Below are 56,988 nucleotides of genomic sequence, written 5' to 3' on the forward strand. Positions count from 1 at the left end.
GTGCGGGCCCTTGTTGAGCATCACGCATTCGGCGCGGACCCCGGTGGCGGCATCGGTGATCTCGGCGCGCGAAGGCGAACCCTTCTTGGCCAGGTTTTCCAGCACCTGGGTCGCCCAGATCACCGGCACGTGGGCCGCTTCGCACAGGCAGAGAATGTCCTCCTGCAGCGCCGCCAGGCGCTCGAAGCCGCCTTCCACCGCCAGGTCGCCGCGGGCGATCATCACGCCGAAGCCGCCGCGCTGCATGCCCGCCAGCAGCAGTGCGGGAAGGTTGTCGAAGCCCCGACGGGTTTCTATCTTCAGCACCACACCCAGGTGCTCGGCCTGCAGGCGCTCCAGTTCCGCGAGCAGCGCGCGGACGTCGTCCGCGCTGTTGACGAAGGACATCTCGATGCCGTCCGCATGCTCGGCGGCAAAGGCCAGGGCCGCGAGGTCCTGTTCGCCCAGCGCTGCCAGCCGCAGGGTACTCTGGGGAAAGTTGATGCCCTTGTCGCCCTTGAGCTTGGCGCCGCCCGGCGCCTGGGTGATGCGGACCTGCAGCGCGTCCTGATCGGCGCGTTCGATCAACCCGCCGATCTTGCCATCGTCGAACCAGACCGGCTCGCCGCTACGGACGTCGGCGAACACCTGGGGCAGGGTGCAGCCCAGGGTGGCGGGTGTCAGCAGGCACCCGCCGCTGTCCTGGCTGGCGGGCCGACCGGGCGTCTGGTCGGCGGTCAGGATCAGCAGATCGTCCTCGGCCAGCCGCAGGGCGCCCGGCTGCGGGGCGAAGTCGCCGATGCGGCTGTGCCGCCTGCGTCCATCGCGATCGACGCTCAGGCGCAGGCCGGGCGTGAGGTAGGTGGTCTTGGTCGCCTCCGCCCAGCAGCCGCGATCGCCGACCTCGACCACCGTCCAGCGCCGCCGCGCCTGCCGGGTGTCCACCAGGCGGATGCAGTCGCCCGCCTGCAGATTCTTCAGCCAGCGTTCGCCCACCTGGAGGCTGGCAGTCGCCGGGGAGGGCGCTGGTCGCGGTCGGCGGCGGCCGGTCAGCCAGATCCGCGCCGGCTGGCGGACGCGGCCCTGGGCGTCGCGCTCGGGCTTGACCTTCTTTACCGCCACGCCCGTGGCGATGGGCCCGGTGCGCAGCTTGGGGCCCGGCAGGTCCATGAATACCTTGCAGGGCTGGTCCAGCTCCGCGCTGGCCCGCCGCACGTGTTCGATCATGCGCGTCCAGCTGGTCGGTTCGTCGTGGGCGCAGTTGATGCGCGCGCAATCCATATGGCCCGCCAGCAGGTCGCGTACCAGCGCATAATCGTCTGCGGCCTCGCTGGGCAAGGTGACCATGATGCGTACCTCCCGCGCGGCGGCGGGCGTGCCGAACAATGCCCGCGCATGGTCTGCCAGGGGGTTGGCGGCCATGGTCGTCGGCCGCGTCGCCGGGCGGCCACCGAGCAGGCGCTCCAGGGTGTTGATGAGGGTCGCCACGGTCGGCAGCACGGCGGCTTCGGAGCGCCCCAGGGACGATAGCCCCAGGGCGGAGAGTTGCAGTTGCAGGTCATGCAGATCGTTGTCGCGCAGTGCCAGATAGGCGAGCAGATTCTGGGCACTGGCGCGGTAGGCGGGATTGAGCGCCTGCCGATCCAGCCGCGGCTCGGCGGCGGCCTGCTCCAGGGCACCTTGCAGGGCGCGTAGCTTATCCAGCAGGGTGGCGAGAGCCTGATCGGAGGTTCGGGAACGCGAGGTCGAACGGGACGGCACGCTAGATCTCCAGCAGAGGGCCCAGGCGAGACGCTCACCGGGCGTTCCTGTCTCGGACCCATGGCCGCCGCAGAAGTGAAAAGCCAAGTGTTGCCAGACATTAGCGGCAGATGGCCACTGCTCGCGGAGGCTGCCGCTGGCGCCCATAGGGAGTCGGCGAGGATGCTGCTATGATGCGCGGCCTTGACGACCCCCGTTTTCAGGTACCCGCCATGGTGCAGATTTCCGAACGTCTCCTGGTCCAGGCCCATCTGGCCGCCAAGCAGCCCAAGGCGCTCGGGCCGGACGAGATCGCGGCCTACAAGACCGCCATCGCCCGCGAGCTCAAGGCGCAGAACGCGGTGCTGCTCGCCCATTACTACACCGATCCGCTGATCCAGGCGCTGGCCGAGGAGACCGGCGGTTGCGTCGCCGATTCCCTGGAGATGGCCCGCTTCGGCAATCGCCACCCGGCGTCCACCGTGGTGGTGGCCGGGGTCAAGTTCATGGGCGAGACGGCCAAGATCCTCAATCCGGAAAAGCGCGTGCTGATGCCGACCCTGGAGGCCACGTGCTCCCTGGACCTGGGTTGCCCGGTGGAGGAATTCTCCGCCTTCTGCGACCAGCATCCCGAGCGTACCGTGGTGGTCTACGCCAACACCTCGGCCGCGGTGAAGGCCCGCGCGGACTGGGTGGTCACCTCCGGCTGCGCGCTGGACATCGTCGAGCATCTGATGGACAACGACGAGGCCATCCTCTGGGCGCCCGATCGCCACCTGGGTCGCTATATCCAGCGCGAAACCGGTGCCGACATGCTGCTGTGGGAAGGCTCCTGCATCGTCCACGAGGAGTTCAAGGCCAGCCAGCTGGAAGACCTCAAGCGGCTCTATCCGGAAGCGGCCATCCTGGTGCATCCCGAGTCGCCCGAGGCGGTGATCGAGCTGGCCGACCATGTCGGCTCCACCAGCCAGATGATCAAGGCGGCCCAGACACTGCCCAATCGCCAGTTCATCGTCGCCACCGATCGCGGCATCTTCTACAAGATGCAGCAGGCCTGCCCCGACAAGACCTTCATCGAGGCGCCCACCGCCGGCAACGGCGCCGCCTGTCGCAGCTGCGCCCACTGTCCCTGGATGGCGATGAACACCCTGGAGCGCACCCTCAACTGCCTGCTCGACGGCTCCGGCGAGGTGCTGGTCGATCCGGCGCTCATCCCCCGGGCGGTCAAGCCGCTCAAGCGCATGCTCGACTTCACCCAGGCGCTGCAGCTGCAGACCAAGGGTAACGCCTAGCGCAGGATCTCTTCGCTCAGCTTGCGCTGGGCGATCATTTCCTGCTGGCGGGCGTCGATCCGCGCGGCCAGCTGATAGTTGCTGGCGGCGCGCTGCTTGGCGAACCCCAATTGCTGGATCGCCTGGTTGTAGTCCCCGGTCAGGGCGAAGTACTCGGCTCGTGCCTGATGCACCCCGACCAGATCCCCGGCCTGGCCGCGAACGTCCGCCGCCTGATTCCACAGGTCCGGATCAATCGGCCGCTGCTTGATCAGTTTGTCGAGCAACTGGCTGGCGGCCTTGGCCTGCTTGGTGCGGCCGAGCATGTCTACCTGGGCCAGACTCACGGCCAGATCGTCCGGATAGAGGTCCATCAGCCGCTGCACGCGTTTCTGAGCGTCAGGCAGGCGATTGGCGGTAATGTCCAGATCGACCTGGGCGAGGTTGTAGCTGATGTCGTCCGGGGCCTTGCGCAGCAGCGGCGAGAGGGTGTCGCGCGCCTCGTTTAGCTGGCCCTGCTTGGTCAGTCCCATGGCCAGGCCATAGCGCACCGGATCGTTGTCCGGAGCCTCCTGCAGCTGGGCGCGATAGCGCTTCACCAGCAGGCCGGCGGTCTCCTCGAAGTACATCTGGGTGCGCACCTTCATCAGCTGGAAGCGCTTGCTGTCCTCGACGCCGCCCTTGGGAAAACGCTCGGCGCGCGCCTGGGTATCGGCGATCCGGCTGTCGGTGACCGGGTGAGTCAGCAGGAACTCCGGTGGGGTACGGTCATAGCGATACTGGCGGGCGAGCCGACCGAACATCTCCGGCATGGCACGCGGATCGTAGCCGGCGCGCTCAAGATTGACGATGCCGACGCGGTCAGCCTCCTGCTCGTTAAGGCGGGAAAAGCGCAACTGGCTCTGGATCGCCGCCGCCTGGGTCGAGGCGATGGCGGCGATTCCCACGTCGCCACCGCCGGCCGCGGCCGCAACGATTCCGGCGAGCAGGGCCGCCATCAGCGGCAGCTGCATGCGTTGCTGGTTTTCCACCCCGCGGGCGAAGTGGCGCTGGATCAGGTGACCCAGTTCGTGGGCCATGACCGCCGCGTACTCGGCTTCGGTTTCCGATTTGAGGAACAGCCCACCATTCACCCCGATCACCCCGCCGGGCGCGGCGAAGGCGTTGATCTCGGGGTCCTTGATCAGGATGAAGACCAGGCGGTGATCCTGCAGGTCGCTGGTCTCGGCCAGCTTGTAGACGGTCTGTTCGACGAATTGCTTGAGCTGCGGATCGTTGATGGTCGGGACCTGGCCGCGGAGCATGCTCAGCCAGGCGCGGCCCATCTGAAACTCCTGCTCGGGCGAGACGATCGAAGAGCTGGCATCGCCCAGCGACGGCAGATCGTTCGCCCCCTGCGCCAGAAAGGGCGCGGCGAGCAGCGCCAGGGACAGCAGGGCGGGGCGCAGGACGTTCATGGCAAGACTCGTGGCCGCAAAAGCGCTACTTTAGCGGCCCGTCGTCTGGGTGCCTAGCAACCCCAGGCACTGACGCAGCCCCCAATGGAGAATCCCATGGCCGATCTGAGCCAACCCTACACCGGCGCCGTGACCGCCCAGCTGGACGCCAGCGGCCTGAGTTGCCCCATGCCGCTGCTCAAGGCCAAGCTGGAACTCAATCGGCTGGCTTCCGGCGAGGTACTGGCCGTGGTCGCGACCGATGCCGGTTCGCAACGCGACTTCCGCACGTTCGCCAAGCTGTCGGGGCATGCCCTGGTGGGCGAAGAGGTGGCAGGGGAGACGTTTCGCTACTGGCTGCGCAAGGCCTGATCAGGCCTGGTTGAGTGCCTGCGCGGCGGCCAGCACCTCGGCGACATGCCCGGGGACCTTCACGCCGCGCCAGATCTGGCGTACCACGCCTTCCCGGTCGATGAGGAAGGTACTGCGATCCACGCCGATGTAGTCCTTGCCATAGAGCTTCTTCTGCCGCATCACGTCGAACAGCTGGCAGAGGGTCTCGTCCTTGTCGCTGATCAGCTCGAAGGGAAAGCCCTGCTTGGTGCGGAAATTCTCGTGGGTGCGCAGGCTGTCACGGCTGACGCCCAGGATCAGGGTATCGGCCGCCTGGAACTGCTCGTGCAGATCGCGAAAGCCCTGGCCCTGAGTGGTGCAGCCGGGGGTGTTGTCCTTGGGGTAGAAGTACAGCACCGCCTGGCGACCGCGCAGGCTGGCGGGCGAGACCTCGAGGCCGCTGGTGGCCTGGGCCTGAAAATCCGGAAGCGGTTGGTCGAGGGTCACGCTCATGGGCAGCTCCTTGCGGGTTCGGTCAGTTGCTCTGCGGCCGCCAGGGCTCGATCAGGGCATCCAGATTGAGGGCGTCGGCGAAATCCAGGAACTGATCGCGCAGCCAGCTGATCTGGGTGCCGGCGGGCAGGGTCACGGTGATGGTGGCGTTGAGCATGGTGCCGCCGGTCTGGGGCGCCTGGTAGGAATCGCAGACCAGATTCTCCACTTCGATCTTGTGGTCGGCGAAGAACTGGCAGAGTTCGTTGAGGATGTCCGGGCGGTAGGCAGCGCTGACATAGACGACGTACGGCAGCGCCTGGGGACGATTCTCCAGGGCGGCGCTGCGGGTGACGCCGACGGTGAAGCCGTGGCGCTTGCCAAGGCCGGCGAGGCCGCCTTCGAGGCGCGCCAGGCCGTCCCAGTTGCCGGAGACCTGCAGGATCAGCGCGCTGTATTCCCCGTGCCGGCTCAGCCGGCTGCTGACTACCGCACAGCGATTGTCCATGCAGCTGCGGTAGAGCACGTTGGTCAGCTCCATGGGATTGGCGCCCAGCGCACTGATGACGAGAAATTGTTCGCGAATCGGGGGGGTAGCGGACATTAGGGTTCCTGGCAGGAGGGAGATACAGACTGGCAAAGGCGAAAGGGTAGCGAAAAGCGCTCGCGGGGGGAATGCCCGTTGGGGGCACGTTGCTTGTGCTGGCGCAGAGGCGTCAGTACCATTACCGCTCTCTTTTTCCGGCAGGAGCGGTTGCATGATTGCGGGGAGCATGGTGGCGCTGGTCACCCCTATGGACGCCCAGGGGCGTATCGACTGGGACAACCTGACCAAGCTGGTGGACTTCCATCTCGCCGAAGGCACCGACGCCATCGTCGCGGTGGGCACCTCGGGTGAATCCGCCACGGTCGACGTGGACGAGCACGTAGCCGTGATCCGTCATGTGGTCGAGCAGGTCAAGGGCCGCATCCCGGTGATCGCCGGTACCGGTGGCAATTCCACCCGGGAGGCCATCGACCTGACCCGCGCCGCCAAGGACGCGGGCGCCGACGCCTGTCTGCTGGTCGTGCCCTACTACAACAAGCCGACCCAGGAAGGGCTGTATCAGCACTTCCGCATGATCGCCGAAACCGTCGCCATCCCGCAGATCCTCTACAACGTGCCGGGCCGCACCGCCTGCGACATGCTGGCCGAGACCGTCGAGCGGCTGGCCAAGGTGCCGAACATCATCGGCATCAAGGAAGCCACCGGCGACCTGGCGCGCGCACGCGACATTCTCTCCCGGGTCAGCAAGGACTTTCTGGTCTACTCGGGCGATGACGCCACCGCCGCCGAACTCATGCTGCTGGGTGGCAAGGGCAACATCTCGGTGACCGCCAATGTCGCGCCGCGCGCCATGAGTGAACTCTGCGCCGCCGCCATGCGCGGCGATGCCGACACCGCACGCGCGCTCAACGAACAGCTGATGCCGCTGCACAAGAATCTGTTCATCGAATCGAATCCGATCCCGGTGAAGTGGGCCCTGCATGAAATGGGCATGATCGACGCCGGTATCCGTCTGCCGCTGACCTGGCTCAGCTCGCGCTGCCACGAAGTGGTACGTCAGGCCCTGCGTCAGGCGGGAGTGCTGGCGTGATTAGGAAGCAGTCGATGAAACGTGTTCTGGGTTTGACGACGCTGGGTCTGGCCGTGGCCGCCGCCAGTGGCTGCAGCTGGGTGTGGGGCGAGCATGGCTATTTCCGCGATCGCGGCAATGACTATCTCGAATCCCGCGAGACCGGCCCTATGCAGGTGCCGACAGATGTCCAGGCCAAGCCAATGGATCCGCTGTTGCCGATTCCGGCCAATGTGGCCGATACCCAGAATCGCTCCTATGGCTTCGAAGTGCCGAAACCCCAGGCGCTGGCCGTCCAGGGCAGTGGCAACGAACAGTTCAGCGTGCAGCGTAGCGGCAATGCCCGCTGGCTGGCCGCCCAGAAGGTCCCGGCCAACGTCTGGCCGGTGGCTCGTCAGTACCTGACCGACAATGGCTTCCGCATTGCCGAAGAGCGCCCGCAGACCGGTGAGATCATCACCGCCTGGCAGGCGCCCACCGAGCTGTCGACGCCGCTGGCGCGCAGCCTGAGCACCAACGGCCGCCTGCAACCGGGCAACGAGCTGCGCACCCGTCTGCGCATCGAGCCGGGCGTACAGTCGGGCAGCAGCGAGATCTTCCTCCAGACCCAGACCCGCAGCCAGGGCAGCTCCAGCGAGCCGTCCTGGTCCAGCAGCCAGAACAGCTCGGCGCTCGATGACGCCCTGCTGAATCAGGTGCTGGCCGGCCTGGACCGCAGCGAGCAGGGCAGTGGCTCGGTCTCGCTGCTGGCCGCCGGTGGCTACGACACCCCGGAGCGCGTGACCTACGAGGTCGACGGCAGCGGCGTGCCCATGCTGGTGCTGGAAAGCGATCTGAATCGCGCCTGGTCCAGCGTGGGTCGCGCCATCGAAGGCGCCGACATCCGCGTCGACGACATGGATCGCAGCCTGGGCGTCTACTACGTGAACATCGCCGAAGGCGCGCAGAAGCCTGAAGAACGCAAGCCGGGCTTCTTCGGCCGCTTGTTCGGCAAGGGCGAGACCAAGGAAGAGGAAGACGCCCGCGCCCGGCGCTTCCAGGTGCGCCTCACCTCGGTGGGCAACACCGTCCAGGTTACCCTGGACAAGACCATCAACACCGCAGCACCCCAGGACATCGCCGAAGGCGTGCTGAAAAAGCTTCAGACGAGCATGCAATATGCGCTTCGCAATCCTGGGCAGCGGCAGTCGGGGCAACTCGACCCTGGTGCACAGCCATAACAGCTATGTGCTGATCGACTGCGGCTTCTCCCTGCGGGAAGCCGAACGTCGCCTGGCCCGGCTGGGTGTGGTACCTGCCCAGCTGGACGCCGTCCTGGTCACCCACGAACACTCCGATCACGTGCAGGGCGTCGAGCTGCTGGCGCGCAAGCACGGGGTGCCGGTCTATTACAGTGCCGGTACCGGGCGTGGCCTGCGCAAGCCGGTGGCGGCCCAGGGGCTGCTGGTGGACGGCGAACGGCTGGTACTGGATGCGCTGGAAGTGACGGTGGTGCAGGTGTCCCACGACGCCCTGGAGCCGACCCAGTTCGTCTTCGACGACGGCCGCAAGCGCCTGGGCGTGCTCACCGATCTCGGCGAGGCGACCCCAGGGGTGCTGGCGCATTACCGCGGCCTGGATGCCCTGGTGATCGAAGCCAACCACGACAGCAACATGCTCGCCGCGGGACCCTATCCCTATCACCTCAAGGCACGGGTCGGCGGGGTGCGCGGGCATCTCAACAACCGGCAATCGGCTGACCTGGTGATGGAGCTGGCCTGTCCGCGCCTGCAGCATCTGGTGCTCGCCCACCTGAGCGAGAAGAACAACAACCCCTGGCTTGCCCGCGCCTGCTTCACCAACGCGCTGGGCTGCGACGCGGACTGGCTGCAGATCGCCGATCAGCAGCAGGGACTGGAGTGGCAGGCCATCGCCTGAGGCGCTGACCAGGTTTTTCTTTGGCGGCCGGGTGCTGCTGCACGGCCAAAAGATCCACGATCCTATGTAAACTGCGCTTCCCGGCTGTACTCGTTCCGAACCGGTCGTCTCACCTGCGTTCGTCCACAGCCTGCAAGCCATTCGAACCGGAGTCCAAGATGGAAAAACGCGCAGAACTCTACCGTGGCAAGGCCAAGTCGGTATTCACTACCGACGATCCCGATCGCCTGGTCCTGTTGTTCCGCAACGACACCTCTGCCTTCGATGGCGAGCGCATCGAGCAACTCGAGCGCAAGGGCATGGTGAACAACAAGTTCAATGCCTTCGTCATGCAGAAGCTCGAAGCCGCCGGCATCCCCACCCAGTTCGAGCAACTGCTGGGCGACAACGAATGCCTGGTCAAGAAGCTGGAGATGATTCCGGTGGAGTGCGTGGTGCGCAACTTCGCCGCCGGCAGCCTGGTGCGCCGTCTGGGCGTGGAAGAGGGCCTGGAGCTGACGCCGCCGACCTTCGAACTCTTCCTGAAGAACGATGCGCTGCACGATCCGATGGTCAACGAAAGCCACGTCCAGGCCTTTGGCTGGGCCACCCTCGACCAGTTGGCCGAGATGAAGTCGCTGACCTTCCGCATCAACGACATCCTCAAGCAGCTGTTCGATGATGCTGGCCTGCTGCTGGTGGACTTCAAGCTGGAATTCGGCCTGTTCCATGGCAAGGTCGTGCTGGGCGACGAATTCAGCCCGGACGGCAGCCGCCTGTGGGACAAGGAAACCCGCAAGAAGATGGACAAGGATCGCTTCCGCCAGGGGCTGGGCGGCGTGATCGAGGCCTACGAAGAGGTCGCCCAGCGCCTGGGCGTCCCGCTCTAAACGCAAGCCGCTGATACCAGAGCTTTTTTTGCAATTGCTTGTTCGCTTTTGCGCGCATCGCTGGTATCATGCGCCGCGTTGGAGAGATGCCGGAGTGGTCGAACGGGACGGATTCGAAATCCGTTGAGTCAGCAATGGCTCCTAGGGTTCAAATCCCTATCTCTCCGCCAATTACGAAAAACCCCGAGTGTGCCAGGCACCTCGGGGTTTTTTATTGGCCGGATTTCGGCTCTGGATCGGAAGTTTGTCCCGGTCTAATGCGGATTATTTACGAAGTGGGACCGCCGGCATCTGGTATCGACGCTGGACGAAGCTGCGGCTGGTTCGGCAGCCAACGCACCGCTGTCCATGGTCGCTGCATGCCGTCGGGCGGTAGTGATCGGCGTCTGGGAATGGCTGGACGCTTCGGGCAAATGGAGCGATGCTGGAAATGTACGCCATAGAGCGTGCGATCTCCGATGGCCGAGCAGCAGGCGGCAGCCGTTGGACGATGGCTTCGGCGCATAACAATAAGAGGAGTCGAGCGATGTTCTACAAGGTCAGCGTGTACTCACGGCCTGAAGATCGTGGGCTGCTGGTGTGGCGGTGGAAGAAGCAGTTTCTCGGTGAGTGGGTGGAGTCGCGGCAGGAATTCGAGGATTGCGACCACTGCGTTCATCACGCCTTGCAGGATGCCAAGGGGCAGAGCGTTCACCTCGAAACCGATCGCTGCACCCTCTATCGTTACCGCTTCGAAAGCATGCTGCACCAATATGGCAGCTGCTATTGCCTGAGCGGCGGACGCTCGTCCGAAGCCGTTCTGGACCTCATCGCCCAGATCGAGGAGCGCCACAACGTGATCGTGCTGCGCAATGGCCAGCCGTTCTTCCCCCACTATCGTGCGGATCTGCAGGCCGAAGGGACGCTGGCTCCCGAACTGTGGCAGGGTGTGGAATGGCGGGGACTGGAGGGGCGCTTCGAGTACGTACGCAATCGCCACTCGCCCTGGTCCAGGTAGCGCCTGGCGGTTACCGGCCGACCTAGAAGGGCAGCAACTCCTGACGCATGATGCTGATGTCGGCAGGCGCCTGGACGCCTATCTGCACGCGGTCGCCCTGCACCTTGAGGATACGGATGTTGATGCCGCCATTGAACAGCAGATCCAGCAGCTGTTCTTCATCAGCTCCCGGCTTGAGGGATAGATTGATGATTTCGTCGGTGCGACGGGTCAAGACCAGATAAGACATGAGCATCCCTGCCATGATTTCAGGGCGCCTATGATAAACAGTTCCGCCCTTTGTGAGAATCAGTAGGCAGATTGTTGGTGCTGCTCCAGGGGCTTGGCGCAGGTCCTAGACCGCTATCGACGTCCCAGTTGCCAGCGGCGTCCAACGAATCCCAGACCTCCCGAGACCATCACCAGCAGGTTGATGGTGTTGGTCGCCCCACTGCCGTGATAGCCCGCGATGACGGCGATCAGGGTGGCCAGGGCCCAGACGGAGATGGCGGCGGCCACGGCGGCGGCCATTTCATTGAAATCGGATTTCCGTACCGATCTTGCACAGGGACGGATATCGCTTTCGTATTCTTCTGGCATGGGAGGCTCCGGCTGCTGTTCTTGTTGGAGAGTATCGCCATGGATCTTATCGACTGCTGATGAACAGTCTGGATGGGATCGATAGCGCGATCAGCTTTTTTTTCCGCTGAACGGACAAGAGGTATTGGCTGAAGCCCTGGGTGGTCGGCGGGCGCGGTAGGGGGCGCCTTCTGATCTCAGGCCGGATCGTTCGACGGCCGACAACTGTCGCGGCCAGGGTCGGTCGCCTTCGTATCCGACATGACCAGCCTGGAGACCATCACGAACGACGACGGGATCACCCTCACGATCTGCCAGGATCATCCGGGAAGGGACAGGCGACGACATGGCTGAGCCCACCCGCGAGAGTGACGAGCGGGAGCTACAGTGAGGGAAGACACCCCTCCTGACCTTCGATCTGGGGCGACCCGGCGGATAGATCCGCCGGGGTCCTGCACGCTCAGTTCAGCTGTCTGTCGCGCTCGAACAACGCCCAGCAGCGGTCGAAGTCGGCCTGCCAGTGCGGCAAGGCGGCCGGCAGGACCGCCTCGATCTTGCGGCAGTCCAGGCAGGAATAGAGCGGTCGCGTGGCCGGCGTTGGGTAGTGTTCGGTTGTTGTCGGGTAGAGGCGGGCACGCAGCTCGCCGCGTTGCGCCAGGCGCTCGGCGATGGCGGCAGCGAAGCCGTACCAGGAGGTCTGGCCGGCATTGGTCAGGTGATAGAGGCCGCCGACATCGCCCTGCTCCCGCAGGCGTTCGACCAGCTGGCGCGTGGTGGTGGCGATGGTGGGTGCCCAGGTGGGGGCGCCGAGCTGATCCTCGACTACGTGGAGTTCGTCGCGCTCGGCCAGCAGCTGGCGCATGGTATTGAAGAAGCACTGGCCGTCATGGGAGTAGACCCAGGAGGTGCGCAGCACCAGTGCGCGACCTCCAGCTGCCAGCACCGCCTCTTCACCCGCCAGCTTGGAGCGACCATAGACGCTCAGGGGCGCCGGATTGCAGGTCTCGGTATAGGGGTGGCGACGGCTGCCGTCGAAGACGTAATCGGACGAGTAGTGCACGAAGGGAATATCCCGTTCGCGTGCCAGCTCGGCCAGGATCTGAGGCGCGCGGGCGTTGATGGCCTCGGCGCGCTCGCTGTCCTCTTCAGCCTGATCCACGGCGGTATAGGCGGCGGCGTTGAGGATGAGGTCGGGTTCCAGGCGGTCGAAAGCTGCCCGCAGTCGTCCGGTCTGGGCGAGGTCCAGATCCGCTTGACCGAGCACGGTCAATTGATGGGTGCTACCGAACTCGCGCTGCAAGGCGCGCGAAACCTGGCCGGAGCGGCCAGTGATCACAATATTCATGAAACCATGCCTGAACGTCTTCTGCTGAAGGCGTAATCCAAAGTAGTCGATTGCTGAAAAGCCGCGGGCTTTTCCTGCGCGAACCGAAACCTGCCGCACGAGGCGACAAATCGAGGTTTCTGGTCACCTTTACGAAGAAAGGTGGCAGCCGCTGGCTATGGCGGAGTGGGCATCGACTGATTGGACAGGGCGGTCATGGTAGGACTCGAGCAAAGTGGTATACGCGGCTAGGACTGCCGTCTGTCGGCGGAGTTCAGCGCGTCTTGGAAGACCAGGGCAGCAGCTTGCCAAGCTGGAGCCCTGACGTCGAGGCAGTCAGCAGGGCGGTATGGAGAACCTGTTCAAGTTCGCGGACGTTTCCTGGCCAGGGATAGGCGAGTAGCGCCGTTTCGTCCTCGGTGGTCAGCTCAGGCGCCCTGCGATCGAGGCGGTCGGCATGCTGCTGGAGGAAATGCCGGGCCAGGGGCAGCAGGTCGGCCGGGCGCTCGCGCAGCGGCGGCACGGGCACCAGACCCGGCGCAAGGAGCGCCCAGAGACGCGCAGAGAAGTTGCCAGCCTCGACCGCCCGTGCCAGGTCCACGCTGGAACCGGCAATCAGGCGGACATCCACAGGCGTGCGCACGCTACTGCCCAGACGCAGGATGCTGCCATCCAGTAGTACGTCCAGCAGCTCTTCCTGCAATTCGCCAGGCAGGTCGGCGATCTCGTCGAGATAGAGGCTGCCTCCATGGGCGGTACCGAACCAGCCCACGCGGCTGCCAGAGGTGCCGGCATAGGCTCGGGGAACATAGCCGAACAGTTCGGCAGCCCCATGGCGACGACTGAGTGCGGCGCAATTCAGGCTGCTGAACAGCCCGGTCCTGCCGCTGCGCTCGTGTAGCCGACGTGCCAGCAGCTCACGACCAGTTCCCCATTCGCCCAGGAGCACCACGGGATGGGGTTGCGGCGCCCGCTTATCCAGGTGTTCGAGCAGCTCTCGGGAGCGCGGATCGGCGAAGGCCAGTGCCTTGGCGCGGATGGTCAGGGCGCTTTGCTGATCTGCAGGAACGATAAGAAGGTCGGGTGAGAGCGTGGGCATGGCGAAGTCATAGGCAGTCAAAGCACTATCCTATCCTCTGACCCGTTATGCAAAAAAATAAGCTTTCGCTATGCATCTAGAGTTTTTGGTTATTTTAAGTCGATTGATCTGGTTGTCGGCGGTAAGCCGAGGAATCAGGGCGTTGGTCCGAGGGTCTGCCAAAAGACTGGGCACAGCTGCCACTATCGCCGGCATGAAGCGGCCAGAACGTCTCGGTCGCCCTGAAGAAGAGGAATTGAATTCGGATGCCTTCCCTGCGTGCGCCCTGTCCCGCTGGCGTCTGCACCTGCGAGCGTGAAGCCGTGCTGGCGGATCCCGCCGCTGATGCGCGGGCGCTCCTGCTCAATCGCCAGGAAGAGCAGCGGCTGCTGGAGCGTCTGGAAAACGTCGCCAGCGCTGCCGATTTGCAGCGCCTGCAGCAGCGCTTGCAGGAGCAGCTCGGTATCCGCCTGGACATCGAGCCGGGACCCGGAGAGGTGCGCAGCGCCCGTGGCATGCTCATCGCGCTGCAGCCACGACCGGGCCTGTGCCGCAAACTCCAGCAGTCGATACCGGCGGCCGTGCGCCGCGGCCTCAACCAGCGTCCGGAAGTGCTCTTCGCGCTGCTCAATGCCAACGACCTGCTGCGTGACGCCTGAACGCTCAGCGAGATGCCTTGAAGCGGATCCAGGTGGGGGCATGGTCGCTGGTCTTTTCCAGGTCGCGTACCCAGCGATGTACCCCGGCTTCCTGCAAGGCGTCCTGCAGCGTCGGACTCAGCAGCAAGTGGTCGATGCGCAGACCCGAATTGCGCTGCCAGCGTTGGCGGAAGTAGTCCCAGTAGGTGTAGATCGCCTCATCCGGATGGCAGGCCCGCACGGCGTCCAGCCATCCCTGACCCAGCAGGCGTTCGAAACAGGCACGACTCTCGGGTTGCAGCAGAGCGTCCTTGCGCCAGGACTTGGGATCGTAGATGTCCCTATCGGTCGGCACCACGTTGTAGTCACCCGCCAGCACTACGGGATGGCCACTTTCGCTCAGCCCCTGGGCATGCTGGATGAAGCGCTCGAACCAGGTCAGCTTGTAGTCGAATTTGGGGCCCGGCCAGGGATTGCCGTTGGGTAGATAGAGGCTGGCGACCACCACGCCTTTCACCGCCGCCTCCAGGTAGCGGCGTTGCGGGTCGTCGGCCATTCCCGGCAGGCCCCGGCGAATCTCCAGTGGCTGGTCGTCGCGCGCCAGGATGGCGACCCCATTCCAGGAAGGCTGACCATCCCACAGCGCACCATACCCCGCAGCTTCCAGTTCCGCCCGCGGAAAGTCGGCACACTTCGCCTTCAGTTCCTGCAGGCAGACGATGTCGGGCTGCTCCCGCTCCAGCCATTGCAGGAGGACGGGCAGCCGGGCACGAATGCCGTTGACGTTGTAGGTCGCAAGGGTAAGGGAGGTCATGGAGTGCTCCGGAAGAGGTTATAGCCATGACCCGGGCAAGAGATGGGCAGTTCCTCAGTAATGATTATGTGATCTGTTTCACGTTAATCTGCGACTTACTTTTTTTGGCACCTTCGGGAACTTTTGGGCGGTTGTCTGATAGTTGGAGGAATAAATTTGACGGCGGACTGGAGTTGAAGCGCTGACAACTCTAGGTGAAAGGATTCATCTGTCGGCGGCGATGAGCGGTTATTTGAAAAAATCATTAATAATCAATTGCTTGTATTTGTTCTTGATGATGTCTAAATAGTGGCCATAGTCATTGGCTATGAAGTTGGCATGTGGCTTGTATAGGTCAGGGTGCCTGGAGGCAACGTCGCGTCAGGCATAACTGCGCGACTCTTCTCTCACTTCATATCGGCCAGTGTTCAGGGAGCGCGCTGTCGATTTAGCGCAGTTGGTGATGATGAATCCATCCTTCCTGAAGTTTTCCCTCAGGGCCGCCCAGGTGCTGCCCTTCGTTGCCGCCCTGACCCTGGCTACCGGTGCCAAGGCCGAGCAGGTCAATCTGGTCGGCCTCAATCTGTCCGGGGCCGGGTTCGCGGGTCAGGTACTGCCGGGCGTCAATGGCACCCACTACATCTTTCCCGTCGAGGCCTACTTCAAGCAGTGGAGTGGCAAGGGCATCAAGCTGATCCGCTTCCCGATCATCTGGGAGCGCCTGCAACCGGTGCTGGGCGGTCCGCTGGACCCGACCTATGCGGCGCTGGTGGACCAGACCTTCGCCAATGCGCAGAAGTACGGCATGCGCATCATCCTCGACCTGCACAACTACACCTTCTATCGCGGGTCGGTGATCGGCAGCGCGGCGGTGCCCTATGACCGCTACCAGGAGATCATGACCCGGATCGCGCAGCGCTGGAGCAGTCAGCCGTCGCTGTACGCCTACGACATCATGAACGAGCCCCACGACTCCATGGCCCAGTGGCCGATCGCCGCCCAGTACGGCATCAACGGGGTCCGCGCGGTGGACAAGACCAAGCCCATCATGATCGAGGGCAATGGCTGGTCGGAGGCAACCCGCTGGCCACTGTGGAACGACTCCCTGCTGGCGCTCAAGGATCCGTCCGATAACCTGATCTTCCAGGCGCATTCCTATTTCGACGAGAGCGCCGGCGGCAACTACACCGGTATCGATGTCGGCAAGCTGAGCCAGGACTACGGCGTGGAGCGTGTGCGCCCCTTCGTCGAATGGCTGAAGAAGAACAAGAAGAAGGGCATGATCGGCGAATTCGGCGTGCCGGATAACGACCCCCGCTGGCTGCCGCTGATGGACCGAATGCTGGCCTATCTCAAACAGAACTGCATTCCTTCGACCTACTGGGCGGCGGGTCCGGGCTGGGGCAACTACTTCCTGTCGGTGGAGCCCGTCAACGGTGCCGACCGACCGCAGTGGCCGACCCTGAAGAAATACATCGATGACAGCAGCTGCACCGCCATCGGCCCGCTTGCCAGTGGCACCGGCAGTACGCCGGCCAGTGGCTCCGGAGCCACGGGCGGCTCCAGCGGCTCCACGGGCAGCAGCGGTGGCTCCAGCAGCGGCAGCGGCGGTTCGAGCAGCGGTAGCAGCACGGGCACCGGTACCCCTGCGGGCACCGGCAATACTGGCGCCTCGACCACGACCGGGGTGACTACTTCGATCAACGATTTCACCAACGAAGACTGGCTGCATGGCGTCTATCGCAAGTCGGCCGGCTTCTCCATTCCGGCGTCGGCCGCCAACGTGGGCGCCTTCAAGGTGGGCGCGCAGCTCACGCCAGCCGATGGCAAGAGCTACAAGGTGACCTATGCCCAGGTCGTCGGCAGCAACATGAGCGTCTTCATCGAGAGCCCGCAGCTCGACGGCAATGCCTATGGCTATCCCAAGACCCTGAAGACCGGCACCACCACCTCCGGCACGCCGGCGACGGTGCCCGGGACCACGACGGGCAGTACGGGCAGCTCCAGCTCGGGCAGCAACTCCAGCAATAACTCCGGCAGCGCGACGCCGGCCGCGACGGCGCCGGTGGTCGAGGTGAAGCCTGCCACCGGAACCGGCAGCTCGGGATCCACAGGCTCTACCACGCCGGCAGCCGGTTCCGCGGCCGCGCCGACGGGATCGAGCGGTACGCCTGCCAACAGCGCCAAGCTCAATCTGCTGGGGCTGAACTTCTCGGGTGCCGCCTTTGCGCCTCAGACGCTTCCCGGGGTCCTCAACGTCAACTACATCATGCCGGGCGAGGCCAACTTTCAGCAGTGGAGCGCCAAGGGCGTGCGGCTGATCCGCTTTCCGGTGATCTGGGAACGTCTGCAGACACTTTTCTTCGGGAGCCTGGAAGGGGCGTACACCCAGCAGGTCACCCAGGTGCTGGAGCTGGCCAAGAAGTACAACATGAAGGTGATCCTGGCGCTGGATAACGGCGGGCGCTACAAGGGCACCCTGATCGGCACCGGTACCGTCACCAACTTCAACTACTGGGATCTGATGTACCGTCTGGCCTACCAGTGGGGCAACCATGCCGCGCTCTATGGCTATGACATCATGGGCAAGCCCAATGGCGCCGACAGCAGCTGGCCGGTGACGGCGCAGTCCGGCATCGACGGGGTGCGCACCATGGACCGCACCCACCCGGTGATCGTCCAGGGCAATGCCTGGGGTAGCGCGGCCAACTGGCCGAGCGCGAGCAATGCCTTGCTCAATCTGAAGGATCCGGCCAACAACATCATCTACGCAGCCAACGTCTACCTCGATGAGGATGGCAGTGGCAGTTACGCCGCGCAGAACATGAACAACTTCGATCCGCAGGTAGGGGTCAACCGCGTCAAGCCCTTCGTCGAATGGCTCAAGCGCAACGGCAAGCGAGGCATGATCGCCGAGTTCGGCGTACCGGCTGGCGACAGCCGCTGGCTGACCGCCACCGACAATCTGCTGGCCTATCTGCAGCAGAACTGCATGCCGCTAACCTACTGGGCGGCGGGTCCGGGTTGGGGAGCTGCCCCGCTGGCGGTGGAGCCGGTCAATGGCGTGGAGCGGCCGCAGTGGCCGACCCTGAAGAAGTATGTCGATGCCAGCAACGCCTGCACGGCGGTAGGCCCGCGCTAGCTTTTCGCTGAGCCTGTCCTGAAAGCAACGAACCTCTCGAGGTTCGTTGCCTTTTTTCTTGACCGATCGGTAAGGAAAAACGCGCCTTTCACGCAGCACGGAAGCGCATCAACGATACGAAACGGCTCTGTGGCGGTAGTTTAGCGACGACGAACGGCTCTAGCTCGATTTGTCAGGGCACGGTTAGAGTCCGATTGACACCCCAAGCACAAGGAGTAGGTGCCATGACGCAAACCACCCAGCAGCGGCTGCAGACGCTCGAAGAGCAGATTCGCAGTCATCGACAGGATCTCGCCCGGAGCCGGCAGAGCTTTCAGGAGCAATTCGTCATCTACACCCGTGAGTTTGCCCGGCTGAGCGTGCTCGAAGCCCAGCTCGAGCTGGTACGCCGGAATACCAAGGCACCGAACTGAAGTTGGCCAGGCCTCAATCGTCCCGCGTCAAGACTTCCAGCAATTCGATTTCAAAAGTCAGGCTGGAGTGCGGCTTGATCAGCGCACCGACCTGACGTTCGCCATAGGCGAGCGCCGCCGGTACCTCCAGGCGCCGCTTGCCGCCCACCCGCATGCCCATCAACCCCTGGTCCCAGCCCTTGATCACTCGGCCGGTGCCGATCACGCACTGGAAGGGCCGGCCCTTGGCGCGGGATGAATCGAACAGGGTGCCTTCGTCCAGCCAGCCCTCGTAGTGGGTGGTGATCAGGGCGCCCTTGACCACCGCCTTGCCGTCACCCACTACCAGATCCTCGATCCGCAATTCGTCACTCAGGGCTATGCTCCCGGCAAAAGCCGGATTCTAGCCTGAGTGCGATCCTGTGGCGGGCTCACTCCGGCACGTCACCGAACAGGCCCGCCTGGTAGTCGCGGATCGCCTGGCGGATCTCCTCGGCGCTGTTCATGACGAAGGGGCCATGGGCGACGATGGGTTCGGCAAAGGGCGCCGCATGGCCATAGAGCAGCACCGCGCCGTCGCGACTGGCGACTTCGAGGTGGTCGCCGTCATCGGCGAATTCGAACAGCTGCCAGGGGGCTTCGTCATGACCAGCGATCTGCAGGGTGCCGCGGACGCTGTAGCAGAACACCATGGCACCCGCGGGAGCGGGCAGGGTGGCGCGGCCGCCGGGGGCAATCTCGACGGTCATCAGGGTGATGGGCGTCGGCGTCTGCACGGCGCCCTGGACACCCTGGTGAGTGCCGGAGGTGAGTCGGATACGCACCCGGCCTTCATCCTCTTCGATCAGCGGCATGGCCTCGGCAGTGACGCCCTGGTAGGCCGGAGGCGTGAACTTGAGACGGGCGGGCAGATTGACCCACAGCTGCAGGATCTCCAGGTCACCGCCATCGCGCTTGAAGGCGGCGGGAGAGAGTTCGGCATGCACCAGCCCGCTGCCCGCGGTCATCCACTGGATGCCCCCGGCTTCTATGACGCTTTCGTGGCCGCCGCTGTCGCGGTGGGCCAGCGCACCGGCGAGGATGAAGGTCACCGTCTCGAAGCCGCGATGGGGATGAGGACCAAAGGGCAGGCCGGCATTGTGCGGCGGATAGACCTGGGGACCGTGGTGGTTGAGGAACAGGAAGGGATCCAGATGCGGCAGGCCGGGGCCCGGCAGCGGGCGGCGGGTCTGGAGGTCACCGATGTCGTCACGCCGGGCGGGATGGCGGTGCTGCAGGGTACGGGCGGTCATGCGGGGCCTCGCGGGGCAAAACCCCAGTGTAAGGGGCACCTCGGCAGGCGGGTACCCCAGGCGTGAAGAGCGCCCTTCAGATGGAGAAGCGCACCTCGCGTTCCGGCCGGACCGCGAGCGGGCGACGGTGATTGACCACCAGTTCGCCGATGCGGATCAGGTGGGCGCGGGTGACGTTGCGACTCAGCCCCAGCAGGCGCGCGGTGTGGACCTGGTTGCGATGGCAGAAGCGATAGGCCGCGCGTACCAGGGCCTCTTCGACGCGCTCGTGCAGGGCCTCCGGTTGCTCTTCGAACAACTGGGCGAATGCCTTGGCCAGCAGGCTGTCCACTGGCGCCGTCTCGACCGGGCGTGGCGCTGGCGAAACGAGGCTGGGCCGCTGGACGAAGGACAGGTCGCTGGCTTCCAGCTGGCCCTGAGGCTTGACCAGCAGGGCGTGCTGCAGGGTGTTTTCCAGTTCGCGGATATTGCCCGGCCAGGGGTGTTCCAGCAGGCGTCGCTCCGCCGCCGGTGTCAGGGCGACCGGCGCCTGGGCATAGGCGTGAAGGAAGTGCCGGGCCAGCGGCAGGATATCGCCCTGGCGCTGGCGCAGCGGCAACAGCGGCAGGCTGACCACATTGAGGCGGTACCAGAGGTCTTCGCGAAAGGAGCCTTCGGCCACCGCCCGCTCCAGCGGGACGTTGGTGGCGGCGACGATCCTTACGTTCAGCGGCAGGCTGCGGCGAGAGCCGAGCCGCACCACCTCGCGCTCCTGCAGGACGCGCAGCAGCTTGACCTGCACCGACAACGGCAGGTCGCCGATCTCGTCGAGAAACAGGGTGCCGCCGTTGGCCTCCTCGAACCAGCCGGCGCGCGCGGTGAGGGCGCCGGTGAAGGCGCCTTTCTCATGGCCGAACAACTCAGCCTCGACCAGGCTCTCGGCAAAGGCGCCGCAATTGACGGCGACGAAGGGGCCGGCATAGCGGTGGCTCAGCGCATGGATATGCCGGGCGATCAGTTCCTTGCCGGTACCGGTCTCGCCGATCACCAGCACACTGGCGTCGCTCGGGGCGATCTTTTCCAGGTGGGCGAGCAGGTCGCGCGATTTGGGATCGGCGAACACCTGGGCGGTCGCGCGGTAGCGGGGCACCTCGGGCGTGCGCGTCAGGGTCAGCAGGGTCATCGCGGATTCCTCAGGAGTAGAAGCTGGGGGTGGGAAGGGTGTCGTTGAGGGCCCACTCGCCCAGCTCGTGCAACTTGTAGTCGACCGGATCGTGCAGGGTCTGGGTGCGCAGGTTGCGCCAGTAGCGATCCAGGCGCAGCGCACCGGCGGTGGCCCGGGCGCCGCCGACCTCGAACAGGCGGCTGGCGAGATCGAGGCCGTGCCGGCTGGCGGCGACCTTGGCCGTGGCGATGGCGACGGCCAGTTCGCCGCGTGCCGCTGGGGTGAGGGCCGTACCCTGTTGCCACGCCTGGGCGAAGGCGCCGTTGGCGCGCTCCACCAGCAGCCGACTGCTCTCCAGGGCGACCCAGAACTCGCCGTAGTGGCGTAGGATGTAGGGGTCTTCGCTGGCGCTGGCGGCCGTTGACTTGAACCAGGGGCGCGCCTGGGTGGTGGTGTAGCGGCGCGCCTCGGCGAAGGCGCCTTCGGCCAGGCCGAGAAAGATGTTGGCGAAGATCAGCTGGGCCAGCAGCGGCCGCAGGCAGGCGAAAGGCGTGCTTAGCGGGCCGGGGTCGAGCAGCCATTCCTGCTGTTCGACGCGTACGCCGTCGAAGCGCGCGCTGCCGCTGTCGGTCTGGCGCTGGCCGTTGTTGTCCCAGTCGTCGAACAACTGGATGCCGGCGCGCCCGGTAGGCACCACGGCAATCAGCAGGCGTCCGCTGTCATCGTTCTCCAGCGCCGAGAGCAGCAACAGATCGGAGTCCAGGGCACCGCTGCAAAAGCTCTTCTGGCCATCCACCTGCCAGGCATCGCCGTGGCGGCGGGCGAGGGTACGGCGATCCAGGGGGTTGAGCGCGTTCCCCCAGAACAGGGCATCGCGCGCGGTGCTCTCCAGCCAGGGTCGCCATTGCGCAGGCTGGCCGAACAGCTGGGTGGTGGCGAGCAACAGATGATGGAAGCCGAAGACGTGGGCCAGGGAGCTGTCGACCCGGGCCAGCCGCCGCACTGCCTCCAGCGTCTGGTCCCAGGTGGCGCCGAGGCCGCCCAGTTCCGGGGGAATGCTCAGGGCCAGGAGACCGCTCTGGCGCAGGGCGTCACGCTCGGTCTTGGGCGTTCCGCCCTGACGATCGCGTTCGGCCGCGGTGGCGGCGAAGCGTTCCAGCAGGGGCGTGAGGGGATCCAGCAGGGCATCGGACATGAGGGACTCGTGCGGTGGAGGGGGTCGCAGGTGTTAGAACGTAATGCGAGCCAAACCCTTAGTTGAAATATTTTTTTGTTATTAGTTAATGGCGTGGCGCCACCCATCTTGCATTCCGACCGCCTGGTCATCTTTTTTTGCTATCTCATTTAAGCCCTGACTGTTGGCTGCCGACACTGAATTAACTCAATCTCCCGACCAGGGGCGTGTCATGTTCAACAAAGGATTAAAACAAGAACTGCAGCGTCTCCGCGAGCAGGTGGATTCCTTCAAGCGACTGAAGGCCGAGCTCGACGTCGAGATGATTGGCCTGGAGCTGGACGGCCAGGGCCGCGTGACCGCGGTGAACGCCAATTTCGAACAGGAAATGGGCCTGCGCGCCGCGGATTTGCTGGGTCGTCCGCTCCTGGATCTGGTGCCGGCGCATGTCAGAAACCAGGAGTACAACCGTCGCCTGCAGCAGTGCCTGAGCCGCGGCGAGCCCTATAGCGGGGCGCTGCATCTCTTGCGTGGCGATGGCCGGGAAGCCTGGCTGAGAGGCATCCTGCACCCGTTCCACGACAGCCAGGGCCAGGTGACGCGCTTCCGACTGTTCTGCAACAACCTGACGAGAACCATCGAGACCTCGCGCGAGCACGAAAGCCTGCTCAAGGCGCTGCGCCGTTCCACGGCGGTCATCGAATTCAACCTCGACGGCGAGGTGCTCGACGCCAACGACAGATTCCTGCAGGCCATGGGCTATTCCCTGGCGCAGATCAAGGGCAAGCACCACCGGCTGTTCTGCGAGCCGGCCGAGGCCAACTCCGAGGCCTATCAGCAATTCTGGGCGCGTCTGCGTCGCGGCGAATTCGTCGTGGATCGCTTCAAGCGCCTGGATGCCCATGGCCGCGATGTCTGGCTGGAAGCCTCCTACAACCCGGTGATCGACGCCCATGATCGCCTGTACAAGGTGGTCAAGTTCGCCACCGTGATCACCGATCAGGTCCAGCAGGAACAGGCGGTGTCCGAGGCCGCCAGCGTAGCCTTCGAGACCTCCCGGCATACCGACGACACCGCCCGCAAGGGTGCGGCGGTGGCGCAGCAGACGGTGGAGGTGATGCGCGCCCTGGCCACCCAGATGCAGGAGGCGGTGAAGGGCATCGAGGCGCTGGACAACCAGTCCCAGGTGATCGGCACCATCATCAAGACCATCAGCGGCATCGCCGAACAGACCAACCTGCTGGCGCTCAATGCCGCCATCGAGGCGGCTCGGGCCGGCGAGCAGGGCCGCGGCTTCGCCGTGGTGGCCGACGAGGTCAGGCAACTGGCCTCGCGCACCAGCAAGGCGACCGAGGAGATCGTCGGGGTGGTGCAGCAGAACCAGCAACTGGCCGGCGAAGCCGTGACGGTGATCGAGAACGGCCGGCGTCAGGCCGAGCAGGGCCTGGAGCTGGCGGGGCAGGCCGGGCAGGTGATCGTGGAGATCCAGGATGGCGCCCAGCGGGTGGTCGGCGCCGTGGGGCGCTTCGCCCGCCAGCTGTCGAACTGATCCCGCACGCTGAATGCACAACGGCAACCCCAGGGTTGCTGTTGTGCATTCAGGTGGTCAGCCCTGCTTGCTGCCGCCGCCGATCTGCCAGACGAAGGGCGGTTCGCTGCCGTCGATCTCCCAGGTGCCGACGATGCGTTCCTTGTAGATCAGCGGATTGTGCGAGGCCGCGGTGCGGGCATTGCGCCAGTGGCGATCCAGGCCCTTGCGGCTGCTAGTGGCCGACGCGCCCAAGGCATTGAAGAGGTCACTGGTGGCCCGCAGCACCAGCTCGGCGACCGCCGATTGCGCCTGGGCCGATTCCAGTTCCGCCGCCACGTTGGCGGCGTGCTCGGCGGCGGCATCCCCAGCATAGCGGGCCTCGAAAGCGACCTGGGCCGCGGCGGCGGCTGCCAGGGTCGCGGCTTCGGCGGCATAGACGAAGGCCGAGGCCCTGCCCACCACCTGCTGCACCTGGGGATCGGCACTGGCCGCATTGGCGTTGCCATGGCTGTAGACCCGGGTGCGCCCCCGTACTTCGGCAGCGAATTCGCGCACGGCCGCCTGGCCGCTGCCGGTGATCACGGCCAGTAGCACCAGCTGGTAGAAGGCGGTCTGGTATTTGAAGCGGGTGGCGAAGTCGATGACATTTTCCGGCGCCACGCGCACGTTTTCGAACATCGAGGTGCCACTGGCGGTGGTGCGCTGGCCGAAGCCGTCCCAGTCGTCGGACTGGCGCACACCCGGCTGGTCGGTGCGGATGGCGGCGATGACGTCGTCGCCGGTGTCGTCGCGCTGGGCGTAGACGTCGATCCAGTCGGCAAACAGGCTGCCGGTGCTGTAGTACTTGGTGCCGTTGAGACGCCACTCACCGTCCTGCTGGCTGACCCGGGTGATGACCTCGCCGAGCCTGACGGTACCGATCTCGGTCCAGGCGTTGCCCACCAGGTCACCGGCGACGAAGCGCTCGAACCAGACCTGTTGGGAAGCGCTGGCATGGGCGTTGAGGCGATCCTCGACAAAGGCGAAGTGGCCGCGCAGCGCCTGGGGCAGATTGCTGTCGGCGGCTGCCAGTTCGATCAGCAGCCGTACCAGTTGCGGCAGGCTGGCACCGCTGCCGCCGAACTCCACGGGCACCCGCACGGCGCCGAAGCCGGCGTCCTTGAGCCAGGCGACGGGCGCATAGGGCAGGGTGCGCTGGCGTTCGCGTTCCAGGGCGCCTTCGGCGATCCGGGCAAAAAGCGGCCGAAAGCGCGCGGCCAGCTGTTCGTAGTCGGGGCTGGGCGCAGGGGTGGGCGGCAGGTGGCGAGCGGGCAGGTTCATGGTGATCCTCAGCGTTTGGAAGGTCGACGCCAGAGGCTTTGCAAGAGCGTTGCCAGGACCTGAAAGGCCGCTTTTTCGGGGTTTGCCGGGCATGGACTGCCTGGCCGGCAGCAGGAGTGCCTGGCCGCTGTTGCCCGGGCGACAGCGAGTCGGCCACGCTAGACTGGCGTTTTGTCTGGAGTCCCCATGGACCTCTTGTTTCTCGGCACCTCGGCCGGGGTGCCGACCCGGCGGCGCAACGTCTCGGCCCTTGCCCTGATCGAGGACCAGGGCAAGGGCTGGTTTCTCGTCGATTGCGGCGAGGCCACCCAGCACCAGCTGCTGCGCACCCCGCTGTCGGCGGCGGATCTGCGCGCCATCTGCATCACCCATGTCCACGGCGACCACTGCTATGGCCTGCCAGGGCTGCTGGCCAGTGCCGCCATGACCGGACGCCGCCAGCCACTGCTGCTGATCGCACCCCAGGCGGTCCATGACTGGCTCGCCGCCACCCGGATGCTGACCGCGCTGCACCTGCCTTTCGAGCTGCGCTTCCATGCCCTGGAGGGTTTTACCGGCGTTGCCGTGGGCGCCTGGGATATCGACGCCTTCGCGCTCTCCCACCGGGTGCCCAGCCATGCCTTTCGCTTCCGCGAGACCCGTCGGCCGCAGCGCCTCGATCCCGCGGCCCTGGCGGCGGCCCAGGTGCCGCGCGGGCCGCTGTGGGGCCGGCTGCATGGCGGCGAGGACGTGCTGCACGAAGGCCGCCTGCTGCGCAGCGCCGACTTCCTGCAGGCGGCCCATGGCGAGCGGCGGCTGGTGGTGGCGGGAGACAACGACGATCCCGCCTTGCTGACGGAGGCCTGCCGGGGCGCTCAGCTGCTGGTCCATGAAGCCACCTACGCCCAGGCGCAGATCGACAAGACCGGGCAGAGCTGGGGCCACAGCAGCGCGGCCGGCATCGCTCGTTTCGCCGAGGCGCAGGCGCTGCCGGCCCTGCTGCTCACTCATTTCAGTCCGCGCTATCAGGCCGAGGCGGTGCGTTCGCCGTCCATCGACGAGCTGCGTCGGGAAGCCGCGGCCTGCTATGGCGGCCATCTGCAGCTGGCCGAGGATTTCGCGCGCTTTCGCCTGGATCGTCACGGCCGGCTGAAAGCCCTGGACCAGAGCGGCGGGGCAGGGGATGGCGAACCGCAGCAGGAAAGAGGCTGAAACGCTTCGGTCTTGTCTGACCTGTTCTCCTTGGGCATAGTGCGAACGTTTATCATTTCAGGATCCTTTCGATCCCTCGCACCTCGTCCCTAGGAGAAGCAAATGGCGGTGTCTTTCAACAAGGTCTCGACGCTGGGCGCCATGGCGCTACTGTCCCTGGCAGTGGCAGCCTGTTCCAGCCGCCCGGAGGCACCGATGCCACCGCCGCCCGCGCCGACGCCTGTCGCCGCGCAGCCCGCCGCGCCCCAGGCGCCGGCCGAACTCAAGCGCATCGAGCTGGGCTACGGCGTCTACGAGCTGGCCTACAGCCCGGCCAAGCAGTCGGTCTATGCGGCGACTGCCCAGTTGACCAAGGGCGTCACCGGCGGGGTGATCTACCAGCTGGATCCGGCCACCCTGGCCATCACTGGCCAGATCCACACCGACCTGAAGAACTTCGCCCTGACCACCGATGCCAGCGGCGAGACGCTATTCGTCACCAACTCCCTGGACGGCGGCCTCAGCCGCATCGACCTGCGTACCGGCAAGGTGGAGAAACGGCTGAAATTCAACGAGATGGGTCGTGACGGCCATCCGGTCAATCCGCGCCAGGTCATCCTGCATGACGGCCTGCTGTATGTCGGCGGTGTCGGCGATCCGGGGGTGATCTGGGTGGTGGACGCCAAGACGCTGACCCTCAAGGCGCGCATTCCCAATGCCGGCAAGTGGGTGACCGGCCTGCTGTATTCCGAGGACACCGGGCGCCTCTATGCGGCCAACGGCAGTGGGGAAGTGCTGGTGATCAATCCGCGCACCCGCAAGATCGAACACCGCTGGACCCCGGGTGACGGTGGCAAGTACCTGCTGCTGAACCTGGCCGAGGATCGCGCGAACCACCAGCTGTTCGTCACCGACAATTCCGAGGCCAAGACCGTGCTGGTCTTCGATATCCGCAGCGGCAAGGTAATCAAGCGCCTGCCGGTGGGTGACGCCCTGGCCATCAAGCTCAATACCAAACGCAATGAGCTGTACATCACCCAGCGCGAGACCGGTCGGCTGCTGATCCTCGACGCCACCACCTACGCCGAGAAAAAGGCCTACGACCTCAAGCCCAATCCCAACAGCCTGCTGGTCAGCCCGGATGGCCAGACGCTGTATGCGACGGTGAAGACGCCCTTCGACAAGGAATACATGAACACCGCACCGGAAAGCGTGGTGCGCATCGACCTCTCCGCGGTGAAGTAAACCACGCCGCCCTGGCTGCTGCAGCGTCCTGCTGCGGTGGCCCCGGGCTTCCCAAGCCCGCCGGCTTGCTCTTGAATGCGTGGGTCCCACCACCCAGGAGCCGCCACCTTGTCCGCGACCGATCTCAGCCTGCTTCCGCTGCTGGAAGCCTCTTATCGTCACTGGCTCGGCCAGCCGCTGCCGCGTCCTGCGGGATTACTTGCGGCCGACGTTCCTGCCTGGCTGCATGAGCGGGCACCCTATGCCCTGCTGGCGCACGGTACCGAAGCCGATCCGCTGTTCTGCTATGCCAACCGGCAGGCCTTAAGCTGCTTCGGCTATCCCCGCGCCGAATTCATCGGCATGCCCTCCAGGTTCAGCGCCTCACCCAAGGACAGGGACGAGCGCCAGCGCCTGATGGAAGCGGTGGGGCGCCAGGGTTATGCCTGTGGCTATGAGGGCTGGCGGATCGATCGAGACGGTGAGGCCTTCCAGATCCATGCCGGCGTGGTGTGGAATCTGCTTGATGTCGACGGACAGCGGTTGGGGCAGGCCGCGTTGTTCTGGCCGGACCCGCAGCGGATTGGGCAGCTGGAATGAGGTAGAGATCGTTGGGCTCGGCTGCGCTCGGAAGATCGGCGAATTCGTGGACAAGGCTGCGCCGTTTTCCACCCTTGTATCTCGACGACAGCCTCCTCAGGGGGCATAGTCCCCGACTGATCATCGGGGGAGGATGGCAGGCCGTGTCCACCCTTAAGCCTTTGAGCTTGCAACGTAGATAGGCTGCCTCCTCCACACCCATCCCCGAGTCCGAACGGTATCTAGAGCCTCCAGAGCTCGTATTGCACAAGGTTGGACGGGATGACGTGATTGTGTCGCATCTGAAGGAGGAGACATCATGGCCGTAATCGGTGTTGATATCGCCAAGCGCAGCTTCGATCTGGCGGTCCTGCAATCCAATGGCAAGCACCGGACCAAGGGCAGGCTGAGCAACGATCCGTCAGGCTTCGCGGTCTTTGCCGACTGGCTGCAACAGCATGCCGAGCCAGGCGCTTGGATCGTGATGGAGGCCACGGGCACCTATCACGAAGCGCTCGCCGAGCATTTCCATGCGCTGGGCTACCGAATCGCCGTGCTCAATCCGGCACAGATCGCTCGCTATGCGCAAAGCCAGTTGCAGCGCAGCAAGACGGACAAACTCGACGCCAAGCTGATCGCCACCTATGGCCAGCGGCATGAAGACAGCCTGCGGGCCTGGCACCCCGAGCCTGTGTCCATCCGCACGCTTCGCGCGCTGACCCGGCGCCTGGAGGATCTCCAATCGCTACGGCAGATGGAACTCAATCGGCTCGAGGTCAGCCCGGAAAAGTCCAAAACTCGATTCGAGCGGTCGTGCAGCGGCTCGATGAGCAGATCGCCTGGACGCTCGAACAGATCAAACGGCATATCGACGATGACCCGGACCTGAGCGGCAAACGTGATCTGCTGGTGAGCATAGACGGCATCGCCGACAAGACCGCCGCCCTGATCCTGGCGGAGCTCGGCGATATCGGTCGCTTCGCCGATGCCCGCGCCGTGACCGCCTTTGCCGGTTTGAACCCACGCCTACAGGAATCAGGTCTTTACCGCGGCCATACCGGCATCTCGCGCATGGGATCGGTCCGCTTACGAAGTGCGCTATACCTACCCGCCGTCGTGGCGCTGACCTACAACCCGGCTATCAAGGCGCAAGCCGAGCGTCTGAAAACCAGAGGGAAGAAAGGTAAACAAACCGTCTGCGCCGCCATGCGCAAGCTGCTGACCATCGCCTATGGCGTGCTCAAATCGGGCAAGCCTTTCGACCCTGCTTTAGCGATTGCACACTGAGGGGCGAAGACGGTATCTACGCCTAGTCTGACGTCGTAGGGTGGAAAACCGCGCAGCGTTTTCCACGCGAGGGTAATGCCAGGCTATCCCGACTCATCCCGGTCGGATGCTTCACTCGTCCTCGACGATCAGCACCACCAGATCCTTGGGCCCGTGGGCGCCATACGCCAGTACCTGCTCGATGTCGGCGGTCTTGGACGGCCCGGAGATCAGCAGGGCATTGGTCGGCATGCCGTCCTGCCAGCGGTGCTGTTGCTGCAACTCGTAGAAGTTGTCCACCACGGTGCTGGCCCTGAGCAGGGCGATGTGCAGCGGGGGCACCAGGCTCATCAGGCGCGGTTCCTGACGATCCGGCCAGAGCACCAGGCTGCCGGTGGAGGCCAGGGCGCCAAGAGTGCCGGTGAGGCTGGCCGGGGTGTCGTTGAACAGTTCGGCCTTCCACTCTTCCACGGGGCGATCGTAGGCCTTCCAGCGCGGTGAGCCGTCGCCCTGCCAGCGCTCCACCAGGCACGCACCGTGGGGCGTGCCGGGAGCGATCAATAGCTGATCCAGACCCCGTTCGGCGAGAACGCGCTCGACCAGCGCCGGCCAGTCCGCCGCGGTGGTCAGGTGGGTTTCGGTATGCACCGTCTCCATCAGGGTGCGCAGGCGGGCGACGCGCTCCGCAGGTGGATAGCGCCAGGGTTCGGTCACCAGGGCTTCGTCGAAGGTGTCCGCCAGCGGCTGGGTGCCCTGCAGACTGCCGCGCAGCTTGGCGAGGATGTTGTCGCGGGCGCTCATGGGCGTTTCTCCAGGTGGTCGCGGGCCAGTTCGTGCAGCGAGCGCGCTGCCGGCCTGGGTGCGCTGTGGTGCTCCGTCCAGGGGCCGAGCTGGCCGGGGGTGAAGCGGCCGAAGCGGGTGGCCAGGTAGCTGAAGCCGCGATAGAGCAGCGGCGAGGTGTAGAGATTCTGCCAGGCATGCCAGGTCCAGCGCTCCCGGGCGGAGAACTTGCTGCCCTGGCCGCGCAGCAGGTGCGGCTCGGCATTGGGCGCCTTGACGTTCTCTTCGCGCAGGCGCCGCAAGAGCGCCGGAATCGGGATCTTGACCGGGCAGACTTCACCACAGGCGCCGCACAGCGAGGAGGCGCTGGGGTGGTCGGGCGCCTGCTCCAGGCCGACCAGGTGGGGGGTGATGATGGCGCCGATGGGGCCGGGATAGACCTCGCCATAGGCATGGCCGCCGATGCGGGTATAGACCGGGCAGTGATTCATGCAGGCGCCGCAGCGGATGCAGTTGAGGGTCTGGCGCAATTCGCTGTCGGCGAAGGCCTGGCTGCGGCCGTTGTCCAGCAGCACCAGGTGCACCTCGCGCGGTCCGTCCAGCTCCTCGGCCTTGCGCGGCCCGGAGATCATGTTGACGTAGGTGGTGATCGGCTGGCCCAGGGCCGAACGGGTCAGCAGCGACAGCAGCGGTACCACGTCGCGCAGGTTCTCCACCACCTTTTCGATACCGGTCACGGCGATGTGCACCGGCGGTACCGTGGTGGACATCCGCCCGTTGCCCTCGTTTTCCACCAGCAGCAGGGTACCGGTCTCGGCCACGGCGAAGTTGACCCCGGAGATGCCGATGTCGGCCTCGAAGAATTTCTGCCGCAGCACCCGCCGACCGGTCTGGATGAGTTCGTCGACGTCGGTGGTGTAGGGCTCGGCGAGGTGCTCGTGGAAGAGGGTGCCCACCTGCTGCCGGTTGAGGTGGATGGCCGGCATGATGATGTGCGACGGCTTCTCGCCGGCGAGCTGGATGATGTACTCGCCCATGTCCGATTCCAGGCAGTCGATGCCCTGGGCGCCGAGCACGTGGTTCATGTCCATTTCTTCGCTGACCATGGACTTGCCCTTGATCAGCAGTTTGGCCGCATGGCGCTCGGCGATCTGCTGGACGATGGCATTGGCCTCGGCCGTGGTCTCGGCCCAGTGCACCTGGACGCCATTGCGCTTGAGGTTGGCTTCCAGGCGTTCCAGCAGCTCCGGCAGCTTGGACAGTGCCCGGGCGCGGGTGCGATTGCCCAGTTCGCGCAGGCGCTCGCGCTCGTCGGCATCGCTCATGCTGGCCAGGCGCTTGGTCATCAGCGAATCCATGGCCGTGCGGAAGTTGCGTCTGAGCTGGTCGTCGCCCAGGGCCTGGCGGGCGCGCGTCTTGAAGGGGGGCGCCGCGTTGATGTCGGTGAGGGGGATCTTCAGCATCTCGTTCATACGGCACCTCCGATACGGCGCCAGAGAAAGCTCGCCAGGTGTTCGCCACGCAGGGCAGCGCGCTGCTTTTCCAGGGCGCCGTTGATATTCATCAGGCAACCGCAGTCGGCGGTGAGCACCTGGGCCGCACCGCTGTCCTGCAGGGCACGGGTCTTGTCCGCCACCATGGCGCCGGAGATGTCCGGCATGCGTACCGAGAAGGTGCCGCCAAAACCGCAGCATTCGCTCTCGTGGTCATGGTCGACGCGCTCCACGGCCTGCAGCTGGCCGAGCAGGGCGCGGCCGTGCAGGTGGGTCTGCATCTCGCGGCGGGCGCTGCAGGAGGTGTGCAGCGCCACCTTGGTCGGGGCGCCGCGATCCTGGTAGTCGACCTGGCAGACGTGCAGCAGGAATTCCGCCAGTTCGTAGGTGCGCTCGGCCAGATCCCTTACCTGCCGCAGGGTGTCAGGCTCGTCGGCGAACAGCTCGGCGTAGTGATGGCGCAGCATCCCGGCGCAGGAGCCGGAGGGCACCACCACCGGCCAGGGCTCGGCGAACAGCGCCAACTGGGTGCGGGCCACGGCACGGGCTTCCTCGGTGTAGCCCGAGGTGTAGGCGGGCTGACCACAGCAGCTCTGCGCCTGGGGGAAATGCACGCGGATGCCTTCGCGCTCCAGCAGGCGGATGCTGTCCATGCCGGCTTCGGGATAGAAGAGGTCCACCACGCAGGTGCCGAACAGATAGACCTGGGTCGGTTTCTGCGGCGGATAGGTCCGCGGCGGCGCCAGCGGTGGCGCGGTGCGGGTGGCGTTGGGGGCGGCGTTGTGGAAGAGGTCGTTCATTAGGCTACTCCGGGTTGGCCCGGTTAAAAGAGAGCCTTTTCATAATCTGCTGCGCGTCGGCCAAACCGCGTTGAAAAGGCCTTCGGAATGCTCATTTACCACTCGTAAACTCCGCTTCCTCAGGCCTTTTCGCCTTGTTTGTCTCTAGCTCGCGAGATCATGAAAAGGCTCCAGAAGACCGGCGGCGACCTGGGTCGCCGCCGGGAAACGCACGATCAGTGCACCAGCATGCCGGTGAACACATAGGCCTGCGCCAGGGTGATCAAGCCGACCAGCACGGCGAAGCCGATGCTGTGCCGTACGGTGAAACGGAACAGGTCGGACTCCTTGCCCACCATGCCGGTGGCGGCGCAGGCCACGGCGATGGATTGCGGCGAGATCATCTTGCCGGTCACGCCGCCGGAGCTGTTGGCCGCCACCAGCAGGGTGTCGGAAACGCCGATCTGGTGCGCGGTGGTCGCCTGCAGCGAGCCGAACAGGGCATTGGACGAGGTATCCGAACCGGTCAGGAATACCCCTAGCCAGCCCAGCAGCGGCGAGAAGAAGGGGAACAGCGCGCCGGTACCGGCCAGCAGCAGGGCCAGGGTGGTGGACATGCCCGAGTAGTTGACGACGAAGGCGAAGGCCAGCACCAGGCCGATCGACAGGATCGGCTTGCGCAACTCCACCAGGGTTTCCCTGAACACGCCCAGGGCGGTCGAGGGCTTGATGCGGAAGATGGCCATGGAGATCAGCGCCGAGATCAGGATGGCGGTGCCCGACGCCGACAGCAGGTCGAGCTTGTAGACCGCCGGCATTGGCGTCGGCGTGGCTACGATCGGCAGCGTCTTGAGCACCAGCTTGTCCAGGTAGGGCACCGGTACGTTGATCACGAGGGCATAGAGGGCGCCGCCGGTGGCGAACAGCGCCTTGAAGGCCTTGGTGGTCCAGATCGTGACGACCACGGTCAGGATCAGGAACGGCGACCAGGCCTTGATCACGGTACCCAGGGGATGCTCAGGAGGCAGCCGGCCGCCGCCGCCGAAGCCGGTCCCGCCACCCAGCATGGCGGCGCCGCCGCCACTGACCACGGCAGTGGCGCCTGCGGTGGCCTGCTGCGGCTGGCGCAGCTTGAGGTAGGCGGTGAGGGCGATCATGGCGGCCAGCGACGAGGTGATGTCGGGCAGTTCCGGGCCGATGAAGTTGGAGGTCAGGTACTGGAACACGGCGAAGGTGCCGCCGCAGATCAGCGCCGGCTTCCAGGTTTCCCGCAGCCCGCGCATGCCGTCCATCATGAACATCAGCCACAGCGGCACCAGCAGCGACAGCAGCGGCAGCTGGCGACCGGTCATGGCGCCGATCTTGAAGGCGTCGATACCGGTCACCTGCCCGGCGACGATGGTCGGGATGCCCAGGGCGCCAAAGGCCACCGGCGCAGTGTTGGCGATCAGGCAGAGCCCGGCCGCCTTCAGCGGATTGTGGCCGAGGCCCACCAGCAGGGCGGCGGTGATGGCCACCGGTGCGCCGAAGCCGGCCGCACCCTCCAGGAAGGCGCCAAAGCAGAAGCCGATCAGCAGCACCTGCAGGCGCTGGTCGTCGGTGATGGACAGCACCGAGCTGCGGATGATGTCGAACTGCCCGCACTTGACCGTCAGCTTGTAGAGGAACACCGCCGTGACGATGATCCAGGCGATGGGCCAGAGGCCATAGAGGAAACCGTAGCCGGCCGAGGCCAGCGCCTTGTCCACCGGCATGCGATAGACGAACAGCGCGATGAGCAGGGCGATCGCCAGGGTGATGGCGCCCGCCACATGGCCCTTGAGCCTCAGACCGGCGAGCGCGACGAAGAAGAACAGAATGGGCAGGGCGGCGACGAAGGCCGAAAGGCCCAGGCTGCCCAGGGGGAGATAGATCTGTTGCCAGGTATCCATCGGGTGCTCCTTGATTGTTTTTGTAGGGAGGCGGCAGGACGGGGTTGCACAAGATCGCGACCTGTGGCAAAAATTGGTAATACCAATTTACAAGAGCGACTTCACGCACGTTAAGCGGGGTCTTTGCCTCTGTCAAACCCCTTGATGTGCGACTTTCGTCGGCCAGTACCGCCCGGCTGGCGGACGTCCGCCATCGTCCGCGGCATTTTTCGAGGTTTTTCATGGGGTTCGAACCGGTCAAGCAACGTCGTCTGTCGGACGACATCGTCAAGCACCTGGAGGCGCTGATCGCCGAAGGCTCTCTGCGACCTGGCGAGCGCCTGCCGGCCGAGCGGGTGCTGGCCGAGCGCTTCGGGGTATCGCGACCCTCGCTGCGCGAAGCCATCCAGAAGCTGATCGCGCGCGGCCTGCTGCTCAGCCGGCAGGGCGGTGGCACCTATGTCACCGAGGCGCTCAACAGTGCCTTCACCGATCCCCTGCTACCGTTGCTGGAAAGCCGCGAGGAAACCCGCCGCGATCTGCTGGAGTTTCGCCACACCCTGGAAAGCGCCTGTGCCTATTACGCCGCCCAGCGCGCCACCGAGCCGGACCTGGCGCGGCTGACCCTGGCCTGGGAACGCCTGGAAGACTGCTACCGGCGGCGCGAGACCCTGACCCGGGAAGAGGAGGGCGAGGCCGATGCGGCCTTTCACCTGGCCATCGCCGAGGCCAGTCACAACGCCGTCTACCTGCACAGCATCCGCAGCCTGTTCGAATTGCTGCGCCATCACATGGTGACCAATATCGGCGGCATGCAGGCGCAGCGGGGCGAAACCCGCGAGCGCCTGCTGGAACAGCACCGGTCGCTCTACCAGGCGATTGTCGCGGGTGAAGCGGAAACGGCGCGCGAGGCCGCGAGTCGTCATCTGGGCTATGTGCGGGAGGTTCTGGAGGAGGCCGGCGCCATGGCAGGCCGTCTAGCACGGGCCAAACGGCGCGATGAGCTCTAGAAAAATCTGGCGGAAAACATCATGATGTCATTATGCTAGTAGCATAAGTTGAGCGTCCGCGGCTAAAGTTTAGCGTTCCAGAGCTGATAACCCGGTCACACCTTCCCGCCTTCGCTGGCGTCTAGACCGGTACCCTCCTGTGGAACACGCCTCTTCTTCGCCCTCGCTCGTCGACTTTACCTTCACCCCTGCATTGCTCGGTGCCTGCGGTACCGGCGCGATCCTGTTCGTGGGCGGCGTGACGTCGACCACCCTGGCGCTGAGTGCCACCCAGGTGGTGCTCGCCGCCGGTCTGGGCTTCTGGCAGCTGCGTCGCGCCCAGGCGCGCCACGCCGAGCGCGCCGCCGACCTGGCCGTGAGCCAGAGCCCGGCCAGCGGTCGGGACGAGGCACTCGAAGCCCTCTGCGTGGCGGTACTGCCGGTATGGTCCGAGCAGATCGAAGCGGCGCGGGCCCACACCGAGCAGGAAATCGTCAGCCTGACCAGTCGCTTCGCCGAACTGGCCGACCGCATCCACAGCGTCGCCGGCGCCGATCATGGCGGTGGCGATCGCCTGGTCAATCTCATGGCCAGCAGCCAGAACCAGCTCGACGGCATCCTGCACTCGCTGCGCGAGGCGCTGTCGAGCAAGGGCGCGCTGCTGGACGAGGTCAACGGCCTGGCCGGTCTGACCGAACAACTCAAGAGCATGGCCAAGGACGTCGGCGACGTGGCGCGCCAGACCAACCTGCTGGCCCTCAATGCCGCCATCGAAGCCGCCCGGGCCGGTGAAGCCGGGCGCGGTTTCGCGGTGGTCGCCGACGAGGTGCGCAAGCTTTCCACCCTGTCCGGCGATACCGGACAGAAGATCGGCGAAACCGTGGAAACGGTGAACGGCGCCATTGCCCGCACCCTGGAACTGTCCCAGCTCCACGCCGAACGCGACACCGGCACCCTGAACCAGTCCGGCGAGACCATCGAGCAGGTCATCGGCGCCTTTGGCGGCACCACCCGTGACGTGGTCGAGCGCAGCGATGCCCTGGCCGACAACGCCGCGGCCGTGGGCGGCGCCATTGCCGAGGTGCTGGTCGCCCTGCAATTCCAGGATCGCGTCAGCCAGATGCTCGGCCACATCCGTGACGACCAGGCGCGCCTCGAGCGCCTGGTGATCGACCGTCGCACCCTGGCTGCCAGCGGTCAGCCGCTGCCGACCCTCGACACCCGTGGCTGGCTCGCCGAGCTGGCCCGCACCTACACCATGGCCGAGCAGGTCGCCGTGCACCACGGCAAGCGACCGGCCGCCGCCGCTGCCGAATCCGATATCACGTTCTTTTAAGGAAAGCTGTCATGAGCAACAAGACCATTCTGATCGTCGACGACTCCATCTCCATCCGCCAGGTGGTGTCCATGACCCTGAAAAGCGCGGGCTATGACGTCATCGAAGGCTGCGACGGCCGCGATGCCCTGACCAAGCTGGACGGTCGCAAGGTGCACCTGATCATCAGCGACGTGAACATGCCCAACATGGACGGCATCACCTTCGTCACCGCGGCCAAGAAGCTGCCGGCCTACCGGTTCACCCCGGTGATCATGCTCACCACCGAATCCGATGCCGCCAAGAAGGCCGCCGGCCAGGCCGCCGGTGCCAAAGCCTGGATGGTCAAGCCGTTCCAGCCGGCGCAGATGCTGGCGGCGGTTTCCAAGCTGATCATGCCCTGATGGCCCTGGAGGCTGCCCCCATGAACGATGCCGTTCGTACCCGCTTGCCCATTACCGGGCCGCTGACCATCTACACCGCGGCCGACAGCAAGCCGCTGCTGATGGAGCCCCTGACCGCCGGGGTCACCGTGGCGCTGGAACTGGCCGAGGTCGATGAATTCGATTCGGCCGGGCTGCAGTTGCTGCTGCTGGCCCACCGGGAGGCGCAGCGTTTGGGCGGCAGCCTGGAGCTGGTCGATCCCAGCCCCGCCGTCACCGAACTGCTGGAGCTGGCAGGTCTTGCCGACTTCTTTACCGCGGCCGCCGCGGAAGGTGTTGCCGCATGAACATGGACGAGATTCTCAAGACCTTCATCGCCGAGAGCGAGGAATTGCTGCAGCAGATGGAAGCCGCGCTGCTGCAGATCGAGCAGGCACCGGATGATGTCGAGCTGATCAATGCCATCTTCCGCGCCGCCCACACCATCAAGGGTTCGGCCGGTCTGTTCGGTCTGGACCATGTGGTGGCCTTCACCCATGTCGCCGAAAGCGTACTCGACCGGATCCGCAGCAACGAGCTGGCCTTCGACGAGACCCTGTCGGCGCTGTTCCTTGAGGTCTGCGACCACCTCAACGGCCTGATCGCCCGGGTGTCGTCCGGCAGCGAGCCGGAGCCCGACTTCCAGGCCGCCGGCGCCGTGCTGGTGCAGCGCCTGGAGCACTATCTGCAGCCGAGCGCCAAGGCGGCCCAGCCGGTCGCTGCCGCCCGTACCCTGGCGGCACCGGTCGATGGCGTGGCCGCCGGCCACTGGCACCTGTCGCTGCGCTTCGGTCCGGACATGCTGCGCAACGGCATGGATCCGCTGGCCTTCGTCCGCTACCTCAACAGCTTTGGCCGCATCGTCAACATCGTCACCCTGACCGATGCCATCCCGGCCGCAGCGGACATGGATCCGGAGACCTGCTACCTGGGCTTCGAGGTCGCCTTCGACAGCGACGCCGACAAGGCGACCATCGAGGCGGCCTTCGAATTCGTCCGCGAAGACAGCCAGATCCGCATCCTGCCGCCGCACAGCCGCAGCAGCGACTACTGCCAGCTGATCGACGACCTGGCCGAGGAAGACCTGCGCCTGGGCGAGATCCTGGTGCGCTGCGGCACCCTGACCGCCACCGAGCTGGACGAGGTGCTGCGCCGCCAGGCCGATCCGGCCACCCCGCGCCAGCCTATTGGCGAAGCCCTGGTGGAAGCCCAGCTGGTCAATCCGCCGGTGGTGGATGCGGCCCTGAACAAGCAGCGCAAGATCAAGGAGCAGCGCGCGCCGGCGGGCGAAGGCCAGTTGATCCGCATCGACGCCACCAAACTCGACCAACTGATCGACCTCATCGGTGAGCTGATCATCGCCGGTGCCGGGACCCAGCTGATCGCCCAGCAGAGCGGCCTGGCGGCCCTGGTGGAATCCACCGGGGTGCTGTCGCGCCTGGTGGAAGAGGTGCGGGACACCGCCCTGACCCTGCGCATGGTGCAGATCGGTACCACCTTCAACCGCTTCCAGCGGGTGGTCCGCGACGTCTCCAAGGAAATCGGCAAGGACATTGCCCTGCGCATCAGCGGTGGCGAGACCGAACTGGACAAGACCGTGGTGGAAAAGATCGGTGATCCGCTGACCCACCTGATCCGCAACGCCATGGACCACGGCATCGAATCCGCCGAGCTGCGCCTGGCGCGTGGCAAGCCGGCCCAGGGCACCGTGGGGCTGAACGCCTATCACGAGGCCAGCAGCATCGTCATCCAGGTCACCGACGACGGTGGCGGTCTGTCGCGCGAGCGCATCCTGCGCAAGGCGACCGAGCGCGGCCTGATCGCCGAAGGCCAGGTGCTGGCCGACAAGGACGTGTTCAACCTGATCTTCGAACCGGGTTTCTCCACCGCCGAGCAGATCAGCAACCTGTCCGGTCGCGGCGTCGGCATGGACGTGGTGAAAAAGAACATCACCGCCCTGCGCGGCAGCGTCGACCTCACCAGCGAGGAGGGCCGCGGCACCACGGTGACCATCCGCCTGCCGCTGACCCTGGCGATCATCGACGGCTTCCTCATCGGCGTCGGCAAGGCCACCTACGTGGTGCCCCTGGAAGCGGTGGAGGAGTGCATCGAGCTGACCGAGGCGGCCAGTGTCCAGGCCAACGGCAACGACTACCTCGACCTGCGCGGCGAGGTGCTGCCGGTGCTGCGCCTGCGCCAGCTGTTCACCATCGAGGAAGCCCCGCCGCGGCGGCAGAACGTGGTGGTGGTGCGCTATGCCGGCCAGCGCGCCGGCCTGGTGGTCGATCAGCTGCTCGGCGAATTCCAGACCGTGATCAAGCCGCTCGGTCCGCTGTTCGGCCACAACCGCAGCCTCGGTGGTTTCACCATCCTGGGTACCGGTGCCGTGGCGCTGATCCTCAACGTGCCCGGCCTGATTGGCGAAGCCGCGTCCACCGGCACCGCTGCTCCAGTCCTCGCACCCGTGCTGGCCTAACTGAACCGACCCGACTTGACCTGACCGACAAGGATTTAGAGTCCATGACCGTTACCAAACGCATGTCCCTGCTGGTCCTCTCCGCGCTGCTGGGGATCATTCTCCTGGCAGGGCTGGCCTACTACCAATTGCACCAGGTCTTCGAACGGGCCAATTTCGGCAACAACGATACCGTGCCGGCCATTCTGGGCATCGACGCCGTCGACGCCCATTCCGCCGATGTCATCACCAACATCTATCGCCATCTCGCCGCCGACGGTGATGCCGCCACCCAGAAGGCCGAAAAGGAACTCAGCGAATCGCAGCGGCTGACCGATGAGGCGCTCAAGGCTTACGAGGGGCAGATCTCCGACGACACCGACAAGCGTCTATGGGAAGACGACAGGCAGGCGATCGCCGCGCTCAACCAGCTCGCGGCCAAGGTGATCCCGCTGTCGCGCGCCAGCCAGGATGACGAGGTCAAGCGGCTGCTGGGCGAAAACCAGGAGATCATCACCCACGTGGGTGATGTTCTCGACGCCCATCGCCTCTATAACCAGAAGCTGGGAACCGAGCAGTCCAACCTGGCGGAGGGCACGCTCAATCAGGCCACGCTGCTGTCGGTCGGCATCTCCGTGGCCACCCTGCTACTGATCGGCCTGCTCGGCTTCTTCATCACCCGCAACCTGCTGCGTCAGCTCGGCGGCGAGCCGGCCGAGGTGGCCAAGGTCGCCAACCGCACCGCCGCGGGCGACCTGCCCGACGATCTGCAGCTGCGCGCCGGCGACGATTCCAGCCTGATGGCCGCCATGCAGCGCATGGTGGTGACCCTGCGCGGTCTGGTGCAGGAGATGAGCACCATGGCCAGCGAGCATGATCGCGGCGAGACCGACAAACGCATCCCGCTGGAGCGCTTCCAGGGCACCTTCCGCAACGTCGCCGAAGGCGTCAACGCCATGGTCGCCGGTCACCTGAGCGATTCGGCCAAGGCCATGGCCTGCGTCAAAAGCTTCGGCGAAGGCGATCTGGCCGCGCCGCTGGAGCGTTTCCCCGGCAGGAAGGCGGTGATCAACGACAACCTTGAGCAGGTGCGCGACAACATCCAGCTGCTGGTCGCGGAGATGGTGCAGCTGTCCGCCGCCCATGATCGCGGCGAGACCGATGCCCGCATTCCCGTCGAGCGCTTCCAGGGCACCTTCCGCGGCATGGCCGAAGGCGTCAACGCCATGGTCGCCGGCCACCTGAGCGATTCGGCAAAGGCCATGGCCTGCGTCAAGCGCTTCGGCGAAGGCGATCTGTCGGTGGCGCTGGAACGCTTCCCCGGCCAGAAGGCGGTGATCAACGACAACCTCGAACAGGTCCGCGGCAACATCCAGCGCCTGGTCGAAGACGCCAATCTGCTGAGCCAGGCGGCCATGGCCGGTCGTCTCGACACCCGCGCCGATGCCAGTGCCCACCAGGGCGATTTCCGCCGCATCGTCGCCGGCATCAATGGCACCCTCGACGCCATCGTGGCGCCGGTCAACGAAGCCATGGGCGTGATGGCCGGGCTCTCCCAGGGCGACCTGAGCCGCACCGTACGCGGTGACTACCAGGGGCAGTTGCTGGAGCTCAAGGAGTCGATCAACGGCACCGTGGGCAAGCTGAACCAGATCATCGGCGACGTGCGCCTGTCGGCCGACTCCCTGGCCAGCGCCTCGGAAGAGATCTCCGCCACCGCCCAGAGCATGAGCCAGGCCAGCACCGAACAGGCGGCCTCGGTCGAGGAGACCAGCGCCAGCGTCGAGCAGATGTCGGCCTCCATCACCCAGAACACCGAGAACGCCAAGGTCACTGACGGCATGGCCGGCAAGGCCGCGCGGGAAGCCGGGGAGGGCGGTCAGGCGGTCGGCGAGACCCTGGTGGCCATGAAGACCATCGCCGACAAGATCGGCATCGTCGACGACATCGCCTACCAGACCAACCTGCTGGCGCTCAACGCCGCCATCGAAGCGGCCCGTGCCGGCGAGCACGGCAAGGGCTTCGCCGTGGTGGCTGCAGAGGTCCGCAAGCTGGCCGAACGCAGCCAGGTCGCCGCCCAGGAAATCGGCACCGTGGCCAAGAGCAGCGTGGCCCTGGCCGAACGCGCCGGCACCCTGCTGGAGCAGATGGTGCCGTCCATCAGCAAGACCTCCGACCTGGTGCAGGAAATCGCCTCGGCCAGCGAAGAACAGAGCAGCGGGGTGAGCCAGATCAACGGCGCCATGCTGCAACTGAGCCAGATCACCCAGCAGAACGCCTCGGCGTCCGAAGAACTGGCTGCCACCGCCGAGGAAATGAGTACCCAGGCCGAGCAGCTGCAACGCCTGATGGGCTTCTTCAATACCGGCGAAGGCCGGGTGGTACAGGACCTGGAACGCGCGCTGGAGGCCTCGCGGCCCAAGGCCATGCAGGTCCCGGGCAAGGCCCTGCGTACGGGTACCTCGGGCGTGCCTGACGGCTACGTCTCCTTCGAATCCTGACCCCTATCCAACGGCCACCTGCAGGTGGCCTTTTTGAGACCATCGACATGACCGTCATCAAGAAAATGCTGCTGCTGGTGCTGTCCGCATTATTGGGCATCCTGGTGCTGGCCGGCACCGGGCAATACGAAATCGACCAGGTGTTCCAGGCAGCCAACTACGGCAACGACAACACCGTTCCCAGCCTCAAGGCGCTCGGCGAGGTCAACGACAGCCGCTCCGACTACGTGGTGGGCATCTATCGCCACGTGCTGTCGACCAGCGCCGAAACCATGACCACCGTCGAGCAGGACCTGGCCGCGGCCAAGGAGCGCATCGGCCAGAATCTCGGCAAGTACGAGACGCTGGTCTCGGACGACCGCGACCGTGGCCTGCTGGTCGCCGATCGCGCCGCCTTTACGGCGCTGTTCAGCCTCGGCGACCAGGTCATCGCCCTGTCGCGGCAAAATCGCAACGAAGACGCCCAGGCCCTGATGCGCAGCCGCACCGACGTGATGCTGGCGATCAACAAGGCCCTCGACGAGCACGTAGGCTACAACCAGACCCTGGCGCTGCAAGGTGTGCAGGTCGCCCAGAAGACCAAGGTCGAGGCCACCTGGCTGGCCCTGGGCATTGCCCTGGCGACCCTGCTGGCGGTGGCCCTGCTGGGCTTCTTCATCACCCGCAATCTGCTGCGTCAGCTGGGCGGTGAGCCCGCGGCGGTGGCGACCCTGGCCGGCTGCGTGGCCGCCGGCGATCTGCCGGACGACATCAAGCTGCGCGACGACGACAAGACCAGCCTGATGGCGGCCATGCAGAACATGGTCACCACCCTGCGCAGCCTGATCAGCGAAATGAGCAGTATGTCGGCTGCCCATGACCGCGGCGAAACCGTGGTGCGCATTCCGGCCGAGCGCTTCCAGGGCGCCTATCGCAACATGGCCGAAGGGGTCAACGGCATGGTCGCCGGCCACCTGAGCGATTCGGCAAAGGCCATGGCCTGCGTCAAGAGCTTCGGCGAAGGCGATCTGTCGGTGGCGCTGGAGCGCTTCCCCGGGCAGAAGGCGGTCATCAACGACAACCTCGAGCAGGTCCGCGGCAACATCCAGCGCCTGGTCGAGGACGCCAACCAGCTGAGCCAGGCGGCCATGGCCGGTCGCCTGGACACCCGTGCCGATGCCGCTGCCCACCAGGGTGACTTCCGCCGCATCGTCGCCGGGATCAACGGTACACTCGATGCCATCGTGGCGCCGGTCAACGAAGCCATGGGCGTCATGGCCGGGCTCTCCCAGGGCGACCTGAGCCGTACCGTGCGCGGTGACTACCAGGGTCAGCTGCTGGAACTCAAGGAATCGATCAACGGCACCGTCGGCAAGCTGAACCAGATCATCGGCGACGTGCGCCTGTCGGCCGATGCCCTGGCCAGCGCCTCGGAAGAGATCTCCGCCACCGCCCAGAGCATGAGCCAGGCCAGCACCGAACAGGCCGCCTCGGTCGAGGAGACCAGCGCCAGCGTAGAGCAGATGTCGGCCTCCATCACCCAGAACACCGAGAACGCCAAGGTCACCGACGGCATGGCCGGCAAGGCCGCGCGCGAGGCCAACGAAGGTGGCGAAGCGGTGGGTGAGACGCTGGTGGCCATGAAGACCATCGCCGAGAAGATCGGCATCGTCGACGACATCGCCTACCAGACCAACCTGCTGGCGCTCAACGCCGCCATCGAAGCCGCCCGCGCCGGCGAGCACGGCAAAGGCTTCGCCGTGGTGGCCGCCGAGGTGCGCAAGCTGGCCGAACGCAGCCAGGTCGCCGCCCAGGAAATCGGCACCGTGGCCAAGAGCAGTGTGGCCCTGGCCGAGCGCGCCGGGTCACTGCTCGACGAAATGGTACCGTCCATCAGCAAGACCTCCGATCTGGTACAGGAAATCGCCGCGGCGTCCGAAGAACAGAGTAGCGGAGTCACTCAGATCAATAGCGCCATGCTGCAACTCAACCAGATCACCCAACAGAACGCCTCGGCCTCGGAAGAGCTGGCCGCGACCGCCGAAGAAATGAGCGGTCAGGCCGAGCAGCTGCAGCGCCTGATGGGCTTCTTCCACACCGGCGATGGTCGTGCGGTCCAGGACCTGGAGCGTGCCATCGAGCAGACGCGCCCGGCCGCGAGCCGTACGGCCCAGCCGACCCTGCGTCGTCCCCAGATGGCCGCGGGCGGCCTGCCGGACGGTTACGTCCGCTTCCCGGAGTAATGGCTTCATGACTGCCCTGACCCTTGGCGACATCGCCCACGAACACCTTGGCCATCAGCACCTGACCTTCGTGGTCGACGGTGAGACCTATGCGGTGGATACCCTCGCGGTGCGCGAGATCATCGAGTTCGGCCAACTGACCCAGGTCCCGCTGATGCCGGCCTGCATTCGTGGGGTGATCAATCTGCGCGGCGCGGTGGTCCCGGTGGTGGATCTGGAGGCCCGCTTCGGCGGCCGACCGACCCGGGTCGGCCCGCGGACCTGCATCGTGATCTTGGAAGTGTGCGCCGACGAAGACACCCAGGTGCTGGGCGTGGTGGTGGATGCGGTGAGCGAGGTGCTGGAAATCGCCGCGGCGGACATCCGTCCGGCGCCGGCCTTTGGCAGTCGCCTGGCGCCGCACTTCATCGCCGGCATGGTCAAGTCCGAAGACGGCTTCCTGACCCTGCTCGACGTGGCCCAGGTCCTCGACGTACAGGAACTGGCGAACCTGGCCCAGGCCGCCAGCTGAAAGACCCCGCATTGCCATGGGCGACGGTAACCGGCGCCTCTTAAACGAAGCAGTTTCAATCGGCGCCGGAGGCGCTTCCACCATGCTGAACACACTTCGCGTCTCGACCAAGCTGGCGATCGGCTTCGGGGCTGCCATCCTGATGCTGCTGCTGGTCATGGGTGTCGCCCTGCTGAACATGGGCACCATGAAGGACTCGGCCGACAACATGTCGAAATTCCGTTTCCCCATGACCGTCCAGGCCAACACCCTGGTGCGTAACACCCTGGACAGCGGCCGCCTGATGCGCAACCTGCTGCTGCTGGACGATGAGCGCGCCCTGGCCAAGACCAAGGAAGACATCGCCAAGGTCCGCTCCGGCAACGCAGAGATACTCGCCGATCTGCAAAAGAAGATCGTCAGTGAGGATGGCAAGCAGAAGCTGGCCGCTGCCACGGACGCGCGTCAGCGCCTGCAGGACAAGTACGGCGAATTCTTTCGCCTGCTCGACACCGACCGTGGCCAGGCCCGGGACTATCTGCTGAATGTCTTCGCGCCCAACAACAACGAGCTGGTCGCCGCCCTCGGCGCCCTGAACGATCTGCAGGCCCAGCGCATGCAGGAAGCCGGTGAAGCGGCGACCGACGCCTACGTCGATGCCCGCAACCTGATGCTGGTGATTGGCGCGGTGGCGACCCTGATCGCCGTCCTGCTCGGCTATCTGATCACCCGCAGCCTGATCCGGCAGCTGGGTGGCGAACCGGCCTATGCCGCCGAGGTGGTGCAGCGCGTCGCCCGCGGCGATCTGAGCGTCGAGGTGGCGACCCGCGAAGGCGACACCACCAGCATGCTGGCCTCCGTGCGTACCATGACCACCACCCTGGCGCAGATCATCAGCGACGTGCGCAGCTCGGCCGATGGCCTGGCCAGCGCCTCGGAAGAGGTCTCGGCCACTGCCCAGAGCATGAGCCAGGCCAGCACCGAGCAGGCCGCCTCCGTCGAGGAGACCAGCGCCAGCATCGAGGAGATGTCGGCTTCCATCGCCCAGAACACCGAGAACGCCAAGGTCACCGACGGCATGGCCGGCAAGGCCGCGCGTGAAGCGGACGAGGGCGGCCAGGCCGTGCGCGAGACGCTGGTGGCCATGAAGACCATCGCCGAGAAGATCGGCATCGTCGACGACATCGCCTACCAGACCAACCTGCTGGCGCTCAACGCCGCCATCGAAGCCGCCCGCGCCGGCGAGCACGGCAAAGGCTTCGCCGTGGTGGCCGCCGAGGTGCGCAAGCTGGCCGAACGCAGCCAGGTCGCCGCCCAGGAAATCGGCACCGTGGCCAAGAGCAGTGTGGCCCTGGCCGAGCGCGCCGGATCGCTGCTGGCCGAGATGGTGCCCTCCATCAACAAGACCTCCGACCTGGTGCAGGAAATCACCGCGGCCTCCGAAGAGCAGAGCGCCGGGGTCGAGCAGATCAATGGCGCCATGCTGCAACTGAGCCAGATCACCCAGCAGAACGCCTCGGCGTCCGAAGAGCTGGCCGCCACCGCGGAGGAGATGAGCGGCCAGGCCGAGCAGCTCCAGCAGATGATGGAATACTTCACCCTGAGCGGTTCGCCGGTGGCCCAGCAGGTCGCCCGTCCCGGCGCCAAGCGCTCGGGGTCGAGCCTGGCCGAGCGCGCCTCGGCGCTGATCGACTCGCCCCGTCGCGCGCCCCGTGGCAGCGTGCCGGCCGGTTTCGCCCGTTTCGAGGAGCAAGCCTGATGCTATTGCGCCAGTTTCTGACCTTTCAGCTCGCCGGTGACCTCTACGGCGTGAACACCGGCTGCGTGCGGGAGATCATCGAGTACGGCGCGGTCACCACGGTGCCCATGCTGCCGCCGGCCATCCGTGGCGTCATCAACCTGCGCGGCGCCGCCGTGCCGGTCATGGACCTCGGCGTGCGCTTTCGCAACGAGGTGACCGAGACCTCCCGCCGCAGCTGCATCGTGGTGCTGGAGATCCAGGTCGACGGTGGCCCCCAGGTGTTCGGCATCGTGGTGGACGCGGTCTGCGAGGTGCTGGAGATCGGCGCCGACGGCATCGAGCCGGCGCCGCGCTTCGGCGCTTCGATCCGCACCGATTTCATCCTCGGCATGGCCAAGCAGGGTGCCGGTTTCGTCATCCTGCTCGACATGGATCGGGTGCTGGGCGCAGACGATCTCGCCCAGCTCGCCGCCATGACGGCTGCCTGAGTCGCGAACCATGGAACTCCCCGCGCTGACCGACAGCGAATTCCGCCAGTTTCGCAGCTTCATCTTCCGGGTCGCCGGCATCAGCATGTCCGATGCCAAGCGCCCGCTGGTGAGCGGTCGCCTGGCCAAGCGCGTGCGCCAGCGCGGCACGCCCAGCTACGACGCCTATTTCCAGCTGATCCAGCGCGACCAGGCGGAATGCCAGATGGCGGTCGATCTGCTGACCACCAACGAAACCTATTTCTTTCGGGAGCCCAAGCACTTCGACTTCCTGCGCGAGCAGGTGCTGCCGAACTGGGAAAGGCGCCAGCCGCTGCGGCTGTGGAGCGGCGCCTGCTCCTCGGGCGAGGAGCCCTATACGCTGGCCATGACTCTGGCCGAAGGACTGGGCGAGCGGCCCTGGGAAATCGTCGCCTCCGACCTCAGCACCCGGGTGCTGGCCAAGGCGCGCAATGCCCAGTATCCGCTCGCCGAAGCCGAGAACATCCCGCCGGCGCTGTTGCGGCGCTACTGCTTCAAGGGCGTGGGCGACAACGACGGCACCTTTCTGGTGGATCCGCGCCTGACCGCGCGGATCGCCTTTCGCCAGATCAATCTGAACAATTCGCTGCCGGAGCTGGGCACCTTCGACATCATCTTCCTGCGCAACGTGATGATCTACTTCGACGTGCCCACCAAGCGCCAGGTGGTGGCCCGCCTGGTCCGCCACCTGCGACCCGGGGGCTACTTCTTCGTCAGTCATTCCGAGAGCCTCAATGGGGTGACCGACGCCCTGAAAATGGTCAGTCCTTCCATCTATCAACGTCCGCTCTAGCCATGGCAGCCGCGCCGGAGCTGTTTCTGCGTCCAGGCGAATGGTATTTCGGCCAGGGCGAGGTGCGGATCCGGACCATCCTGGGCTCCTGCGTGTCCTTCGTCTTCTGGCACCCGCGGCGCCGTCTCGGCGGCATGACCCATGCGCTGTTGCCCACGCGCCAGCGCGCCGTGCCCGGCGCGCCCGCCGACGGTCACTATGTCGACGAATCCCTGCAGCTGCTGCTGGGGGCGATCGCCCGCCACGGCGGTGATCTGCCCGGTTACCAGGTGCACCTCTACGGCGGCGGCAACATGTTTCCCCAGCTCCTGCGCGATCGCGTCCGCAGCATCGGCGACGTCAACGTCGAGGCGGCGCTGGCGCAGCTGGCCCAGGCCGGTATCCATTCGGTGCGGACCCATGTCCGCGGCGCCGGCCATCGCAAACTGTCCCTGGACCTCGTCGACGGCCGGGTGCTCATGCAACAGGTGGAGCTACCCTATGTTCCGCCGCTTACGAGAATTACTCCATGAACAAGATCAAGGTCCTTATCGTCGACGACTCCGCCGTGGTGCGGCAGGTGCTCGCCCAGAGTCTCGCGGAGGATCCGGCCATCGAGGTGCTGGGGGTCGCCGCCGACCCGGTGTTCGCCCAGGACAAGATGCGCAAGCAGTGGCCCGACGTCATCGTGCTGGACGTGGAGATGCCACGCATGGACGGCATCACCTTTCTCAAGAAGATCATGGCCGAGCGTCCGACCCCGGTGGTGATCTGCTCGACCCTGACCGAGAAGGGCGCCGCCACCACCCTGCAGGCCATGGCCGCCGGGGCGGTCAGCATCGTCACCAAGCCCCAGGCCAATCTCAAGCAGTTCCTCAAGGACGCCTCGGACGACCTCACCAGCGCGGTCAAGGCCGCCGCCCGGGCCAATCTCAAGCGCCTGGCGCCCCCGTGGCGTGCCGGTGGTGCCGACGCCCAAGCTCAGCGCCGACGCCATCCTGCCGGCCGGCGGCAGCCCGGCCATGGCGCGCACCACCGAGCGCATCGTCGCCCTGGGTACCTCCACCGGCGGGACCCAGGCCCTGGAAGCGGTGCTGACCTCACTGCCACGGGTCTGCCCGGGCATCGTCGTGGTCCAGCACATGCCCGAGCGCTTCACCGCCGCCTTCGCCGAGCGCCTGGATCGCCTCTGCGAGCTGGAGGTGCGCGAAGCCCGGCATGGCGATCGGGTCCTGCCGGGGCGGGTGCTGATCGCCCCGGGCGGTCGCCACATGCTGCTCAAGCGCAGTGGTGCCCAGTATCAGGTGGACGTGGTCGACGGTCCGCCGGTGAGTCGCCATCGCCCCTCGGTGGATGTGCTGTTCCGCTCGGTGGCGCGGGCCGCCGGCAGCAATGCCCTGGGTATCATCATGACCGGCATGGGCGATGACGGCGCCCGCGGCCTCAAGGAGCTGCGTGACGTCGGCGGCCGGACCCTCGGCCAGGACGAAGACAGTTGCGTGGTCTACGGCATGCCCAAGGAAGCCATGAAGCTCGGCGCGGTGGAGCAGGAAATCGGCCTCGGCCAGATCGCCGCCGCCATTCTCAAAGGTGGGGTCTAGACGAACTTGCGGGGCAGGCGGGACTCCAAGCGCGAGCACGCGAGGAGAGCCCCATGTTCGACATCTGCCAATGGATCAATGAACCCGAGACCTGGCTGGCCGAGCCCGAGCGGCTGCGGGTCATCACCGATCGCCACAGTGACTTCTGGCGTCAGACCCACGACGGCTCCGAGCGCCACAGCGGCCACTTCTTCGGCGCCCGGGTCACCAGTGGCTTCACCGCCCAGCTGCGGGTGGCGGCGCGCTGCAAGAACCAGGGCGACCACGCCGGGCTGATGGTGCGGATCGATGAGCAGCAGTGGCTGCGCGTCGGCATCGGCTACTTCGACGATACCCCCCAGCTGCTCAGCGTCCTGACCCTGGGACGCTCGGATCTGGCCGTGGGCGCACCGCTGGGTGAGCGAGAGGAGGTGTGGCTGAGGGTCACCCTGACCCAGGGTACCCTGCGGGTCCAGACCTCGTTCGACGGTCAGCGCTGGCCGCTGCTGCGCCTGGCCAGCCTGCCAGCCGCCGCGGAATACCGGGTCGGCCCGGTCTGTGGCACCCCGGAGCGCGGCGGCATGGAAGTGGCGTTCAGCGAGTTCAGTCTCCAAGCCCCGCTGCAACGAGGCCTGGCCGATCTGAGTTGAAGCGGGGAAGGGTGGCTCAGCCGACGGTGACGGGGGGCAGTTCCACCTGTTGCACCTGCACCGGCTTGCGCGGCGCGACCACCTTGGCGACGCCGTCGACGACCTTGTCCCCGTGCTGGTTGAACACCCGGGTAGCCAGGCTCACGCGAAACTTCGGCAGCTTTTCCAGCACCTCGATTTCGACCGTCAGGGTATCGCCCAGCTTGACCGGCTTTTCGAAGGTCATGGTCTGGTCGACATAGAGGGTGCCCGGTCCCGGCAGGTTGCAGGCCACCGCGGCGCTGATCAGGGCGCCACTGAGCATGCCGTGGGCGATGGGCTCGCGAAACAGCGTCTTGGCGGCGAATTCGGGGTCCAGGTGCAGTGGGTTGCAGTCGCCGGAGACGGCGGCGAACAGCAGCACGTCGCGCTCCTCGATGGTGCGGGTCACGGTCACCTTCTGGCCGATTTCGAGGGCTTCATAAGGGATGTTTTCGGTCAGGCTCATGAAGCGCTCCGGCAGCTGTGACAGGGCGGCGGACGCCGCGAAGCCGGGCATTCTACCCAGCCTCGCCGCCGGAGGCTAATCACCTCCCGGAAAAGCCGGCAGAGAGCGTGACCGTAATTGACCATATGGTCATTATGTGACGTTAAGGGCGGATATTGATGCTGTTGCGGGCTAGGCAAAGCTGCTAGGCTCGCAGGGCCGGTTCAGCGCTGATCACGGCACGCCAACGAACAATAACCATAGAGCGGGAGCGGGCTGCATGATGCCGAATTTCTGGAGTGACAAATATCCCGAGGGCATCCAGACAGACATAGACCTGGACCGTTATCGCAACGTCCTGGCGGTATTTCGCGAGGCCTGCCAGACCTACGCCGAGCGCCCGGCGTTCAGCAATCTGGGGCGGACGCTGAGCTACCGCGAACTCTATGAATTGTCCGGCCAGTTCGCCGCCTATCTGCAAAAGCACACCGACCTGCAACCCGGCGATCGCATCGCCGTGCAGATGCCCAACGTGCTGCAGTACCCGGTGGTGGTCTTTGGCGCCATGCGCGCCGGCCTGGTGGTGGTCAACACCAACCCCCTCTATACCGCCCGCGAGATGCAGCACCAGTTCAAGGATTCCGGCGCCCGGGCGCTGGTCTGCCTGGCCAACATGGCGCACCTGGCCGAACAGGTGCTGCCGCAGACCGATATCCGCCACGTCATCATCACCGAGGTTGGTGACCTGCTGCCGACCTTCAAGCGCCTGCTGGTCAACGCCGTGGTCCGCCATGTCAAGAAGATGGTGCCGGCCTATCGCATTCCCCATTCCATCCGCTTCGTCGATGCCATGACCAAGGGCGAGCACGTCGATTTCGTCGACGCCGACCCTGCGGCGGAGGACGTCGCCGTGCTGCAGTACACCGGCGGCACCACCGGCATCGCCAAGGGCGCCATGCTGACCCACCGCAATCTGGTGGCCAACATGCTGCAGTGCCAGGTGCTGATGACCAAGTACCTGGGCGGCGGTGCCCAGGTCATGATCGCGCCGCTGCCGCTCTACCACATCTATGCCTTCACCATTCACTGCATGGCCATGCTGATCCAGGGCAACCACAATGTCCTGATCACCAATCCGCGCGACCTGCCGGCGCTGGTCAAGGAACTCAGGCAGTGGCGCTTCAACGGCTTCGTCGGTCTGAACACCCTGTTCGCCGCCCTGTGCAACAGCGAGGATTTCCGCCAGCTGGATTTCTCCCAGCTCAAGGTGACCTTTTCCGGCGGCATGGCGCTGCAGCAATCCGTGGCCCTGCGCTGGGAAGAGGTCACCGGCTGCGGCATCTGCGAAGGCTACGGCATGACCGAGACCAGTCCGGTGGTGAGCTTCAATCCGCTGGAGCGTCGCCGGCTGGGCACCATCGGCATGCCGGTGCCGGGCACCGACTGCAAGGTGGTGGATGCCGATGGCGTGGCCCAGGGCTTCGACACCCCCGGCGAGTTGTGCGTCAAGGGCCCCCAGGTCATGAAAGGCTACTGGCTGAGACCCGAGGCCACCGCCGAGGTGCTGGATGCCGAGGGCTGGCTGCGTACCGGCGACATCGCCGTGATCGAGCCGGATGGTTACCTGCGCATTGTCGATCGCAAGAAGGACATGATTCTGGTGTCCGGCTTCAACGTCTATCCCAACGAGCTGGAAGAGGTGCTCTCCCAGCTGCCCGGGGTGATGCAGTGCGCGGCTATCGGCATTCCCGACGAGGTGGCGGGGGAGAAGATCAAGGTATTCGTGGTGCCCAAGCCCGGTGCGTCCCTGACTACCGAGCAGGTGCTCAAGCACATGCACGACAACGTCACCGGCTATAAGCGACCCAAACTGGTGGAATTCCGCGATAGCCTGCCGACCACCAACGTCGGCAAGATCCTGCGTCGTGAACTGCGTGACGCCGAACTCAAGAAGGCGTAACAGGACGTCGCTACGTCCCCTGCGCCGCTACCTCTCGTCGACTGGTAGCAGTGCCGCTGGTTTCCAAGCATGGTTTTCGCAAGAGGTTCGGGTATAAACCGCAGGCGGCATTTTGCCGTCATCTCTCCGACCTCTTTCCTTGAGGACACACCATGCGAATTAGCGTACGCCAGGCCGTGCTGGGCCTCTTCCTGCTGGGCTCCAGCGTGCTCGGTCAGGTCCAGGCCGGTGAACCCATCCGCGTCCTGTTCGTGGGCAACAGCTACACCTTCGTCAACGATCTGCCGGCAATGGTCCGTCAAATGTCCGTCGAGGCTGGTCAGTCGCGTCCGCTGGACGTCAAGCATGTAACCTTCAGCGGCGCCAGCCTCGAGGAACACTGGAAGCGCCACGACGTGCAGGACGAGCTGGCCAAGGCCAACTACGACTACGTGGTGATCCAGGATCACAGCATGATGCCGGTGAAGAATCCGGACCTCACCCGTCAGTACGTACGCCTGATCGCCGATCTGGCGCGCAAGGACGGCGCCCAGCCGATCCTGTACCTGACCTGGGCCCGGCAGAACAACCCGACCATGCAGGCGCAGCTGGACAGCGTCTACACCCCCCTGGCCAAGGAGACCGGCGCACTGCTGGCCCCGGTGGGCCAGGCCTGGCAGAAGGCCCTGGCCGATCAGCCGCAGCCGGGGCTGTTCCTGCCCGACGGCAGCCATCCGTCCTTTACCGGCACCTACCTGACCGCCTCGGTCTTCTATGCGCTGATCTACGGCACCCGTCCGCCGCTGCCGGCCGCCGGCGAAAAGATCAAGTTCGATCACGCCGATCCCGCCGATCTGCAACAGGACGCCTGGAAGGCCCTGCAGTCCCTGGACATGGCCCTGCGCACGCCGCCGGCCAAACTGAACGTGGCCAGCGTCCAGGCCAAGCGCTAATGCGCTACCGCCCCTGCGCGACCAGGCGTCGCGCAGGGGCCGGCAACCCGGCGGTTTTCCACCCGCCGTTCTTGTAAAGCCCCGCCGCACCCCCCAACTCTTTTACACTTACCGGTCCAAGCGACCGCCGTCGAAAGAGTTTCATGACCGATACCCCCTCCGTTGCCCGTCTCGCCGCCAACCTGGATCAGGCCTTCAACGCCGATCGCCATCGCCTGCGGCGCCAGCTCCAGGCCCTGCAGAAACAACCTGATCCGACCCGCGAAGCCCAGTGGCTGGAGCGTTTCCAGGCGTCCTGTGCCAAGGTCGAGGCGCGGCGTGCCAGCGTGCCGCGCATCCGCTACGACGACGCCCTGCCAATCGCCGCCAAGCGCGAGGAGATCAAGCGCGCCATCGCCGGCCATCAGGTGGTGGTGATCGCCGGCGAGACCGGTTCGGGCAAGACCACCCAGCTGCCCAAGATCTGTCTGGAACTGGGCAGGGGTGTGCAGGGACTGATCGGCCACACTCAGCCGCGCCGGCTGGCGGCGCGCAGCGTGGGCGCCCGGGTGGCGGAGGAACTGGGTTCGCCGCTGGGCGAACTGGTGGGCTATCAGGTGCGGTTCGAGGATCAGAGCACCGATGCCACCCTGATCAAGCTGATGACCGATGGCATCCTGCTGGCCGAAACCCAGCACGACCGCTTTCTCGAGCGCTACGACACGATCATCGTCGACGAGGCCCACGAGCGCAGTCTCAACATCGACTTCCTGCTGGGCTTTCTCAAGACCCTGCTGCCGCGTCGTCCCGATCTCAAGCTGATCATCACCTCGGCCACCATCGATCTGGAGCGCTTCTCCAGGCACTTCGACGGCGCACCCATCGTCGAGGTGTCCGGGCGGACCTATCCCGTGGAGACCTGGTACCGCCCGCTCAGCGCCGAGGTGGATGAAGACGGCGAACGGCTGGTGGACGATCTCTCGGTGGACCAGGGCATCCTCCAGGCGCTGGACGAGATCGAGGCCCACGAGCGCAGCGTCGGTCAGCGCCCGGGCGATGTACTGGTGTTCCTGCCCGGCGAGCGCGAAATCCGCGACTGCGCCGAGGTCCTGCGCAAGGCCCAGCTGAAATTCACCGAGGTGCTGCCGCTCTATGCCCGACTGACGCCGGCCGAGCAGCAGAAGATCTTCCAGCCGCGTCCCGGGCGCAAGATTGTGCTGGCCACCAACGTCGCCGAGACCTCGCTGACCGTGCCGGGCATCCGCTACGTGATCGACAGCGGGACCGCGCGCATCAGTCGCTACAGCTATAGAGCCAAGGTCCAGCGACTGCCCATCGAAGCCATCTCCCAGGCCAGCGCCAACCAGCGCAAGGGTCGTTGCGGCCGGGTCGAGCCAGGCATCTGCATCCGCCTCTTCAGCGAAGAGGACTTCCTCGGTCGCCCGACCTTCACCGATCCGGAAATCCTGCGCACCAACCTGGCGGCGGTGATCCTGCAGATGCTGCATCTGCGCCTGGGTCGCATCGAAGATTTCCCCTTCATCGAGCCGCCGGATGGCAAGGCGATCAAGGACGGCTTCACCCTGTTGCAGGAACTTTCGGCGGTCGATGTCGAAGGCCGCCTGCTGCCCCTGGGTCGGCAACTGGCGCGCCTGCCCGTCGATCCGCGGCTGGGGCGCATGCTGCTGGAGGCGACCGAGCAGGGCAGTCTCGCCGAGGTGCTGATCGTCACCAGCGCGCTGTCCGTGCAGGACCCGCGCGAGCGCCCGGCGGACCGCCAGACCCAGGCCGATCAGGCCCACGCCCAGTGGAAGGACCCGGATTCGGATTTCGCCGCCCTGGTCAATCTCTGGCACGGCTTCGAAGAGCAACGCCAGGCGCTGGGTTCCAACGCCCTGCGCAGCTGGTGCCGCAAGCACTTCCTCAACTACCTGCGGCTGCGCGAGTGGCGCGATGCCCATCGCCAGCTGACCCTGCTGTGCCGCGAACTGGGGCTCCAGGTGCGCAAGGCCGAAAGTCCAGCGCCAGCAGCCGCGGAGGGCACCCACAAACCCGCGCCGACCACCGACAAGCACGTCAACGCCAAGGCCCAGCAACAGGCCGAAGCCAGCGAGGCGGCGGTACGCGCCCGTGGTTACGCGGCGCTGCACAAGGCCATTCTCGCCGGTCTGCTCAGCCAGATTGGCCAGAAGAGCGAGGATGGCGACTACCTGGGCGCGCGCCAGCGGCGCTTCTGGATCCATCCCAGCAGCGTCATCGGCCGCAAGAAACCCACCTGGATCATGGCCGCGGAGCTGGTGGAGACCACCAAGCTGTTCGCCCGCATGGTGGCCAAGATCGAACCGGACTGGATCGAGCCGGTGGCGGGGCACCTGGTCAAGAAGACCCACCTCGAACCCCACTGGGAGAAGAAGCGGGGCCAGGTGGTGGCCTATGAGCAGGTCACCCTCTATGGCCTGATCGTGGTCGGTCGTCGCCCGGTGCACTTCGGCCCCGTAGATCCGCCCGCTGCCCGCGAGTTGTTCATCCGCGAGGGCCTGGTGCGCGGCGAGATCAACAGTCGCGCCAAGTGCCTGGCCGCCAACCGGGCGCTGCTGGAGCGGCTGGACGAACTGGAAGCCAAGGCCCGCCGCCGCGACATCCTCGCCGACGAGGAAACCCTGTTTGACTACTATGCCGCGCGTCTGCCGGCGGACGTCTACCAGACTGCCACCTTCGACAGCTGGTATCGCCGCGAAAGCACCAAGCAGCCCGATCTGCTGATCATGCGCGAGGAAGACGTCCTTGCCCGCGAAGCCAGCGAGGTCACCGCCGCCCAGTATCCGGACACCCTGCGCCTGGGCGAGTTGACCCTGCCGCTGTCCTACGAATTCGACCCGACCCATCCGCGTGACGGCGTCACTCTGCGGGTGCCGGCGCCACTGTTGCCACAGCTGCCGCCCCAGCGCCTCGACTGGCTGGTGCCAGGGTTGCTCTATGACCGCTGCGTGGCCCTGGTGCGCAACCTGCCCAAGGCCCTGCGCAAGAACTTCGTCCCGGTACCGGATTTCGTTCGCGCGGCGCTGGACAAGATCCCCTTCGGCGAGGGCTCGCTGCACGAGGCGCTGGGACGCGAACTGCAGCGCATGACCGGTGCCCGCATCCCCGACGACGCTTGGCCGGAGGCCGAAGCCGGCCTGGATCCGCACCTGCGCATGAATCTCGAGGTGGTCGATGCCCAGGGCAAGCCGCTGGGCGAGGGCCGCGACCTGGCCGAGGTGACGGCGCGCTTCGCCCAGGAAAGCCAGGCGGCCCTGGCGCTGCCGACGCAGAAACGCCAGGAGCAGCGCCCGGTGGAGGCCAAGGCCTTCGCCGAGGTGGCGGCCAAGACCCAGCAGCAGGTGGCCGGCCTTTCCATGACGGTCTATCCGGCGCTGGTGGACGAGCAGGGCACGGTGCGCGAAGGCCGCTTCGCCACCCAGGCCGAAGCCCGCTACCAGCACCGCCGCGCCCTGCAGCGACTGCTGCTGCAGCAACTGGCGGAACAGGCCAAGTTCCTGCGCGGCAAGTTGCCCGGGCTCACCGAGCTGGGCCTGCTGCACCGCGAACTGGGCCGGCCGGAGGCCCTGGTGGAAGACATCCTGCTGGCCAGCCTGGACGCCACCATCCTCGCCGACGACGCCGAGCTGCCCCGCGATGGCGCCGGCCTGGCCTCGCTGGCCGAACGGCGCAAGGCGGGCTGGACCGAGCAGGCCGAACGCATCGCGCGCCTGACCCTGGAGATCCTCA

The 56,988-nt window shown here is 65.8% G+C and carries 48 protein-coding genes, 1 tRNA gene and 7 pseudogenes (2 of these 56 running past the window's edge); 37 read left to right on the forward strand and 19 right to left on the reverse strand.

What is annotated here, in order from left to right; translation table 11 throughout:
• A protein-coding gene (locus QE444_RS11695) for a pyruvate kinase (RefSeq protein ID WP_309738646.1) crosses the window boundary here: on the reverse strand, positions 1–1,740 show its 5' portion. It extends 114 nt beyond the left edge of the window; only the first 1,740 of its 1,854 coding nucleotides appear in the window; the start codon lies at positions 1,738–1,740; its stop codon lies beyond the left edge, outside the window.
• Positions 1,741–1,952: 212 nt separating this feature from the next.
• On the opposite strand from QE444_RS11695, the gene nadA reads away from it, so the two are divergent.
• Positions 1,953–3,011, forward strand: coding sequence for a quinolinate synthase NadA (nadA, locus tag QE444_RS11700; RefSeq protein ID WP_309741980.1), 1,059 nt, complete (start codon positions 1,953–1,955; stop codon positions 3,009–3,011).
• Here nadA and QE444_RS11705 read toward each other — a convergent pair.
• Positions 3,008–4,447, reverse strand: a complete 1,440-nt coding sequence (locus QE444_RS11705; protein ID WP_309738648.1) for a M48 family metalloprotease — start codon at positions 4,445–4,447, stop codon at positions 3,008–3,010. The genes nadA and QE444_RS11705 overlap by 4 nt on opposite strands.
• Positions 4,448–4,543: 96 nt before the next feature.
• On the opposite strand from QE444_RS11705, the gene QE444_RS11710 reads away from it, so the two are divergent.
• The gene (locus tag QE444_RS11710) at positions 4,544–4,798 is read left to right on the forward strand and encodes a sulfurtransferase TusA family protein (RefSeq protein WP_273862906.1); all 255 of its coding nucleotides are present in this window, start codon (positions 4,544–4,546) and stop codon (positions 4,796–4,798) included.
• Here the strand turns inward: QE444_RS11710 and QE444_RS11715 are convergent, their stop codons facing one another.
• Positions 4,799–5,272 carry a peroxiredoxin gene (locus QE444_RS11715; protein WP_133859407.1) on the reverse strand — a complete coding sequence of 158 codons (474 nt, stop codon included), beginning with the start codon at positions 5,270–5,272 and terminating at the stop codon, positions 4,799–4,801.
• A 22-nt stretch (positions 5,273–5,294) separates the two neighbouring features.
• On the reverse strand, positions 5,295–5,855 hold the full coding sequence (locus tag QE444_RS11720; protein WP_007162770.1) for a glycine cleavage system protein R: 561 nt from the start codon (positions 5,853–5,855) through the stop codon (positions 5,295–5,297).
• A gap of 154 nt (positions 5,856–6,009) precedes the next feature.
• Between QE444_RS11720 and dapA the strand changes: the two genes are divergently transcribed.
• The 6 genes from dapA to QE444_RS11750 all read left to right on the forward strand — a co-directional run bounded on the left by dapA (position 6,010) and on the right by QE444_RS11750 (position 10,650).
• Positions 6,010–6,888, forward strand: coding sequence for a 4-hydroxy-tetrahydrodipicolinate synthase (gene dapA / locus QE444_RS11725; protein ID WP_280307044.1), 879 nt, complete (start codon positions 6,010–6,012; stop codon positions 6,886–6,888).
• Positions 6,889–6,902: 14 nt separating this feature from the next.
• Positions 6,903–8,087 (forward strand): outer membrane protein assembly factor BamC, encoded by a 1,185-nt coding sequence (gene bamC, locus QE444_RS11730; protein ID WP_309738652.1) that lies wholly within the window; start codon positions 6,903–6,905, stop codon positions 8,085–8,087.
• Complete coding sequence (locus QE444_RS11735) at positions 8,026–8,784, forward strand: MBL fold metallo-hydrolase (protein ID WP_309738654.1); 759 nt, start codon at positions 8,026–8,028, stop codon at positions 8,782–8,784. Before bamC ends, QE444_RS11735 begins: the two co-directional genes overlap by 62 nt.
• Positions 8,785–8,942: 158 nt before the next feature.
• Positions 8,943–9,653 (forward strand): phosphoribosylaminoimidazolesuccinocarboxamide synthase, encoded by a 711-nt coding sequence (gene purC / locus QE444_RS11740; protein ID WP_309738656.1) that lies wholly within the window; start codon positions 8,943–8,945, stop codon positions 9,651–9,653.
• Between the two features lie 80 nt (positions 9,654–9,733).
• A tRNA-Ser gene (locus tag QE444_RS11745) sits at positions 9,734–9,823 on the forward strand.
• A 356-nt stretch (positions 9,824–10,179) separates the two neighbouring features.
• A complete protein-coding gene (locus tag QE444_RS11750; protein ID WP_158896513.1) occupies positions 10,180–10,650 on the forward strand; it encodes a hypothetical protein in 471 nt (156 codons plus the stop codon).
• A 22-nt stretch (positions 10,651–10,672) separates the two neighbouring features.
• Here QE444_RS11750 and QE444_RS11755 read toward each other — a convergent pair whose 3' ends face one another.
• The 4 genes from QE444_RS11755 to QE444_RS11770 all read right to left on the reverse strand — a co-directional run bounded on the left by QE444_RS11755 (position 10,673) and on the right by QE444_RS11770 (position 13,652).
• Positions 10,673–10,879 carry a carbon storage regulator gene (locus QE444_RS11755; protein WP_187978991.1) on the reverse strand — a complete coding sequence of 69 codons (207 nt, stop codon included), beginning with the start codon at positions 10,877–10,879 and terminating at the stop codon, positions 10,673–10,675.
• Positions 10,880–10,992: 113 nt separating this feature from the next.
• Positions 10,993–11,229 carry a hypothetical protein gene (locus QE444_RS11760; protein WP_309738659.1) on the reverse strand — a complete coding sequence of 79 codons (237 nt, stop codon included), beginning with the start codon at positions 11,227–11,229 and terminating at the stop codon, positions 10,993–10,995.
• Positions 11,230–11,668: 439 nt separating this feature from the next.
• Positions 11,669–12,604: a dTDP-4-dehydrorhamnose reductase gene (gene rfbD, locus QE444_RS11765; RefSeq protein ID WP_405046468.1), complete on the reverse strand. Its 936-nt coding sequence runs from the start codon at positions 12,602–12,604 to the stop codon at positions 11,669–11,671.
• A 202-nt stretch (positions 12,605–12,806) separates the two neighbouring features.
• Positions 12,807–13,652 carry a sigma 54-interacting transcriptional regulator gene (locus QE444_RS11770; RefSeq protein ID WP_309738663.1) on the reverse strand — a complete coding sequence of 282 codons (846 nt, stop codon included), beginning with the start codon at positions 13,650–13,652 and terminating at the stop codon, positions 12,807–12,809.
• A gap of 224 nt (positions 13,653–13,876) precedes the next feature.
• On the opposite strand from QE444_RS11770, the gene QE444_RS11775 reads away from it, so the two are divergent.
• Positions 13,877–14,269: a hypothetical protein gene (locus QE444_RS11775; RefSeq protein ID WP_309738665.1), complete on the forward strand. Its 393-nt coding sequence runs from the start codon at positions 13,877–13,879 to the stop codon at positions 14,267–14,269.
• Positions 14,270–14,273: 4 nt separating this feature from the next.
• Here the strand turns inward: QE444_RS11775 and xth are convergent, their stop codons facing one another.
• Positions 14,274–15,062, reverse strand: coding sequence for an exodeoxyribonuclease III (xth, locus tag QE444_RS11780; protein WP_309738667.1), 789 nt, complete (start codon positions 15,060–15,062; stop codon positions 14,274–14,276).
• A 442-nt stretch (positions 15,063–15,504) separates the two neighbouring features.
• Between xth and QE444_RS11785 the strand changes: the two genes are divergently transcribed.
• Entirely contained in the window at positions 15,505–18,183 is a 2,679-nt protein-coding gene (locus tag QE444_RS11785) for a cellulase family glycosylhydrolase (protein WP_309738669.1), read from the forward strand.
• A gap of 224 nt (positions 18,184–18,407) precedes the next feature.
• On the forward strand, positions 18,408–18,596 hold the full coding sequence (locus tag QE444_RS11790; RefSeq protein ID WP_187978998.1) for a hypothetical protein: 189 nt from the start codon (positions 18,408–18,410) through the stop codon (positions 18,594–18,596).
• 13 nt (positions 18,597–18,609) lie between these two features.
• Here the strand turns inward: QE444_RS11790 and QE444_RS11795 are convergent, their stop codons facing one another.
• The 4 genes from QE444_RS11795 to QE444_RS11810 all read right to left on the reverse strand — a co-directional run bounded on the left by QE444_RS11795 (position 18,610) and on the right by QE444_RS11810 (position 22,206).
• Positions 18,610–18,951 (reverse strand): FKBP-type peptidyl-prolyl cis-trans isomerase, encoded by a 342-nt coding sequence (locus QE444_RS11795; protein ID WP_273862902.1) that lies wholly within the window; start codon positions 18,949–18,951, stop codon positions 18,610–18,612.
• Positions 18,952–19,006: 55 nt separating this feature from the next.
• Positions 19,007–19,867 carry a pirin family protein gene (locus QE444_RS11800; protein WP_280307059.1) on the reverse strand — a complete coding sequence of 287 codons (861 nt, stop codon included), beginning with the start codon at positions 19,865–19,867 and terminating at the stop codon, positions 19,007–19,009.
• 76 nt (positions 19,868–19,943) lie between these two features.
• Positions 19,944–21,029 (reverse strand): sigma-54-dependent Fis family transcriptional regulator, encoded by a 1,086-nt coding sequence (locus tag QE444_RS11805; protein WP_280307060.1) that lies wholly within the window; start codon positions 21,027–21,029, stop codon positions 19,944–19,946.
• Positions 21,030–21,039: 10 nt separating this feature from the next.
• Complete coding sequence (locus QE444_RS11810; RefSeq protein WP_273862901.1) at positions 21,040–22,206, reverse strand: acyl-CoA dehydrogenase family protein; 1,167 nt, start codon at positions 22,204–22,206, stop codon at positions 21,040–21,042.
• Between the two features lie 301 nt (positions 22,207–22,507).
• Here QE444_RS11810 and QE444_RS23565 point away from each other — a divergent pair.
• Both QE444_RS23565 and QE444_RS23570 read left to right on the forward strand, forming a co-directional pair.
• A pseudogene (locus QE444_RS23565) lies at positions 22,508–23,194 on the forward strand (PAS domain-containing protein); the annotation flags it as partial.
• 144 nt (positions 23,195–23,338) lie between these two features.
• Positions 23,339–23,734 (forward strand): annotated as a pseudogene (locus QE444_RS23570) (methyl-accepting chemotaxis protein); the annotation flags it as partial.
• A 57-nt stretch (positions 23,735–23,791) separates the two neighbouring features.
• Here the strand turns inward: QE444_RS23570 and QE444_RS11820 are convergent.
• Complete coding sequence (locus tag QE444_RS11820) at positions 23,792–25,036, reverse strand: acyl-CoA dehydrogenase family protein (protein ID WP_280307062.1); 1,245 nt, start codon at positions 25,034–25,036, stop codon at positions 23,792–23,794.
• Between the two features lie 186 nt (positions 25,037–25,222).
• Between QE444_RS11820 and QE444_RS11825 the strand changes: the two genes are divergently transcribed.
• The 5 genes from QE444_RS11825 (at position 25,223) to QE444_RS11845 (ending at position 29,296) form a co-directional block, all read left to right on the forward strand.
• A complete protein-coding gene (locus tag QE444_RS11825) occupies positions 25,223–26,227 on the forward strand; it encodes a ribonuclease Z (RefSeq protein WP_280307064.1) in 1,005 nt (334 codons plus the stop codon).
• Positions 26,228–26,329: 102 nt separating this feature from the next.
• Positions 26,330–27,451: a YncE family protein gene (locus QE444_RS11830; protein WP_280307065.1), complete on the forward strand. Its 1,122-nt coding sequence runs from the start codon at positions 26,330–26,332 to the stop codon at positions 27,449–27,451.
• A gap of 108 nt (positions 27,452–27,559) precedes the next feature.
• Entirely contained in the window at positions 27,560–28,030 is a 471-nt protein-coding gene (locus QE444_RS11835; RefSeq protein WP_280307067.1) for an MEKHLA domain-containing protein, read from the forward strand.
• A 298-nt stretch (positions 28,031–28,328) separates the two neighbouring features.
• On the forward strand, positions 28,329–28,898 hold the full coding sequence (locus tag QE444_RS11840; RefSeq protein ID WP_309738679.1) for a transposase: 570 nt from the start codon (positions 28,329–28,331) through the stop codon (positions 28,896–28,898).
• On the forward strand, positions 28,823–29,296 hold the full coding sequence (locus tag QE444_RS11845) for a transposase (RefSeq protein WP_309738680.1): 474 nt from the start codon (positions 28,823–28,825) through the stop codon (positions 29,294–29,296). Before QE444_RS11840 ends, QE444_RS11845 begins: the two co-directional genes overlap by 76 nt.
• 111 nt (positions 29,297–29,407) lie before the next feature.
• On the opposite strand, the gene QE444_RS11850 is transcribed toward QE444_RS11845, so the two are convergent.
• The 4 genes from QE444_RS11850 to QE444_RS11865 form a co-directional block, all read right to left on the reverse strand.
• A complete protein-coding gene (locus QE444_RS11850) occupies positions 29,408–30,076 on the reverse strand; it encodes a lactate utilization protein C (protein WP_309738683.1) in 669 nt (222 codons plus the stop codon).
• Positions 30,073–31,527, reverse strand: a complete 1,455-nt coding sequence (locus QE444_RS11855) for a LutB/LldF family L-lactate oxidation iron-sulfur protein (RefSeq protein WP_309738685.1) — start codon at positions 31,525–31,527, stop codon at positions 30,073–30,075. Before QE444_RS11855 ends, QE444_RS11850 begins: the two co-directional genes overlap by 4 nt.
• Entirely contained in the window at positions 31,524–32,348 is an 825-nt protein-coding gene (locus tag QE444_RS11860) for a (Fe-S)-binding protein (RefSeq protein ID WP_187979009.1), read from the reverse strand. Before QE444_RS11860 ends, QE444_RS11855 begins: the two co-directional genes overlap by 4 nt.
• Positions 32,349–32,563: 215 nt before the next feature.
• A complete protein-coding gene (locus tag QE444_RS11865) occupies positions 32,564–34,258 on the reverse strand; it encodes a lactate permease LctP family transporter (protein ID WP_187979010.1) in 1,695 nt (564 codons plus the stop codon).
• A 221-nt stretch (positions 34,259–34,479) separates the two neighbouring features.
• Here QE444_RS11865 and QE444_RS11870 point away from each other — a divergent pair, with 221 nt between their 5' ends.
• The 16 genes and pseudogenes from QE444_RS11870 (at position 34,480) to QE444_RS11935 (ending at position 49,883) form a co-directional block, all read left to right on the forward strand.
• Positions 34,480–35,247, forward strand: coding sequence for an FCD domain-containing protein (locus QE444_RS11870; protein WP_187979011.1), 768 nt, complete (start codon positions 34,480–34,482; stop codon positions 35,245–35,247).
• 565 nt (positions 35,248–35,812) lie between these two features.
• Positions 35,813–36,562, forward strand: a complete 750-nt coding sequence (locus QE444_RS23575) for a methyl-accepting chemotaxis protein (RefSeq protein WP_252977305.1) — start codon at positions 35,813–35,815, stop codon at positions 36,560–36,562.
• 11 nt (positions 36,563–36,573) lie between these two features.
• Entirely contained in the window at positions 36,574–36,945 is a 372-nt protein-coding gene (locus QE444_RS11880; RefSeq protein WP_133859381.1) for a response regulator, read from the forward strand.
• A 20-nt stretch (positions 36,946–36,965) separates the two neighbouring features.
• The gene (locus QE444_RS11885; protein WP_187979012.1) at positions 36,966–37,271 is read left to right on the forward strand and encodes an STAS domain-containing protein; all 306 of its coding nucleotides are present in this window, start codon (positions 36,966–36,968) and stop codon (positions 37,269–37,271) included.
• Complete coding sequence (locus QE444_RS11890; RefSeq protein WP_187979013.1) at positions 37,268–39,439, forward strand: chemotaxis protein CheA; 2,172 nt, start codon at positions 37,268–37,270, stop codon at positions 39,437–39,439. Before QE444_RS11885 ends, QE444_RS11890 begins: the two co-directional genes overlap by 4 nt.
• A 44-nt stretch (positions 39,440–39,483) precedes the next feature.
• A pseudogene (locus tag QE444_RS23580) lies at positions 39,484–41,004 on the forward strand (MCP four helix bundle domain-containing protein); the annotation flags it as partial.
• A gap of 57 nt (positions 41,005–41,061) precedes the next feature.
• Positions 41,062–41,779, forward strand: a pseudogene (locus QE444_RS23585) (methyl-accepting chemotaxis protein); the annotation flags it as partial.
• Between the two features lie 187 nt (positions 41,780–41,966).
• A pseudogene (locus tag QE444_RS23590) lies at positions 41,967–42,950 on the forward strand (MCP four helix bundle domain-containing protein); the annotation flags it as partial.
• Between the two features lie 186 nt (positions 42,951–43,136).
• Positions 43,137–44,141, forward strand: a pseudogene (locus tag QE444_RS23595) (methyl-accepting chemotaxis protein); the annotation flags it as partial.
• 7 nt (positions 44,142–44,148) lie between these two features.
• A complete protein-coding gene (locus tag QE444_RS11905; protein ID WP_133859377.1) occupies positions 44,149–44,652 on the forward strand; it encodes a chemotaxis protein CheW in 504 nt (167 codons plus the stop codon).
• An 82-nt stretch (positions 44,653–44,734) separates the two neighbouring features.
• Positions 44,735–46,390 carry a methyl-accepting chemotaxis protein gene (locus tag QE444_RS11910; protein WP_187979016.1) on the forward strand — a complete coding sequence of 552 codons (1,656 nt, stop codon included), beginning with the start codon at positions 44,735–44,737 and terminating at the stop codon, positions 46,388–46,390.
• Positions 46,390–46,860 carry a chemotaxis protein CheW gene (locus tag QE444_RS11915; RefSeq protein ID WP_183630429.1) on the forward strand — a complete coding sequence of 157 codons (471 nt, stop codon included), beginning with the start codon at positions 46,390–46,392 and terminating at the stop codon, positions 46,858–46,860. Before QE444_RS11910 ends, QE444_RS11915 begins: the two co-directional genes overlap by 1 nt.
• 10 nt (positions 46,861–46,870) lie before the next feature.
• A complete protein-coding gene (locus QE444_RS11920; protein WP_133859374.1) occupies positions 46,871–47,674 on the forward strand; it encodes a protein-glutamate O-methyltransferase CheR in 804 nt (267 codons plus the stop codon).
• A 2-nt stretch (positions 47,675–47,676) separates the two neighbouring features.
• Positions 47,677–48,186, forward strand: a complete 510-nt coding sequence (locus QE444_RS11925) for a chemotaxis protein CheD (RefSeq protein WP_187979017.1) — start codon at positions 47,677–47,679, stop codon at positions 48,184–48,186.
• A pseudogene (locus tag QE444_RS11930) lies at positions 48,183–49,254 on the forward strand (chemotaxis response regulator protein-glutamate methylesterase). Before QE444_RS11925 ends, QE444_RS11930 begins: the two are co-directional and overlap by 4 nt.
• A gap of 53 nt (positions 49,255–49,307) precedes the next feature.
• Positions 49,308–49,883 carry a DUF1349 domain-containing protein gene (locus QE444_RS11935; protein ID WP_309738698.1) on the forward strand — a complete coding sequence of 192 codons (576 nt, stop codon included), beginning with the start codon at positions 49,308–49,310 and terminating at the stop codon, positions 49,881–49,883.
• 16 nt (positions 49,884–49,899) lie between these two features.
• Here QE444_RS11935 and QE444_RS11940 read toward each other — a convergent pair whose 3' ends face one another.
• Positions 49,900–50,370, reverse strand: coding sequence for a MaoC family dehydratase (locus QE444_RS11940; protein WP_309738700.1), 471 nt, complete (start codon positions 50,368–50,370; stop codon positions 49,900–49,902).
• 259 nt (positions 50,371–50,629) lie between these two features.
• On the opposite strand from QE444_RS11940, the gene QE444_RS11945 reads away from it, so the two are divergent.
• The 3 genes from QE444_RS11945 to hrpA form a co-directional block, all read left to right on the forward strand.
• Entirely contained in the window at positions 50,630–52,309 is a 1,680-nt protein-coding gene (locus QE444_RS11945) for a long-chain fatty acid--CoA ligase (protein ID WP_133859369.1), read from the forward strand.
• A gap of 152 nt (positions 52,310–52,461) precedes the next feature.
• Positions 52,462–53,241: an SGNH/GDSL hydrolase family protein gene (locus QE444_RS11950; protein WP_273862827.1), complete on the forward strand. Its 780-nt coding sequence runs from the start codon at positions 52,462–52,464 to the stop codon at positions 53,239–53,241.
• A gap of 143 nt (positions 53,242–53,384) precedes the next feature.
• On the forward strand, positions 53,385–56,988 hold the 5' portion of the coding sequence (hrpA, locus tag QE444_RS11955) for an ATP-dependent RNA helicase HrpA (RefSeq protein WP_309738702.1). It continues 422 nt past the right edge of the window; the window shows 3,604 of its 4,026 coding nt (coding positions 1–3,604); it begins with the start codon at positions 53,385–53,387; its stop codon lies beyond the right edge, outside the window.

This window comes from Pseudomonas sp. SORGH_AS_0199, from assembly GCF_031453735.1.
In the GTDB taxonomy this organism is placed as follows: Bacteria; Pseudomonadota; Gammaproteobacteria; order Pseudomonadales; family Pseudomonadaceae; genus Chryseomonas; species Chryseomonas aestiva.

Coding starts and splice junctions, on each gene's coding strand:
- nadA (WP_309741980.1), top strand. CDS start 1,953: ATGGTGCAGATTTCCGAACGTCTCCTGGTCCAGGCCCATCTGGCCGCC.
- QE444_RS11705 (WP_309738648.1), bottom strand. CDS start 4,447: ATGAACGTCCTGCGCCCCGCCCTGCTGTCCCTGGCGCTGCTCGCCGCG.
- QE444_RS11710 (WP_273862906.1), top strand. CDS start 4,544: ATGGCCGATCTGAGCCAACCCTACACCGGCGCCGTGACCGCCCAGCTG.
- QE444_RS11715 (WP_133859407.1), bottom strand. CDS start 5,272: ATGAGCGTGACCCTCGACCAACCGCTTCCGGATTTTCAGGCCCAGGCC.
- QE444_RS11720 (WP_007162770.1), bottom strand. CDS start 5,855: ATGTCCGCTACCCCCCCGATTCGCGAACAATTTCTCGTCATCAGTGCG.
- dapA (WP_280307044.1), top strand. CDS start 6,010: ATGATTGCGGGGAGCATGGTGGCGCTGGTCACCCCTATGGACGCCCAG.
- bamC (WP_309738652.1), top strand. CDS start 6,903: ATGAAACGTGTTCTGGGTTTGACGACGCTGGGTCTGGCCGTGGCCGCC.
- QE444_RS11735 (WP_309738654.1), top strand. CDS start 8,026: ATGCGCTTCGCAATCCTGGGCAGCGGCAGTCGGGGCAACTCGACCCTG.
- purC (WP_309738656.1), top strand. CDS start 8,943: ATGGAAAAACGCGCAGAACTCTACCGTGGCAAGGCCAAGTCGGTATTC.
- QE444_RS11750 (WP_158896513.1), top strand. CDS start 10,180: ATGTTCTACAAGGTCAGCGTGTACTCACGGCCTGAAGATCGTGGGCTG.
- QE444_RS11755 (WP_187978991.1), bottom strand. CDS start 10,879: ATGTCTTATCTGGTCTTGACCCGTCGCACCGACGAAATCATCAATCTA.
- QE444_RS11760 (WP_309738659.1), bottom strand. CDS start 11,229: ATGCCAGAAGAATACGAAAGCGATATCCGTCCCTGTGCAAGATCGGTA.
- QE444_RS11775 (WP_309738665.1), top strand. CDS start 13,877: ATGCCTTCCCTGCGTGCGCCCTGTCCCGCTGGCGTCTGCACCTGCGAG.
- xth (WP_309738667.1), bottom strand. CDS start 15,062: ATGACCTCCCTTACCCTTGCGACCTACAACGTCAACGGCATTCGTGCC.
- QE444_RS11785 (WP_309738669.1), top strand. CDS start 15,505: ATGATGAATCCATCCTTCCTGAAGTTTTCCCTCAGGGCCGCCCAGGTG.
- QE444_RS11790 (WP_187978998.1), top strand. CDS start 18,408: ATGACGCAAACCACCCAGCAGCGGCTGCAGACGCTCGAAGAGCAGATT.
- QE444_RS11800 (WP_280307059.1), bottom strand. CDS start 19,867: ATGACCGCCCGTACCCTGCAGCACCGCCATCCCGCCCGGCGTGACGAC.
- QE444_RS11805 (WP_280307060.1), bottom strand. CDS start 21,029: ATGACCCTGCTGACCCTGACGCGCACGCCCGAGGTGCCCCGCTACCGC.
- QE444_RS11810 (WP_273862901.1), bottom strand. CDS start 22,206: ATGTCCGATGCCCTGCTGGATCCCCTCACGCCCCTGCTGGAACGCTTC.
- QE444_RS11820 (WP_280307062.1), bottom strand. CDS start 25,036: ATGAACCTGCCCGCTCGCCACCTGCCGCCCACCCCTGCGCCCAGCCCC.
- QE444_RS11825 (WP_280307064.1), top strand. CDS start 25,223: ATGGACCTCTTGTTTCTCGGCACCTCGGCCGGGGTGCCGACCCGGCGG.
- QE444_RS11830 (WP_280307065.1), top strand. CDS start 26,330: ATGGCGGTGTCTTTCAACAAGGTCTCGACGCTGGGCGCCATGGCGCTA.
- QE444_RS11840 (WP_309738679.1), top strand. CDS start 28,329: ATGGCCGTAATCGGTGTTGATATCGCCAAGCGCAGCTTCGATCTGGCG.
- QE444_RS11850 (WP_309738683.1), bottom strand. CDS start 30,076: ATGAGCGCCCGCGACAACATCCTCGCCAAGCTGCGCGGCAGTCTGCAG.
- QE444_RS11855 (WP_309738685.1), bottom strand. CDS start 31,527: ATGAACGAGATGCTGAAGATCCCCCTCACCGACATCAACGCGGCGCCC.
- QE444_RS11860 (WP_187979009.1), bottom strand. CDS start 32,348: ATGAACGACCTCTTCCACAACGCCGCCCCCAACGCCACCCGCACCGCG.
- QE444_RS11865 (WP_187979010.1), bottom strand. CDS start 34,258: ATGGATACCTGGCAACAGATCTATCTCCCCCTGGGCAGCCTGGGCCTT.
- QE444_RS11870 (WP_187979011.1), top strand. CDS start 34,480: ATGGGGTTCGAACCGGTCAAGCAACGTCGTCTGTCGGACGACATCGTC.
- QE444_RS23575 (WP_252977305.1), top strand. CDS start 35,813: ATGGCCAGCAGCCAGAACCAGCTCGACGGCATCCTGCACTCGCTGCGC.
- QE444_RS11880 (WP_133859381.1), top strand. CDS start 36,574: ATGAGCAACAAGACCATTCTGATCGTCGACGACTCCATCTCCATCCGC.
- QE444_RS11885 (WP_187979012.1), top strand. CDS start 36,966: ATGAACGATGCCGTTCGTACCCGCTTGCCCATTACCGGGCCGCTGACC.
- QE444_RS11890 (WP_187979013.1), top strand. CDS start 37,268: ATGAACATGGACGAGATTCTCAAGACCTTCATCGCCGAGAGCGAGGAA.
- QE444_RS11905 (WP_133859377.1), top strand. CDS start 44,149: ATGACTGCCCTGACCCTTGGCGACATCGCCCACGAACACCTTGGCCAT.
- QE444_RS11910 (WP_187979016.1), top strand. CDS start 44,735: ATGCTGAACACACTTCGCGTCTCGACCAAGCTGGCGATCGGCTTCGGG.
- QE444_RS11915 (WP_183630429.1), top strand. CDS start 46,390: ATGCTATTGCGCCAGTTTCTGACCTTTCAGCTCGCCGGTGACCTCTAC.
- QE444_RS11920 (WP_133859374.1), top strand. CDS start 46,871: ATGGAACTCCCCGCGCTGACCGACAGCGAATTCCGCCAGTTTCGCAGC.
- QE444_RS11925 (WP_187979017.1), top strand. CDS start 47,677: ATGGCAGCCGCGCCGGAGCTGTTTCTGCGTCCAGGCGAATGGTATTTC.
- QE444_RS11935 (WP_309738698.1), top strand. CDS start 49,308: ATGTTCGACATCTGCCAATGGATCAATGAACCCGAGACCTGGCTGGCC.
- QE444_RS11940 (WP_309738700.1), bottom strand. CDS start 50,370: ATGAGCCTGACCGAAAACATCCCTTATGAAGCCCTCGAAATCGGCCAG.
- QE444_RS11945 (WP_133859369.1), top strand. CDS start 50,630: ATGATGCCGAATTTCTGGAGTGACAAATATCCCGAGGGCATCCAGACA.
- QE444_RS11950 (WP_273862827.1), top strand. CDS start 52,462: ATGCGAATTAGCGTACGCCAGGCCGTGCTGGGCCTCTTCCTGCTGGGC.